The sequence below is a fragment of the Klebsiella sp. K-3 genome, assembly GCF_051207495.1.
Classification (GTDB): domain Bacteria; phylum Pseudomonadota; class Gammaproteobacteria; order Enterobacterales; family Enterobacteriaceae; genus Klebsiella; species Klebsiella aerogenes.
Window position 1 is genome coordinate 456436 of the sequence record NZ_JBPNXF010000001.1, and the last position, 55996, is coordinate 512431.

General features: G+C 56.0%; 58 protein-coding genes, 7 tRNA genes and 1 riboswitch (2 of these 66 running past the window's edge). Of the genes, 40 read left to right on the top strand and 25 right to left on the bottom strand.

The genetic code is table 11. The features are described from left to right. The 19 genes from cydB to pnuC all read left to right on the top strand — a co-directional run. A protein-coding gene (gene cydB / locus ACSEMK_RS02145; RefSeq protein ID WP_015367665.1) for a cytochrome d ubiquinol oxidase subunit II crosses the window boundary here: on the top strand, nt 1–480 show its final stretch. 660 nt of this gene lie to the left of the window's left edge; only the last 480 of its 1140 coding nucleotides appear in the window; its start codon lies beyond the left edge, outside the window; its stop codon occupies nt 478–480. A 15-nt stretch (nt 481–495) separates the two neighbouring features. Beyond that, a complete protein-coding gene (gene cydX / locus ACSEMK_RS02150; RefSeq protein WP_004100325.1) occupies nt 496–609 on the top strand; it encodes a cytochrome bd-I oxidase subunit CydX in 114 nt (37 codons plus the stop codon). Beyond that, nucleotides 609–899, top strand: a complete 291-nt coding sequence (gene ybgE / locus ACSEMK_RS02155; RefSeq protein ID WP_087860209.1) for a cyd operon protein YbgE — start codon at nt 609–611, stop codon at nt 897–899. Before cydX ends, ybgE begins: the two co-directional genes overlap by 1 nt. 160 nt (nt 900–1059) lie before the next feature. Next, nucleotides 1060–1464: a tol-pal system-associated acyl-CoA thioesterase gene (gene ybgC / locus ACSEMK_RS02160; RefSeq protein WP_004859689.1), complete on the top strand. Its 405-nt coding sequence runs from the start codon at nt 1060–1062 to the stop codon at nt 1462–1464. Further along, complete coding sequence (tolQ, locus tag ACSEMK_RS02165; RefSeq protein ID WP_015704769.1) at nt 1461–2153, top strand: Tol-Pal system protein TolQ; 693 nt, start codon at nt 1461–1463, stop codon at nt 2151–2153. Before ybgC ends, tolQ begins: the two co-directional genes overlap by 4 nt. A 3-nt stretch (nt 2154–2156) precedes the next feature. Continuing rightward, nucleotides 2157–2585 (top strand): colicin uptake protein TolR, encoded by a 429-nt coding sequence (gene tolR, locus ACSEMK_RS02170; RefSeq protein WP_015367661.1) that lies wholly within the window; start codon nt 2157–2159, stop codon nt 2583–2585. A gap of 90 nt (nt 2586–2675) precedes the next feature. Continuing rightward, nucleotides 2676–4016: a cell envelope integrity protein TolA gene (gene tolA / locus ACSEMK_RS02175; RefSeq protein ID WP_430914376.1), complete on the top strand. Its 1341-nt coding sequence runs from the start codon at nt 2676–2678 to the stop codon at nt 4014–4016. A gap of 132 nt (nt 4017–4148) precedes the next feature. Then, on the top strand, nt 4149–5441 hold the full coding sequence (gene tolB, locus ACSEMK_RS02180) for a Tol-Pal system beta propeller repeat protein TolB (protein ID WP_015367659.1): 1293 nt from the start codon (nt 4149–4151) through the stop codon (nt 5439–5441). Between the two features lie 34 nt (nt 5442–5475). Then, nucleotides 5476–6000 carry a peptidoglycan-associated lipoprotein Pal gene (pal, locus tag ACSEMK_RS02185; RefSeq protein WP_004859700.1) on the top strand — a complete coding sequence of 175 codons (525 nt, stop codon included), beginning with the start codon at nt 5476–5478 and terminating at the stop codon, nt 5998–6000. Nucleotides 6001–6009: 9 nt separating this feature from the next. Next, a complete protein-coding gene (gene cpoB, locus ACSEMK_RS02190; protein ID WP_411325808.1) occupies nt 6010–6813 on the top strand; it encodes a cell division protein CpoB in 804 nt (267 codons plus the stop codon). A 161-nt stretch (nt 6814–6974) separates the two neighbouring features. Then, nucleotides 6975–7050 (top strand) — tRNA-Lys (locus tag ACSEMK_RS02195). 36 nt (nt 7051–7086) lie between these two features. Further along, nucleotides 7087–7162: transfer RNA gene (locus ACSEMK_RS02200), tRNA-Val, on the top strand. Between the two features lie 2 nt (nt 7163–7164). After that, nucleotides 7165–7240: transfer RNA gene (locus ACSEMK_RS02205), tRNA-Lys, on the top strand. A 150-nt stretch (nt 7241–7390) separates the two neighbouring features. Next, nucleotides 7391–7466: transfer RNA gene (locus ACSEMK_RS02210), tRNA-Val, on the top strand. Nucleotides 7467–7469: 3 nt separating this feature from the next. Beyond that, nucleotides 7470–7545 (top strand) — tRNA-Lys (locus ACSEMK_RS02215). Between the two features lie 46 nt (nt 7546–7591). Next, a tRNA-Lys gene (locus ACSEMK_RS02220) sits at nt 7592–7667 on the top strand. 132 nt (nt 7668–7799) lie between these two features. Beyond that, nucleotides 7800–7875 (top strand) — tRNA-Lys (locus tag ACSEMK_RS02225). A 372-nt stretch (nt 7876–8247) separates the two neighbouring features. Beyond that, nucleotides 8248–9291, top strand: a complete 1044-nt coding sequence (nadA, locus tag ACSEMK_RS02230) for a quinolinate synthase NadA (protein WP_046884155.1) — start codon at nt 8248–8250, stop codon at nt 9289–9291. Between the two features lie 35 nt (nt 9292–9326). Continuing rightward, nucleotides 9327–10046 (top strand): nicotinamide riboside transporter PnuC, encoded by a 720-nt coding sequence (pnuC, locus tag ACSEMK_RS02235; protein ID WP_015367656.1) that lies wholly within the window; start codon nt 9327–9329, stop codon nt 10044–10046. Here pnuC and zitB read toward each other — a convergent pair. Then, the gene (gene zitB / locus ACSEMK_RS02240; protein WP_430914375.1) at nt 10043–10981 is read right to left on the bottom strand and encodes a CDF family zinc transporter ZitB; all 939 of its coding nucleotides are present in this window, start codon (nt 10979–10981) and stop codon (nt 10043–10045) included. The genes pnuC and zitB overlap by 4 nt on opposite strands. A 114-nt stretch (nt 10982–11095) precedes the next feature. Beyond that, nucleotides 11096–11467, bottom strand: coding sequence for a YbgS-like family protein (locus ACSEMK_RS02245; RefSeq protein ID WP_430914374.1), 372 nt, complete (start codon nt 11465–11467; stop codon nt 11096–11098). Between the two features lie 315 nt (nt 11468–11782). Between ACSEMK_RS02245 and aroG the strand changes: the two genes are divergently transcribed. After that, nucleotides 11783–12835 carry a 3-deoxy-7-phosphoheptulonate synthase AroG gene (gene aroG, locus ACSEMK_RS02250; protein ID WP_015367653.1) on the top strand — a complete coding sequence of 351 codons (1053 nt, stop codon included), beginning with the start codon at nt 11783–11785 and terminating at the stop codon, nt 12833–12835. A gap of 110 nt (nt 12836–12945) precedes the next feature. Here the strand turns inward: aroG and gpmA are convergent, their stop codons facing one another. The 7 genes from gpmA to modE form a co-directional block, all read right to left on the bottom strand. Then, the gene (gene gpmA / locus ACSEMK_RS02255; RefSeq protein ID WP_015367652.1) at nt 12946–13698 is read right to left on the bottom strand and encodes a 2,3-diphosphoglycerate-dependent phosphoglycerate mutase; all 753 of its coding nucleotides are present in this window, start codon (nt 13696–13698) and stop codon (nt 12946–12948) included. A 234-nt stretch (nt 13699–13932) separates the two neighbouring features. Further along, nucleotides 13933–14976: a galactose-1-epimerase gene (galM, locus tag ACSEMK_RS02260; RefSeq protein WP_430914373.1), complete on the bottom strand. Its 1044-nt coding sequence runs from the start codon at nt 14974–14976 to the stop codon at nt 13933–13935. Continuing rightward, nucleotides 14970–16118, bottom strand: a complete 1149-nt coding sequence (galK, locus tag ACSEMK_RS02265) for a galactokinase (RefSeq protein WP_213317971.1) — start codon at nt 16116–16118, stop codon at nt 14970–14972. The genes galM and galK overlap by 7 nt, the downstream gene beginning before the upstream one ends. Continuing rightward, nucleotides 16115–17167, bottom strand: a complete 1053-nt coding sequence (gene galT, locus ACSEMK_RS02270; protein ID WP_316424426.1) for a galactose-1-phosphate uridylyltransferase — start codon at nt 17165–17167, stop codon at nt 16115–16117. Before galT ends, galK begins: the two co-directional genes overlap by 4 nt. Before the next feature lie 31 nt (nt 17168–17198). Further along, nucleotides 17199–18215 (bottom strand): UDP-glucose 4-epimerase GalE, encoded by a 1017-nt coding sequence (gene galE / locus ACSEMK_RS02275; protein ID WP_045364697.1) that lies wholly within the window; start codon nt 18213–18215, stop codon nt 17199–17201. Between the two features lie 206 nt (nt 18216–18421). Next, nucleotides 18422–19897, bottom strand: a complete 1476-nt coding sequence (modF, locus tag ACSEMK_RS02280; RefSeq protein WP_430914372.1) for a molybdate ABC transporter ATP-binding protein ModF — start codon at nt 19895–19897, stop codon at nt 18422–18424. Nucleotides 19898–19964: 67 nt separating this feature from the next. Then, on the bottom strand, nt 19965–20753 hold the full coding sequence (gene modE, locus ACSEMK_RS02285; RefSeq protein WP_087860065.1) for a molybdenum-dependent transcriptional regulator: 789 nt from the start codon (nt 20751–20753) through the stop codon (nt 19965–19967). Nucleotides 20754–20906: 153 nt separating this feature from the next. On the opposite strand from modE, the gene ACSEMK_RS02290 reads away from it, so the two are divergent. The 4 genes from ACSEMK_RS02290 (at nt 20907) to modC (ending at nt 23707) form a co-directional block, all read left to right on the top strand. Continuing rightward, nucleotides 20907–21056, top strand: a complete 150-nt coding sequence (locus tag ACSEMK_RS02290) for an AcrZ family multidrug efflux pump-associated protein (RefSeq protein WP_087860064.1) — start codon at nt 20907–20909, stop codon at nt 21054–21056. A 127-nt stretch (nt 21057–21183) separates the two neighbouring features. Next, nucleotides 21184–21960, top strand: coding sequence for a molybdate ABC transporter substrate-binding protein (gene modA / locus ACSEMK_RS02295; protein WP_087860063.1), 777 nt, complete (start codon nt 21184–21186; stop codon nt 21958–21960). Beyond that, nucleotides 21957–22646: a molybdate ABC transporter permease subunit gene (modB, locus tag ACSEMK_RS02300; protein ID WP_015367643.1), complete on the top strand. Its 690-nt coding sequence runs from the start codon at nt 21957–21959 to the stop codon at nt 22644–22646. The genes modA and modB overlap by 4 nt, the downstream gene beginning before the upstream one ends. A 2-nt stretch (nt 22647–22648) precedes the next feature. Then, the gene (modC, locus tag ACSEMK_RS02305) at nt 22649–23707 is read left to right on the top strand and encodes a molybdenum ABC transporter ATP-binding protein ModC (RefSeq protein WP_430914371.1); all 1059 of its coding nucleotides are present in this window, start codon (nt 22649–22651) and stop codon (nt 23705–23707) included. Here modC and ACSEMK_RS02310 read toward each other — a convergent pair whose 3' ends face one another. Next, nucleotides 23708–24526 (bottom strand): pyridoxal phosphatase, encoded by an 819-nt coding sequence (locus ACSEMK_RS02310; RefSeq protein WP_213317975.1) that lies wholly within the window; start codon nt 24524–24526, stop codon nt 23708–23710. 184 nt (nt 24527–24710) lie between these two features. On the opposite strand from ACSEMK_RS02310, the gene pgl reads away from it, so the two are divergent. Then, complete coding sequence (gene pgl, locus ACSEMK_RS02315) at nt 24711–25706, top strand: 6-phosphogluconolactonase (protein WP_087860060.1); 996 nt, start codon at nt 24711–24713, stop codon at nt 25704–25706. A gap of 60 nt (nt 25707–25766) precedes the next feature. Here pgl and ACSEMK_RS02320 read toward each other — a convergent pair whose 3' ends face one another. The 3 genes from ACSEMK_RS02320 to ycgZ all read right to left on the bottom strand — a co-directional run bounded on the left by ACSEMK_RS02320 (nt 25767) and on the right by ycgZ (nt 26693). After that, nucleotides 25767–26033 carry a biofilm development regulator YmgB/AriR family protein gene (locus ACSEMK_RS02320; protein WP_015367639.1) on the bottom strand — a complete coding sequence of 89 codons (267 nt, stop codon included), beginning with the start codon at nt 26031–26033 and terminating at the stop codon, nt 25767–25769. Between the two features lie 47 nt (nt 26034–26080). Next, nucleotides 26081–26383: a hypothetical protein gene (locus ACSEMK_RS02325; RefSeq protein WP_171830086.1), complete on the bottom strand. Its 303-nt coding sequence runs from the start codon at nt 26381–26383 to the stop codon at nt 26081–26083. A gap of 64 nt (nt 26384–26447) precedes the next feature. Next, nucleotides 26448–26693 (bottom strand): regulatory protein YcgZ, encoded by a 246-nt coding sequence (ycgZ, locus tag ACSEMK_RS02330; protein ID WP_087860058.1) that lies wholly within the window; start codon nt 26691–26693, stop codon nt 26448–26450. A gap of 309 nt (nt 26694–27002) precedes the next feature. Between ycgZ and ACSEMK_RS02335 the strand changes: the two genes are divergently transcribed. After that, nucleotides 27003–28214, top strand: coding sequence for a diguanylate phosphodiesterase (locus ACSEMK_RS02335; protein ID WP_113373884.1), 1212 nt, complete (start codon nt 27003–27005; stop codon nt 28212–28214). A 156-nt stretch (nt 28215–28370) separates the two neighbouring features. Then, entirely contained in the window at nt 28371–29105 is a 735-nt protein-coding gene (locus ACSEMK_RS02340; RefSeq protein WP_087860056.1) for a MerR family transcriptional regulator, read from the top strand. Nucleotides 29106–29158: 53 nt separating this feature from the next. On the opposite strand, the gene ACSEMK_RS02345 is transcribed toward ACSEMK_RS02340, so the two are convergent. Next, a complete protein-coding gene (locus ACSEMK_RS02345) occupies nt 29159–29713 on the bottom strand; it encodes a helix-turn-helix transcriptional regulator (protein ID WP_113373885.1) in 555 nt (184 codons plus the stop codon). Nucleotides 29714–29741: 28 nt separating this feature from the next. Continuing rightward, entirely contained in the window at nt 29742–29954 is a 213-nt protein-coding gene (locus ACSEMK_RS02350) for a hypothetical protein (RefSeq protein WP_113373886.1), read from the bottom strand. Nucleotides 29955–30345: 391 nt separating this feature from the next. On the opposite strand from ACSEMK_RS02350, the gene blc reads away from it, so the two are divergent. Beyond that, nucleotides 30346–30879, top strand: a complete 534-nt coding sequence (blc, locus tag ACSEMK_RS02355) for an outer membrane lipoprotein Blc (protein WP_087860053.1) — start codon at nt 30346–30348, stop codon at nt 30877–30879. Here blc and ACSEMK_RS02360 read toward each other — a convergent pair. From ACSEMK_RS02360 to ACSEMK_RS02375, 4 genes are all read right to left on the bottom strand, one after another. Then, a complete protein-coding gene (locus tag ACSEMK_RS02360) occupies nt 30876–31670 on the bottom strand; it encodes an anti-sigma factor family protein (RefSeq protein WP_430914370.1) in 795 nt (264 codons plus the stop codon). The genes blc and ACSEMK_RS02360 overlap by 4 nt on opposite strands. Further along, nucleotides 31667–32200: an RNA polymerase sigma factor gene (locus tag ACSEMK_RS02365; protein WP_430914474.1), complete on the bottom strand. Its 534-nt coding sequence runs from the start codon at nt 32198–32200 to the stop codon at nt 31667–31669. Before ACSEMK_RS02365 ends, ACSEMK_RS02360 begins: the two co-directional genes overlap by 4 nt. Nucleotides 32201–32218: 18 nt before the next feature. Then, nucleotides 32219–32758, bottom strand: coding sequence for a tetratricopeptide repeat protein (locus tag ACSEMK_RS02370; RefSeq protein WP_113373887.1), 540 nt, complete (start codon nt 32756–32758; stop codon nt 32219–32221). 175 nt (nt 32759–32933) lie between these two features. Further along, nucleotides 32934–34217, bottom strand: coding sequence for a putative acyl-CoA thioester hydrolase (locus ACSEMK_RS02375; RefSeq protein ID WP_087860050.1), 1284 nt, complete (start codon nt 34215–34217; stop codon nt 32934–32936). Between the two features lie 213 nt (nt 34218–34430). Between ACSEMK_RS02375 and hutI the strand changes: the two genes are divergently transcribed. From hutI to ACSEMK_RS02405, 6 genes are all read left to right on the top strand, one after another. Beyond that, the gene (gene hutI / locus ACSEMK_RS02380; protein ID WP_271032783.1) at nt 34431–35690 is read left to right on the top strand and encodes an imidazolonepropionase; all 1260 of its coding nucleotides are present in this window, start codon (nt 34431–34433) and stop codon (nt 35688–35690) included. Next, nucleotides 35687–36643, top strand: coding sequence for a formimidoylglutamase (hutG, locus tag ACSEMK_RS02385; RefSeq protein WP_113373889.1), 957 nt, complete (start codon nt 35687–35689; stop codon nt 36641–36643). The genes hutI and hutG overlap by 4 nt, the downstream gene beginning before the upstream one ends. Nucleotides 36644–36704: 61 nt before the next feature. After that, nucleotides 36705–37430 (top strand): histidine utilization repressor, encoded by a 726-nt coding sequence (locus tag ACSEMK_RS02390; RefSeq protein WP_087860047.1) that lies wholly within the window; start codon nt 36705–36707, stop codon nt 37428–37430. Nucleotides 37431–37572: 142 nt separating this feature from the next. Beyond that, nucleotides 37573–39261: a urocanate hydratase gene (gene hutU, locus ACSEMK_RS02395; protein WP_015367623.1), complete on the top strand. Its 1689-nt coding sequence runs from the start codon at nt 37573–37575 to the stop codon at nt 39259–39261. Continuing rightward, entirely contained in the window at nt 39258–40793 is a 1536-nt protein-coding gene (gene hutH, locus ACSEMK_RS02400) for a histidine ammonia-lyase (protein ID WP_430914369.1), read from the top strand. Before hutU ends, hutH begins: the two co-directional genes overlap by 4 nt. 99 nt (nt 40794–40892) lie before the next feature. Further along, nucleotides 40893–42275 (top strand): amino acid permease, encoded by a 1383-nt coding sequence (locus tag ACSEMK_RS02405; protein WP_015367620.1) that lies wholly within the window; start codon nt 40893–40895, stop codon nt 42273–42275. 513 nt (nt 42276–42788) lie between these two features. Here ACSEMK_RS02405 and ACSEMK_RS02410 read toward each other — a convergent pair. Together ACSEMK_RS02410 and bioA are read right to left on the bottom strand one after the other, a co-directional pair. Beyond that, on the bottom strand, nt 42789–43265 hold the full coding sequence (locus tag ACSEMK_RS02410) for a kinase inhibitor (protein ID WP_015704792.1): 477 nt from the start codon (nt 43263–43265) through the stop codon (nt 42789–42791). Between the two features lie 70 nt (nt 43266–43335). Then, on the bottom strand, nt 43336–44625 hold the full coding sequence (gene bioA, locus ACSEMK_RS02415; protein ID WP_430914947.1) for an adenosylmethionine--8-amino-7-oxononanoate transaminase: 1290 nt from the start codon (nt 44623–44625) through the stop codon (nt 43336–43338). An 86-nt stretch (nt 44626–44711) separates the two neighbouring features. On the opposite strand from bioA, the gene bioB reads away from it, so the two are divergent. From bioB to uvrB, 5 genes are all read left to right on the top strand, one after another. Continuing rightward, the gene (gene bioB / locus ACSEMK_RS02420) at nt 44712–45752 is read left to right on the top strand and encodes a biotin synthase BioB (protein WP_008805734.1); all 1041 of its coding nucleotides are present in this window, start codon (nt 44712–44714) and stop codon (nt 45750–45752) included. Further along, nucleotides 45749–46906, top strand: coding sequence for an 8-amino-7-oxononanoate synthase (gene bioF / locus ACSEMK_RS02425; RefSeq protein ID WP_087860043.1), 1158 nt, complete (start codon nt 45749–45751; stop codon nt 46904–46906). Before bioB ends, bioF begins: the two co-directional genes overlap by 4 nt. Beyond that, the gene (bioC, locus tag ACSEMK_RS02430) at nt 46890–47645 is read left to right on the top strand and encodes a malonyl-ACP O-methyltransferase BioC (RefSeq protein ID WP_430914948.1); all 756 of its coding nucleotides are present in this window, start codon (nt 46890–46892) and stop codon (nt 47643–47645) included. The genes bioF and bioC overlap by 17 nt, the downstream gene beginning before the upstream one ends. Further along, complete coding sequence (gene bioD, locus ACSEMK_RS02435; protein ID WP_113373895.1) at nt 47638–48318, top strand: dethiobiotin synthase; 681 nt, start codon at nt 47638–47640, stop codon at nt 48316–48318. Before bioC ends, bioD begins: the two co-directional genes overlap by 8 nt. Before the next feature lie 609 nt (nt 48319–48927). After that, entirely contained in the window at nt 48928–50943 is a 2016-nt protein-coding gene (gene uvrB, locus ACSEMK_RS02440; RefSeq protein ID WP_087860040.1) for an excinuclease ABC subunit UvrB, read from the top strand. 205 nt (nt 50944–51148) lie between these two features. Here the strand turns inward: uvrB and pmrB are convergent, their stop codons facing one another. The 4 genes from pmrB to yvcK form a co-directional block, all read right to left on the bottom strand. Beyond that, nucleotides 51149–52246 carry a two-component system sensor histidine kinase PmrB gene (gene pmrB, locus ACSEMK_RS02445; RefSeq protein WP_113373896.1) on the bottom strand — a complete coding sequence of 366 codons (1098 nt, stop codon included), beginning with the start codon at nt 52244–52246 and terminating at the stop codon, nt 51149–51151. A 4-nt stretch (nt 52247–52250) separates the two neighbouring features. Then, entirely contained in the window at nt 52251–52922 is a 672-nt protein-coding gene (gene pmrA / locus ACSEMK_RS02450; RefSeq protein ID WP_032705592.1) for a two-component system response regulator PmrA, read from the bottom strand. After that, on the bottom strand, nt 52919–54562 hold the full coding sequence (gene eptA, locus ACSEMK_RS02455) for a phosphoethanolamine transferase EptA (RefSeq protein WP_213317777.1): 1644 nt from the start codon (nt 54560–54562) through the stop codon (nt 52919–52921). Before eptA ends, pmrA begins: the two co-directional genes overlap by 4 nt. A gap of 110 nt (nt 54563–54672) precedes the next feature. After that, complete coding sequence (gene yvcK / locus ACSEMK_RS02460) at nt 54673–55578, bottom strand: uridine diphosphate-N-acetylglucosamine-binding protein YvcK (protein WP_087860037.1); 906 nt, start codon at nt 55576–55578, stop codon at nt 54673–54675. A gap of 208 nt (nt 55579–55786) precedes the next feature. Next, nucleotides 55787–55924: riboswitch (molybdenum cofactor riboswitch) on the top strand. Here yvcK and moaA point away from each other — a divergent pair. Continuing rightward, on the top strand, nt 55912–55996 hold the 5' end (the start) of the coding sequence (gene moaA, locus ACSEMK_RS02465; protein ID WP_087860035.1) for a GTP 3',8-cyclase MoaA. 905 nt of this gene lie beyond the right edge of the window; 85 of the gene's 990 nt are visible here — the first part of the coding sequence; the start codon lies at nt 55912–55914; its stop codon lies off the right edge, out of view. It overlaps the preceding riboswitch by 13 nt.

Here is a 55996-nt window from a genome sequence, read left to right on the forward strand (position 1 = left end):
TGGGTCTACTACGGCATCGACGGCTATGTGGTGAAATCGGTGCTGGATCATACCGGCCCGTCTAACCCGCTGACCAAAGAAGTGGCGCGTGAAGCCGGCGCGTGGATGGTGAACTTTAACAATATGCCAGCGCTGTGGGCTATTCCTGCCCTGGGCGTGGTGCTGCCGCTGCTGACCGTCGCGTCAACAAAAGCAGATAAAGGCGCCATGGCGTTCCTGTTCTCCTCGCTGACGCTGGCCTGCATCATCCTGACCGCGGGTATCGCGATGTTCCCGTTCATCATGCCGTCCAGCACGATGCTGAATGCGAGCCTGACGATGTGGGATGCCACCTCCAGCCAGCTGACGCTGAATGTGATGACCTACGTGGCTATCGTGTTTGTGCCGATTATCCTCGGCTACACCACCTGGTGTTACTGGAAGATGTTTGGCCGCATTACCCGCGAAGACATCGAAAAGAACACCCACTCGCTGTACTAAGGTAAGGAGCTATATATGTGGTACTTCGCATGGATTTTGGGAACGCTGCTTGCCTGTGCCTTTGGGGTGATTACCGCGCTGGCGCTTGAGCACGTGGAAGCCACCAAAGCAGGTAAAGAAGAGCATTGATGAAAATTATCGCGACCCTTTACGCGATAATGGACAAGCGCCCGTTAAGGGCGCTTTCCTTATTATTGGCGCTGCTGCTGGCAGGCTGCATCTTCTGGGATCCGTCGCGCTTTGCGGCGAAGACCAGCGAGCTTGAAATCTGGCATGGATTCTTGCTGATGTGGGCGGTGTGCGCTGGCGTCATTCACGGTGTGGGCTTCCGTCCGAAAGCCGTGCACTGGCAGGGGATTTTTTGTCCGCTTATCGCTGATATCGTTCTCTTCGCAGGCCTGATCTTTTTCTTCTTTTGAAAGATAAGAGTATAAGAGAAGTCTGTTAACCGCATGGGCTTGCATAAGCCCATAAAAATTTACTCGCCGTTTACTTTCTCCCATTCCAAACCACGATTCCCGCGCGTATAGTAGCGAAGTTTGAAAGCACTACTCTTTTTTTGCATTACCGGGATGTAAAGTGAATACAACGCTGTTTCGATGGCCGGTCCGGGTCTACTACGAAGATACCGATGCCGGTGGTGTGGTTTACCACGCCAGTTACGTCGCTTTTTATGAAAGAGCACGCACAGAGATGCTGCGCCACCATCACTTCAGTCAGCAGGTTCTGTTGGCTGAACGAGTTGCCTTTGTCGTTCGCAAAATGACGCTGGAGTATTTTGCGCCCGCCAGACTCGACGACATGCTCGAAATCCAGACGGAAATTACCTCGATGCGAGGCACCTCTTTGGTTTTCACGCAGCGAATCGTCAACGCCGAGAATACAGTTTTGAACGAAGCTGAAGTTCTCATTGTGTGCGTTGATCCACTCTTAATGAAGCCTCGTGCGCTTCCCAAGTCTATTGTCGCGGAGTTTAAGCAGTGACTGACATGAATATCCTTGATTTGTTCCTGAAGGCGAGCCTTCTGGTTAAACTTATCATGTTGATTTTGATTGGTTTTTCTATCGCTTCCTGGGCTATTATTATTCAGAGAACGCGTATCCTCAATTCCGCCAGCCGCGAAGCCGAAGCGTTTGAAGATAAGTTCTGGTCCGGCATTGAACTGTCTCGCCTGTACCAGGAGAGCCAGGGCCGTCGCGATAGTCTCGCCGGTTCCGAGCAGATTTTTTACAGCGGCTTTAAAGAGTTCGCTCGTCTGCATCGCGCCAACAGCCATGCGCCGGAAGCGATTGTCGAAGGGGCGTCGCGCGCGATGCGTATCTCGATGAATCGCGAACTGGAAACGCTGGAAACGCATATTCCGTTCCTTGGCACCGTGGGTTCTATCAGCCCGTATATCGGCCTGTTCGGTACCGTCTGGGGGATCATGCACGCCTTTATCGCCCTCGGCGCGGTGAAGCAGGCGACGCTGCAGATGGTTGCACCGGGGATCGCGGAAGCGCTGATCGCCACGGCAATCGGTCTGTTCGCCGCCATCCCGGCGGTTATGGCCTACAACCGTCTGAACCAGCGCGTGAACAAACTTGAACTGAACTACGACAACTTTATGGAAGAGTTCACCGCTATTCTGCACCGTCAGGCGTTTACCAGCAGCGAAAGCAATAAGGGGTAAGCCATGGCCAGAGCACGTGGACGCGGACGTCGCGAACTGAAGTCCGAGATTAACATCGTTCCGCTGCTGGATGTCCTGTTGGTGCTGTTGCTGATCTTCATGGCGACAGCGCCGATCATTACGCAGAGCGTGGAAGTCGATCTGCCGGACGCCACGGAGTCGCAAGCGGTGAAAAGCAACGATGAACCACCGGTTATCGTTGAAGTCTCCGGAGTAGGGCAGTACAGCGTGAAAGTCGGTCAGGAAACGTTGTCTCAGTTGCCGCCGGAGCAGGTCATTGCTGAAGCGAAGCGCCGACTCGAAGCGAATGAGAAGACGGTGTTCCTTATCGGCGGCGCGAAAGATGTGCCTTACGATGAAATTATTAAAGCGCTTAACCTGTTGCATAGTGCAGGGGTTAAATCGGTTGGCTTAATGACCAAGCCTATTTAATCGGCCCGCAAAGCGAGCGGCGGTGGATATCGATAGCATTCCGCCGTTGCTTTTAAGCGGCAACAGGCGAACAGTTTTTGGGAACCGATAGTGTCAAAGGCAACCGAACAAAACGATAAGCTTAAACGAGCGATCATAGTTTCAGTGGTGCTGCACATCATTCTGATTGCGCTACTGATCTGGAGTTCGTTCGATGAGCATCTGGATGCTTCTGCCGGCGGCGGCGGAGGTTCATCCATTGATGCAGTCATGGTCGATCCAGGCGCGGTAGTCAACAACTACAACCGCCAGCAACAGCAGCAGTCCAGCGCGCGTCGCGCGGCCGAGCAGCGAGAAAAGCAGGCTCAGCAGCAGGCTGAAGAGCTGCGGGAAAAACAGGCGGCCGAGCAGGAACGCCTGAAGCAAATGGAACAAGAACGTCTGCAGGCGCAGGAAGCGGCGAAAGAAGCGAAAGAACAGCAGAAACAGGCTGAAGAGGCCGCAGCTAAGGCTGCCGCCGCGGCAAAAGCGAAAGCGGATGCCCAGGCGAAAGAGGCGCAGGAAGCTGCCGCCAAAGCCGCCGCTGATGCCAAAGCTAAGGCCGATGCTCAGGCGAAAGTCGCGGAAGCGGCTGCCGCTAAGGCGGCGGCTAAAGCGGCTGCCGACGCCAAGAAGCAGGCGGAAGCCGAAGCGGCCAAAGCCGCCGCGGATGCGCAGAAGAAAGCCGAAGCGGAAGCTGCGAAAAAAGCTCAGCAGGATGCAGAGAAGAAAGCGCAGCAGCAGGCCGAGAAGAAAGCCCAGCAGGAAGCGGCGAAACAGGCTGCGGCAGAAAAGGCCGCCGCTGAGAAAGCCGCTGCCCAGAAAGCTGCCGCGGAAAAAGCAGCCGCCGAGAAGGCCGCTGCTGAAAAAGCCGCAGCAGCCGAAAAAGCCGCAGCAGCCGAAAAAGCCGCCGCCGCCAAAGCTGCCGCCGCAGAAAAAGCGGCGGCTGATAAAGCGGCCAAAGCCGCCGCCGCGAAGGCCGCCGCGGCTAAGAAAGCCGCTGCCGCTAAAGAAGCAAGCGGTGTTGACGATCTGCTCGGCGATCTGAGTTCAGGTAAGAATGCGCCGAAAGGTAACACCAGCGGTAGCGCTGGGGGCACTTCTCCTGCTAAAGGAAGTAAGCAGGGGCAGGGTGGAGCATCTCAGGCTGAGATTAACAACTATAGTCAACTGGTTCAGAATGCCATTAGAGGCCATCTCTATGACTGGGATACCTATAAGGGCAAAACCTGTACTTTGCGTGTGAACCTGGCTCAGGATGGAACATTGTTGAGTGTGAAATCTGAAGGCGGCGATCCGGCGTTCTGTCAGCAAATGCTGGCGGCGACAAACCGGATGACGAAGTTCCCTAAACCGCCGTCACAGGCTATTTATGAAACATTCAAAAATGCGCCACTGGACTTTAAACCATAAGTAGAAAATTCCCCGTGCAAGCGGGGAAAAACAATCTATGGTAGTCACAGGGTTTTGGTAGTTTTGTGTATTTGGGTTTGTTAACATTCTGCTAAATTATCGTGGGCTTTCCGCCCGGATAAGGGAGATATGATGAAGCAGGCATTACGAGTAGCATTTGGTTTTTTGATGCTGTGGGCGGCGGTGCTGCACGCAGAAGTACGCATCGAGATCACCCAGGGGGTGGACTCGGCGCGCCCCATCGGTGTGGTGCCATTCCAGTGGGCTGGCCCGGGCGCTGCGCCTGAAGATATTGGCGGCGTGGTAGCGGCTGACCTGCGTAACAGCGGCAAGTTTAATCCGCTGGATCGCTCGCGCCTGCCTCAGCAGCCGGGTAGCGCTCAGGAAGTGCAGCCTGCGGCATGGTCTGCGCTGGGCGTTGACGCCGTGGTCGTAGGCCAGGTGACGCCAAACCCTGACGGTTCTTACCAGGTTGCCTATCAGCTGGTGGATACCGGCGGTGCGCCGGGTACCATCCTGTCGCAAGGCTCTTTTAAAGTGACCAAGCAGTACCTGCGTTATGCCGGACATACTGCCAGTGACGCGGTATTCGAAAAGCTGACCGGGATTAAAGGCGCTTTCCGTACCCGTATCGCTTATGTGGTTCGCACCAACGGCGGCCAGTTCCCGTATGAGCTGCGCGTCTCTGACTACGATGGCTACAACCAGTTCCTGGTTCACCGTTCATCGCAGCCGCTGATGTCGCCGGCATGGTCTCCGGACGGTTCTAAACTGGCCTATGTGACCTTCGAAAGCGGCCGCTCCGCGCTGGTAGTCCAGACGCTGGCGAATGGCGCAGTCCGTCAGATTGCTTCCTTCCCGCAGCATAACGGCGCACCGGCCTTCTCGCCGGACGGCAGCAAACTGGCATTCGCACTGTCGAAAACCGGTAGCCTGAACCTGTACGTGATGGACCTCGGCTCCGGCCAGATTCGTCAGGTGACTAACGGTCGCAGCAATAACACCGAACCGAGCTGGTTCCCGGATAGCCAGAATCTGGCGTTTACTTCCGACCAGGCTGGCCGTCCTCAGGTGTATAAAGTCAACATCAACGGCGGTACGCCGCAGCGTATTACCTGGGAAGGTTCGCAGAACCAGGATGCTGACGTCAGCGCTGATGGTAAAATTATGGTAATGGTGAGCTCGGCCAACGGTCAGCAACACATTGCTAAGCAAGATCTGGAAGCGGGTGGTGTACAGGTTCTGTCATCAACGTTTTTAGATGAAACGCCAAGTCTGGCACCTAACGGCACTATGGTAATCTACAGCTCTTCTCAGGGGATGGGATCCGTGCTGAATCTGGTTTCTACAGATGGGCGTTTCAAAGCGCGTCTTCCGGCAACTGATGGACAGGTAAAATTCCCTGCCTGGTCGCCGTATCTGTGATAATAAATAATTGATTATTAAAGGAATCAAAGAAATGCAACTGAACAAAGTGCTGAAAGGGCTGATGATCGCTCTGCCGGTTATGGCAATCGCGGCGTGTTCTTCCAACAAGAACGCCAGCAACGACCAGAGCGGTGAAGGCATGCTGGGTGCCGGCACTGGTATGGACGCTAACGCTAACGGCGGCAACATGTCTTCCGAAGAGCAAGCTCGTCTGCAGATGCAGCAGCTGCAGCAGAACAACATCGTTTACTTCGATCTGGACAAGTACGATATCCGTTCTGACTTCGCTGCAATGCTGGATGCGCACGCTAACTTCCTGCGTAGCAACCCGTCCTACAAAGTGACCGTAGAAGGTCACGCGGATGAGCGCGGTACTCCGGAATACAACATCGCTCTGGGTGAGCGTCGTGCTAACGCCGTTAAGATGTATCTGCAGGGCAAAGGTGTTTCTGCTGACCAGATTTCCATCGTTTCTTACGGTAAAGAAAAACCTGCAGTACTGGGTCATGACGAAGCGGCATATGCCAAAAACCGTCGCGCCGTACTGGTTTACTAAGAGAATTGCATGAGCAGTAACTTCAGACATCATTTATTGAGTCTGTCGTTACTGGTTGGCATAGCGGCCCCCTGGGCCGCTTTTGCTCAGGCGCCAATCAGTAGTGTCGGCTCAGGCTCGGTCGAAGACCGCGTCACTCAACTTGAGCGTATTTCCAATGCTCACAGCCAGCTTTTAACCCAACTCCAGCAACAACTCTCCGATAACCAAAGCGATATTGATTCCCTGCGCGGTCAGATTCAGGAAAATCAGTATCAGCTCAATCAGATTGTCGAACGCCAGAAGCAGATTCTGCAACAGATCGACGGGCTGACGAGCGGTGGCGGAGCAGCAGCGGCAGGCGCGCAGGCGCAGGCTCCATCGTCTTCTGGCGATCAGAGTTCGGCTACCGCCAGTACAGCGCCGGCGGCCTCTTCTGGGGCGCCTGCGATGACCGGGGATGCCAACACCGATTACAACGCGGCTATTGCGCTGGTTAAAGATTCGTCCCGCCAGGATGACGCGATGGTGGCGTTTCAGAACTTCGTCAAGAAGTACCCGGATTCAACCTATCAGCCGAACGCCAACTACTGGCTCGGACAGTTGAACTACAATAAGGGGAAAAAAGACGATGCGGCATATTATTTTGCCTCGGTGGTGAAAAACTATCCGAAATCCCCGAAAGCGCCGGATGCGATGTTTAAAGTCGGCGTTATCATGCAGGACAAAGGTGACACCGCTAAAGCGAAAGCGGTTTACCAGCAGGTGGTCAGCAAATTCCCTGGCACCGATGGTGCGAAACAAGCGCAAAAACGCCTTAACGCCCTGGGTTGATTATGGCATGACCAGAAATCGCGTTATTTCTGGTCTTGTCGCACGAAACCCAAGCAGTTAAGTGATCTTTATCGAAATTTTAGTTGCGCTGAAATCTGAAATCAGTAATATATGCCGCCGTTGCCAAGGGATATCGAACAAGCCCAAAGCGACGCCAGAGTGGGTCGTTAGCTCAGTTGGTAGAGCAGTTGACTTTTAATCAATTGGTCGCAGGTTCGAATCCTGCACGACCCACCACTAATTAGTTTTAATTGTAGTATCCAGCGTAGTATCGGGTGATTAGCTCAGCTGGGAGAGCACCTCCCTTACAAGGAGGGGGTCGGCGGTTCGATCCCGTCATCACCCACCACCGGGTCGTTAGCTCAGTTGGTAGAGCAGTTGACTTTTAATCAATTGGTCGCAGGTTCGAATCCTGCACGACCCACCATTTTTAGCATCGAACTTCGATGTTAAACGTGAAGGATAACGTTGCTTCAGCAACGGCCCGTAGGGCGAGCGAAGCGAGTCATCCTGCACGACCCACCATCTTAATGATGGGGTCGGTGGAAGCAGTATCGGTAGTATCCAGCGCAGTATCGGGTGATTAGCTCAGCTGGGAGAGCACCTCCCTTACAAGGAGGGGGTCGGCGGTTCGATCCCGTCATCACCCACCACTCGGGTCGTTAGCTCAGTTGGTAGAGCAGTTGACTTTTAATCAATTGGTCGCAGGTTCGAATCCTGCACGACCCACCAATTTCAGTATTGGTGTCGAGTAAAATTATTCAGGTAGTACCAGAGCGGGTCGTTAGCTCAGTTGGTAGAGCAGTTGACTTTTAATCAATTGGTCGCAGGTTCGAATCCTGCACGACCCACCAATCTTTAACGGTGGTTTCTGGTAGAACGTGAAGGATAACGTTGCGATAGCAACGGCCCGAAGGGCGAGGCAAAGCCGAGTCATCCTGCACGACCCACCATCCTGAATGATTACAGCAGTAAAATCCCGCAAGGGGTCGTTAGCTCAGTTGGTAGAGCAGTTGACTTTTAATCAATTGGTCGCAGGTTCGAATCCTGCACGACCCACCAAATTCAACATTTATCTCAGATGTTGAGCGTGAAGGATAACGTTGCGTCAGCAACGGCCCGTAGGGCGAGGCGAAGCTGAGTCATCCTGCACGACCCACCAATGTAAAAAGGCGCCCTAAAGGCGCCTTTTTGCTATGCGTCATTCTCCACAATCAACTCCATGTTCGCACTACGCTTACCTTGACTCCATAGCGCACGAACCGGTAGCCCGGGAAGATGCGCAGCATCGTCCCCGGGGAATACAAAATTCATCACGACATTTCGCTTGCGATCGGCTATCTTGTTTAGCATATAAAACACAAGAACCGTATTAAGGCGATACATAGCGATATTTACGGTTTCAAAGTTAAGCCAGTAAAACGAGATTGCATGATGAGCGTAATGTTTGATCCTGAAACGGCGATTTATCCTTTCCCGCCAAAACCACAACCGTTGAACCGTGACGAAAAAGTGTTTTACCGCGAGAAAATTAAACGCCTGCTGCGTGAACGCGACGCCGTGATGGTGGCGCATTACTACACCGATCCTGAAATTCAGCAACTGGCCGAAGAGACCGGCGGTTGTATTGCCGACTCGCTGGAAATGGCGCGTTTTGGCGCGCGTCACCCGGCCTCCACGCTGCTGGTTGCCGGAGTGCGTTTTATGGGCGAAACGGCCAAAATTCTCAGTCCGGAAAAGACCATTTTGATGCCGACGCTGAATGCGGAATGTTCGCTGGATCTCGGCTGTCCCATTGATGACTTTAACGCGTTTTGCGATGCTCACCCGGATCGCACCGTGGTGGTCTATGCCAATACGTCAGCGGCGGTAAAAGCGCGCGCCGACTGGGTAGTGACTTCCAGCATCGCGGTGGAGTTGATTGAGCATCTCGATAGCCTCGGACAAAAGATACTTTGGGCGCCGGACCGCCACCTTGGCCGCTATGTACAGCGCCAGACCGGGGCCGACGTGCTGTGCTGGCAGGGCGCCTGCATCGTCCATGATGAATTCAAAACCCAGGCGCTGGCGCGCATGAAGGGGCTCTACCCCGACGCGGCGATCCTGGTGCATCCGGAATCACCGCAGGCGATTGTCGACATGGCGGATGCGGTAGGATCAACCAGCCAATTAATTGCCGCGGCGAAAAGCCTGCCGCAGCGCCAGCTTATCGTGGCAACCGATCGCGGGATCTTCTATAAAATGCAGCAGGCGGTACCGGAAAAAGAGCTGCTGGAAGCGCCTACGGCAGGTGAGGGCGCAACCTGTCGCAGCTGCGCCCATTGTCCATGGATGGCGATGAACGGCCTGAAAGCGATAGCGGAAGGGTTAGAGCAGGGCGGCGTTGAACACGAAATTCACGTTGACGCCAAACTGCGTGCCGGGGCATTAATTCCGCTTAACCGTATGCTGGAATTTGCGGCTACACTACGGGGATAACTCATTACCGCGTCGCGTTACGCTTAGGGGATAAAATGGATTTTTTCAGTACGCAGAATATTTTAGTGCATATACCGATCGGCGCCGGTGGCTACGATCTGTCGTGGATTGAGGCTGTGGGGACCATCGCCGGCCTGTTGTGCATCTGGCTGGCGAGCCTGGAAAAGATTAGCAACTATGCCTTCGGCCTGGTGAACGTGACGCTTTTTGCGATCATCTTCTTCCAGATCCAGCTGTACGCCAGCCTGCTGCTGCAGCTGTTTTTCTTCGCGGCGAACGTTTACGGTTGGTACGCGTGGTCCAGGCAGACCAGCGATAACGAAGCGGAACTGAAAATTCGCTGGCTGCCGCTGCCAAAAGCGCTGGCCTGGCTGGCGGGCTGCGTGGTGGCTATCGGCCTGATGACGGTGTTTATTAACCCGGTGTTTGCCTTCCTGACCCGTATCGCCGTCAACCTGATGCAAATGCTCGGGCTGCAGGTGGCGATGCCGACGCTGGAACCGGATGCTTTCCCATTCTGGGATTCCTGCATGATGGTGCTGTCGATTGCCGCGATGGTGTTGATGACGCGTAAATACGTGGAGAACTGGCTGCTGTGGGTGATCATCAACGTCATTAGCGTGGTGATATTCGCTCTTCAGGGCGTGTATGCGATGTCGCTGGAATATTTGCTGCTGACGTTCATTGCCCTGAATGGCAGCCGGATGTGGATTAACAGCGCGCGTGAGCGGGGTTCTCACGCGCTTTCACGTTAATGGTGATGATGATGCTCATGTCCGGAATGCGCCAGATTCAGGTGGCATTCCGGGCCGCTGCAGGGGCGATACTCCATCTGTACCGTCACATGCTCAATTTCATATTTATGCTCAATAAAATGCTGGATGCTATCAAGTAGCGCATCGTGATCGTGCGGCGGCACGACCTGTACGTGCAGCGTCATCACCGGTTTTTCCCCCACCAGCCAGACGTGAACGTGGTGAACGTCGCGGACTTCAGGAATTGAGCGGCGTAGATCGCGGCCTAATGCTTCGACATCCAGCGAGCGCGGCGCGCCCTCCAACAACTCATTCATACTCTCCTGCAGCAATCGCCAGGCGCTGCGCAGTACTAAACACGACACCAGCACCGAGAGGATCGGGTCAATCGGCGTCCAGCCGGTCATCAGAATGACGATAGCGGCCACGATGGCGCCGACGGAACCCAATAGATCTCCCAGCACATGCAGTGCCGCCGCGCGAACGTTAAGATTACTTTCGGCGCTGCCGCGGTGCAGGATCCAGAAGGCGATGATATTGGCCAGCAGGCCGGCGACGGCGATGACCATCATGGTTTTTCCCGCCACCGGCTGCGGATGGTTAAAACGCTGTACCGCTTCCCAGAAGATGAAAATCGTAATGACCACCAGGGCGATGGCGTTGACGAAGGCGGCGAGAGTGGTTAAACGCAGCCAGCCAAAGGTGTGGCGGCTATTTGGCGGCCGGCTGGCGAAGCGCACCGCCAGCAGAGCGAACAGGAGGGCGGCGGAGTCGGTGAGCATATGTCCGGCATCGGCCAGCAGGGCCAGGGAACCGGAAATGACGCCGCCGATGGCCTCAATAATCATAAAGCCGGCGGTTACGATAAAAGCCCAAAGCAGCCGGTTGGCGTTACTGTTTTCGCCAGCAGGGGTCGGTGAATGTGCATGCGCCATGATGTCATCCCTTAATAGTTATCATTATTACACTATGACATCTTACCGAAATTCAGCGAACAAAGGGATCAAGGTGAGCACTGCCACCTCGATCCCTTATCTCATCCGTTTCAATTACTGCGAGGTGCCATCCGTTTTGCTGGCATCGTTGTTCATGCCATTGCCGCTTTCCATTTTTTTATCCGTGTCCGGACAGCGTCCATCTTTGCACATGCTGTTTTTATGGACCTCCTCGCTCGACATGCCGTCATGATTCATTGTCGAACCATCAGGGTGAAGCATGGTGCCGCCGGAGTTAATTTTGTCGTTATCGACATTATTTGGCGCCACGTTTTCACGGGCATCGGGCGCAACCTGTCCGGCATCAGCGGCGGAATTGGCCTGACCGTTGTTCGATTGCGCGCCGCTATCGGCGGCCAGCGCGGCGCCGCTGGCTAAGCTTAAGGTGGCGGTGAGAAGTAGGGCTGTGAGTTTATTCATATTCATCGGATACTCCTGCTTAGTCGATTTGCTGGCTAAACGCGGCCAACAGAGATGTGCCAGGGATCTGCGGTGCTATGGTTTAACACTCCGCCTTAGCGTGAGGATTTAAAATATAATACTGAAAATAAACATTTAATTGGATGTTGCAGTTAAAAATTGTAGTTGGCTGGCAGGATTTCGCTACTTTATGGCGTATTTTTCCCTAATTCCAGGATTATTCCATCGTCAGTGTAAAATCACGTTTACACTTTTTGACCGAAGAGATAGATTGGAAGGATTGCATTTCATTATATAAGTATGGCAACGCCTGGAAAGAAGATGAATTATCAGAACGACGATTTACGCATTAAAGAGATCAACGAATTATTACCTCCCGTTGCGCTCCTGGAAAAATTCCCCGCTACCGAAAATGCTGCTAATACCGTTGCACATGCTCGCAAAGCGATTCACAACATCCTCAAAGGCAACGACGATCGTCTGCTGGTGGTCATTGGTCCGTGCTCTATTCACGACCCTGCCGCGGCGAAAGAGTATGCCAGCCGCCTGCTGACGTTGCGTGAAGCGCTTAAAGGCGAGCTGGAAATCGTTATGCGCGTCTATTTTGAAAAACCGCGCACCACCGTCGGTTGGAAGGGGCTAATTAACGATCCGCATATGGATAACAGCTTCCGCATTAACGACGGGCTGCGTATCGCGCGTAAGCTGCTGCTGGAAATCAACGACAGCGGTCTGCCAGCGGCGGGCGAGTTCCTTGACATGATCACCCCGCAATATGTGGCGGACCTGATGAGCTGGGGCGCAATCGGCGCGCGTACCACTGAATCCCAGGTGCACCGTGAACTCTCTTCCGGCCTCTCGTGCCCGGTTGGCTTCAAAAATGGCACCGATGGCACCATCAAGGTCGCTATCGATGCGATCAATGCAGCTGGCGCGCCGCACTGTTTCTTATCGGTAACGAAGTGGGGCCATTCCGCTATTGTGAACACCAGCGGCAACAGCGATTGTCATATCATTCTGCGCGGTGGTAAAGAGCCGAACTACAGCGCTCAGCACGTTGCCGAAGTGAAAGTGGGTCTGGCAAAAGCCGGTCTGCCGGCGCAAATCATGATCGACTTCAGCCACGCTAACTCCAGCAAGCAGTTTAAAAAGCAGATGGAAGTCGGCGCCGATGTGTGCCAGCAGATTGCCGGCGGTGAAAACGCGATTATGGGCGTGATGATTGAAAGCCACCTGGTGGAAGGCAATCAGAGCCTGGAAAGCGGCGAACCGCTGACCTATGGCAAGAGCGTGACCGACGCCTGCATCGGCTGGGAAGATACCGAGACCATCCTGCGCCAACTGGCGGATGCGGTTAAAGCGCGCCGCGGCTAACCAGCGCTTTGCCATCGCTGGCAGCCTTCGCGTTATGTCAGCAATAGCTAAAAATAAAAAAGCGTGGAAAATTCCACGCTTTTTTGTTGGCGAAATAATTCAGTTGCGTATTACTTCGCTTTACCCTGGTTAGCGACAGCCGCGGCCTTCGCAGCGATTTCGTCAGCATTGCCCAGGTAGTAGTGTTTGATCGGCTTGAAGTTTTCATCGAACTCATAGACCAGCGGTACGCCGGTCGGGATATTCAGTTCGAGGATTTCGTCTTCGCCCATGTTGTCGAGGTATTTCACCAGCGCACGCAGGGAGTTACCGTGAGCGGCGATAATAACGCGCTCGCCGCTTTTCAGGCGTGGCAGAATGGTTTCGTTCCAGTACGGTACGACACGGTCAATGGTCAGCGCCAGGCTCTCGGTGGTAGGCAGTTCCGCATCGGTCAGCTTCGCGTAACGCGGATCGTGGCCCGGATAACGTTCATCGTCTTTGGTCAGTTCCGGCGGGGTGACGGCAAAGCCGCGACGCCACTGTTTAACCTGTTCGTCGCCATACTTCTCAGCGGTCTCCGCTTTGTTCAGGCCCTGAAGTGCGCCGTAATGACGTTCGTTCAGTTTCCAGGATTTCTCAACCGGCAGCCAGGCCTGATCCAGTTCGTCGAGCACGTTCCACAGGGTGTGGATGGCACGTTTCAGCACGGAGGTATAAGCAAAATCAAAGCTGAAGCCTTCTTCCTTCAGCAGTTTACCTGCCGCTTTCGCTTCGCTAACGCCTTTTTCAGACAGGTCAACGTCGTACCAACCGGTGAAACGGTTTTCGTTGTTCCATTGGCTCTCGCCGTGACGAACTAGTACCAGCTTAGTTACAGCCATTCTCTTACTCCTCCTACACGCAACCCGACTACTGTGGTGTATGTGTTTATTGATTGATAACTATTCTCATTATATTGCCGTGATTTGCCTCACGGCAATGCTTATCCCTAACCATAGCGAAAATAGTGACGCAGTGTAAGATGCTTGTAATACACCGGTTAGTTTTTTGTCTTTTAGCGGTGCAAATTAGAGCAAAAAGGCGAAAAAAAACCCTCCGCAGGGAGGGTTATGACGTTATCCGGCGATAAACTGATATTCCGTCAGGCTAACGTACTCGGCGCCGGGCCGTAATACGCAATCTGGCTGCGGCCAGTGCGGATGATTTGGGGAGTCCGGCAGGAACTCGCTCTCCAGCGCCAGCCCTTGCCAGTCGCCGTAAGGTTGACTGCCGCGCGATGGCGTGCCGCCGAGATAGTTGCCGGAATAAAACTGCAGCGCCGGGGCGGAGGTGTACACCGTCAGCTGTAGCTTTTCATCCTGCGACCAGACATGCGCCGCCGGCTGGCGGGCATCGCCTTTGGCCTGCAGCAGAAAGGCATGATCGTAACCTTTCACTTTTTGCTGGTCAGCATCGGCAAGGAACTCGTGGGCAAGCACCTTTGGCGCGCGGAAATCAAAGCTGGTGTACTCCACGTCGCGCAAATCGCCATACGGAATACCATCGCTCTCCACCGGCAGATACTGGTCGGCGAAGATCTGCAGGCGGTGGTGGCGCACGTCGCCCTGCGCGCCGTCGAGGTTAAAATAGACATGGTTAGTCATATTGACCGGGCAGGGCTTATCAACGGTGGCGCGATACTCAATGGCGATACGATTATCGTCAGTCAGGCGAAAGCGCGCGGTTGCCTGCAGATGGCCCGGGAAACCCTGATCGCCATCGGCGGAGTCGAGCGCAAACAGCACCTGGGTGTCGTCGTGGCTGACAATTTGCCAGCGACGCTTGTCGAAGCCGTCCGGCCCACCGTGGAGCTGGTGGCCGGCCTCGTTCGACGGGGTTAAATTCACGATTTCGCCATCGAGCGTGAAGCGGCTGTTGGCGATACGGTTAGCGTAGCGGCCGACGGACGCACCCAGAAATGCCGCCTGCTGGCGATATTGCTGCGGCGTGGCGCAGCCCAGTAACGCTTCGCGCAGGCTACCATCGGCAAGGGGCACTTGCGCGGAGAGTAGCGTTGCGCCCCAGTCCATCACCGTCACCGTCATCCCGGCGTTATTACGCAGCGTTAGCACGTTCCACGGCTGTCCGTCGGGCGCGAGTTCGCGGGTTGGCGTTAGCATTGGCCGGCTCCCTGGGATGGTTTGCAGACGTAAAAAGTCTCTTTAATGCCGGTTTTCGCTTCATACTGAGCGGCAACCGCCTGCTGTACTTTTTCAACCAGTGCTTCCGGCATCAGGGCAACGATACAGCCGCCAAAGCCGCCGCCGGTCATCCGCACGCCCCCCTGGTCGCCGATAACCGCTTTGACAATCTCAACCAGCGTATCAATTTGCGGTACGGTGATCTCAAAATCATCGCGCATGGAAGCGTGAGACTCCGCCATCAGTTGGCCCATACGCTGCAGGTCGCCGTTTGCCAGCGCGCTCGCCGCTTCGACGGTACGGGCGTTTTCGGTTAATACATGGCGCACGCGTTTCGCCACAATCGGGTCCAGCTCGTGGGCCACGGCATTAAACTGCGCAAGTTCAACGTCACGCAGAGCAGGCTGCTGGAAGAAACGCGCGCCGGTTTCACACTGTTCGCGGCGGGTGTTGTATTCGCTGCCGACCAGCGTGCGTTTAAAGTTGCTGTTGATAATCACCACCGCGACGCCTTTCGGCATCGACACCGGTTTGGTGCCCAGGGTGCGGCAGTCAATTAGCAGCGCATGATCTTTTTTACCCAGCGCCGAAATAAGCTGGTCCATAATGCCGCAATTACAGCCGACAAACTGGTTTTCCGCTTCCTGGCCGTTAAGGGCGATTTGCGCGCCGTCGAGCGGCAGATGATACAGCTGCTGGAACACGGTGCCGACGGCGACTTCCAGCGACGCCGAGGAGCTTAACCCCGCGCCCTGCGGTACGTTGCCGCTGATGACCAGATCGGCGCCGCCGAAGTGGTTATTGCGCTTCTGCAGATGTTTGACCACGCCGCGTACGTAGTTTGACCACTGCTGGGTGTCGTGGCTAACGATGGGCGCATCGAGGGAAAACTCGTCGCGCTGGTTATCGTAATCGGCGGCAATGACCCGCACGATACGGTCAGAACGCGGCGCGCAGCTGACTACGGTTTGATAGTCAATGGCGCACGGCAGCACGAAACCATCGTTGTAATCGGTATGTTCGCCAATCAGGTTGACGCGGCCCGGCGCCTGAATGACGTGACTAGCAGGGTAGCCAAACTGTTCAGCAAACAGCGCCTGGGTGTTCTCTTTCAGACTCATTGTTCAACTCCTGATTCACGAAAATGGATATCGCTAACGGCACGTAACTTTTCGGCGGCTTGTTCCGCCGTGAGATCGCGCTGGGTTTCGGCTAGCATTTCGTAACCGACCATAAATTTGCGCACCGTGGCGGAGCGCAACAGCGGCGGGTAAAAGTGAGCGTGCAGCTGCCAGTGTTGATTATCTTCGTTATTAAACGGCGCGCCGTGCCAGCCCATGGAGTAGGGGAAGGAGGTCTGGAACAGGTTGTCGTAACGGCTGGTCAGCTTTTTCAGCGCCAGCGCCAGGTCGTGGCGCTGGGCTACGGTTAAATCGGTCAGACGCTGGATATGCGCTTTTGGCAGCAGCAGCGTCTCAAAGGGCCAGGCCGCCCAATAGGGGACCACGGCCAGCCAGTGTTCGGTTTCTACAACGGTACGGCTGCCGTCGGCCAGTTCGCGTTGCACATAATCCACCAGCATCGGCGAACCCTGCTCAGCGAAATATTTCTTTTGCAGACGGTCCTCACGTTCCGCCTCATTGGGCAGGAAACTGTTGGCCCATACCTGGCCGTGAGGGTGCGGATTGGAGCAGCCCATCGCCGCGCCTTTATTTTCGAAGACCTGGACCCAGGGATAACTTTTCCCAAGGTCCGCGGTCTGCTCTTGCCACGTTTTAACCACGCCTTCCAGTGCTTCAATGCTCAGTTCCGGCAGCGTTTTGCTGTGGTCTGGCGAAAAGCAGATAACCCGACTGGTGCCGCGCGCGCTTTGGCAGCGCATCAGCGGATCGTCGCTCTCCGGGGCGTCCGGAGTATCGGTCATCAATGCCGCAAAATCGTTGGTAAACACGTAAGTGCCGGTGTAATTCGGGTTAGTGTCGCCGGTGACGCGGGTATTACCCGGGCACAAGAAACAATCCGCATCGTGCGCGGGCAACGTTTGTTTTGCCGGCGTCTCCTGCGCCCCTTGCCAGGGGCGCTTGGCGCGATGCGGTGAAACCAGAATCCACTGCCCGGTTAACGGGTTATAACGACGGTGCGGATGGTCGACGGGGTTAAATTGCGTCATGGTATTTCCTTAGAGCCTTACCTTTAGGCTATTAGTCCGGATAACCCTGCGGATGACGGGACTGCCAGTGCCAGGTGTCCTGCGCCATTTCGTCAAGGTTGCGCGTCACGCGCCAGTTCAGCTCGCGGTCGGCTTTGGCGGCGTCAGCCCAATAGGCCGGGAGATCGCCATCGCGGCGCGGCGCGAAGTGATAATTAATCGGTTTACCGCAGGCTTTGCTGAAGGCGTTGACCACGTCCAGCACGCTGCTGCCGACGCCTGCGCCAAGGTTGTAGATATGAACGCCGGCTTTATTCGCCAGTTTTTCCATGGCCGCGACGTGGCCGTCGGCGAGGTCCATCACGTGGATGTAGTCGCGCACGCCGGTGCCGTCTTCGGTCGGGTAGTCGTTACCGAATATTGCCAGTGATTCGCGGCGGCCAACGGCAACCTGGGCGATATACGGCATCAGGTTGTTCGGGATGCCCTGCGGATCTTCGCCCATATCGCCTGATGGATGCGCGCCGACCGGGTTGAAGTAGCGCAGCAGCGCGATGCTCCAGTCCGGCTGGGCTTTCTGCAGGTCGGCGAGGATCTGCTCAACCATCAGTTTGCTTTTACCGTAGGGGCTTTGCGGGGTACCGGTCGGGAAGCTTTCAACATAAGGGATCTTTGGCTGGTCGCCGTAGACGGTTGCGGAGGAGCTAAAAATAAAGTTTTTAACGCCGGCTGCGCGCATAGCGGAAACTAATTTAAGTGTACCGGTGACGTTATTGTCGTAATATTCCAGCGGTTTGGCGACGGACTCGCCGACGGCTTTCAGGCCGGCAAAATGGATCACCGCTTCAATAGCGTGATCGTGCAGAATTTCCGTCATCAGCGCTTCATTACGAATATCGCCTTCGACAAAGGTGGCTTTCTTGCCGCCGAGACGTTCAATGACCGGCAATACGCTGCGTTTACTGTTGCAGAGATTGTCGAGAATAATCACATCATGTCCCTGCAGCAGCAGCTGTACGCAAGTATGACTTCCAATGTAACCGCTACCACCTGTGACCAGTACTTTCATGATTCGCTCCAATAGGCTTATCGTGTGAGAAGAAGATAGCATACCAAAGAAGGCAAAAGTGTGACACAGGCTAAAATAGTGGAATCGTTTACACTTGATGGTGTATTAAGACTGATTTTAGGTAATTATTTATAAAACAGTGTGTTGTAGTGGTTTTTGGTTATTTCTCTGAAAAAATACAGGGATCCGCAGACCCCTGTATAGCGCTATTCCGCCAGCGCGCCGAGACGGTAAGTGTAACCGTCTCCACTGCGAATGAACTCCAGACGGTGAGTGATGCAGTCAGGGGCATCTTCGGCGTGATGCGATACAAACAGCAGCTGCGTGGCCCCTTCGCTAATCAAAACATCAACAAAACGACGTACCAGTTGACGATTCAGCGGATCCAGCCCCTGTAACGGTTCGTCGAGTATCAGTAGAGTCGGATGTTTAACCAGCGCGCGAACGATCAGCGCCAGCCGCTGCTGTCCCCACGACAAACTATGAAACGGGGCGTCGGCGGTGCGTTTATCAATGCCGAGAATATCCAGCCAGCGCTGGACCAGCTTGTGCTGCTTATCAGAGACCGCCTGATAAATGCCTATCGAATCAAAGTAGCCGGAAAGGATCACGTTACGCACGTTTGTGCTGACGCGGTATTCCAGATGCAGGCTGCTGCTGACATAGCCAATATGTTTTTTGATGTCCCAGATGGTCTCGCCGCTGCCGCGACGGCGGCCAAAGAGCGTCAGGTCGTTGCTGTAACCCTGCGGATGGTCACCGGTGATCAGGCTTAGCAATGTGGATTTTCCCGCGCCGTTAGGGCCGACAATTTGCCAGTGTTCGCCGGGGTTCACCGTCCAGCTTAGCTGGTTGATGATCGCTTTATCGTTATACGACACCGTGCCGTCGTTAAGAACGATAAGTGGAGCGTTCTCTGCTAAGTCATGCCGTGCGGCGGGGGCATCCGGTTCAGGTAGCGTCATACCGGCCAGTTTTTCGCTATGCGCCAGTTGGGCAACCAGCGCCTGCTGTAATAACGCCTGTTTCTCGCCGGTTTCGCTCAGCGTGCAATCCGCCAGCACGCCGGCATATTCAATGAATTCCGGGATTTCATCAAAGCGGTTGAGTACCAGTACCAGGGTGATACCAGCCTGATGCAGGCAGGCCAGCAGGTCGGCCAACTGTTGGCGCGAAGCGACATCCAGGCCATCAAACGGCTCGTCGAGGATCAGCAGATCGGGGTCACTCATCAGCGCCTGGCAGAGCAGCGTTTTGCGGGTTTCGCCTGTCGACAGATATTTAAAGCGCCGCGTCAGCAGGTGGCTAATGCCAAACTGCTCCGCCAGCCGGGCACAGCGCTCCGGATCGCGTCTTTCATCTTCGATGATTTCTGCGGTGGTACGACCGGTATCTTCTTCGCCGGGGCTCAGCATATCGGTGTTGTTGCGTTGCCACTCGTCGCTGACCAGTTTCTGCAGCTGTTCGAAGGAGAGGCGAGTAGTACGCTGAAATGCGCTTTCGCGCTGCCCGTTTAACAGAGTCAGTTCACCGGCCAGCGCTCTGGCCAGCGCCGATTTACCGCTACCGTTACTGCCGACGAAAGCCCAGCTTTCGCCAGCGCGCAGCGTGAGGTGATCGATATGTAATGTTTTGGTATCGCTAAGGCGAAACGTACCTTGCGAAATTTGCAATGATGACATTGTGTATCCCACTTTTTGCAGCGTTGTGCTTCAGGGATACGACTTCACGGCAATAAAGTCAATGCCATTAGCATAAGGTCGCCAGAATGATACGATCGGCATTGAAGTAAGCGATCGCCTGCGCGCCTTCCTGCAAACCGTCGGTTTGCGCCGTTGGCAGCGTGGCGCACAGGTTTTGCCCATCCGGCAACGCCATGATAACTTCGCACCGATCCGGCCCGCGTTCAATGTGGCTGATGCGCCCGGTAAGCTGGTTGTCCGCCTGCTGCGCTACGGCGTGGTCAAGCGTGATGCCGACCCACGGCGCTTTCAGCAACACCAGCACTTCCTGGCCTTCATCAAGCCCGAGGCGGTCGGCGCTTTGAGCGGTAATGGCGACTTTAAAACGGGTCTGACCGTCCGCCAGCAGCACGTCGACATGTTGCTGTACCTGCTGGTGGTCGCGACCGGTGATGGTGCCGAACCACTGGTTGCGGGCGCTGGTTTGTAACGAGAAGCGGGAAATCGCCGCCAGCAAACTGTCGAGGGGCAGGGCGTCATCGTCGCTTAACACATCGAAGGCTTTTTGTTGAATCTGCGCCAACAGATCGTATAACTGAATCAACCGCTGGCCATAGCGGGTCAGCACCGCGCCGCCGCCGCCTTTGCCGCCGGTGGCGCGGTCGACCAGCGACTGTTCGCTGAGCTGGTTCATTTCGTTGATCGCATCCCATGCGCTTTTATAGCTGATACCGGCGTTCTTCGCGCCCTGGCTAATTGAGCCAGTCCGATCGATCTGCTTGAGTAAGGCTATCCGGCGGGGATCGGCGAACAGGCGCTGCTGAAGCTTAAGCGTAAGAAGGATTTCGGCCTGCATAATCAATTCCTGACGTAAAAAGCGTATTGTGAACGATAGCGCCCATCTTGCAACAGGCATCTGCCGCGGCGGCGGCGAGGCACCGCACAAATGGGGCGTGTTTTTCCGGCTGAAATGGTTACAATGAAGTATTCGTACTATCTGGAGCCAACCATGTTAGAGCTGTTGAAAAGTCTGGTATTTGCTGTCGTCATGGTACCTGTGGTGATGGCGGTCATCCTCGGTCTGATTTACGGCCTCGGTGAAGTGTTTAACCTTTTCTCCGGCGTCGGTCATAAAGACAGCAGCCAGCAAAATCACTGATTCCCCAACGCCCGGTCCGCCGGGCGTTTTCTTTTGTACCGATCCCGATTCCCCCTAATTGACGCTGTGAAATTCTCACCATAGTCGTTATATTATCTACTACATAACGAATAAACAGGAGTTTCCAATGGCAGGTCAATGGTCGCGTTTTCTCACCGGAGCGGCATTAACGCTCTGCGTTTCTGGTCATGCGCTGGCGCAGGACGGCAAAATTACCGTTTTTGCCGCGGCGTCGTTAACCAACGCTATGCAGGATATCGCGCAGGCGTATAAAAAAGAGCATCGTGTCGACGTGGTCTCTTCCTTTGCTTCTTCCTCCACGCTGGCGCGGCAGATTGAAGCCGGCGCGCCCGCCGATCTGTTTATTTCAGCGGACCAGAAATGGATGGACTATGCCGTAGACAAAAAATCAATCGATACGGCTTCCCGCACTACGCTGCTGGGCAATAGTCTGGTGGTGGTCGCGCCGAAAGCCAGCGATCGCGGCGATATTGCCATTAATGATAAAACCGACTGGACCAGCCTGCTGCAAGGCGGACGTCTGGCGGTCGGCGATCCGGACCACGTGCCGGCAGGGATCTACGCGAAAGAAGCGCTACAGAAACTCGGGGCCTGGGAGACGCTGTCGCCGAAGCTCGCGCCGGCAGAAGACGTGCGTGGCGCGCTAGCGCTGGTGGAGCGCAACGAAGCGCCGTTGGGCATCGTCTACGGCTCTGATGCCGTCGCCAGCAAGGGGGTCAAAGTGGTGGGCACCTTCCCGGAGGACTCGCACAAAAAAGTCGAGTATCCGCTGGCTATCGTTGATGGGCATAAAAATGCTACCGTAACCGCGTTTTACGACTACCTCAAAGGCCCGGAAGCCTCGGCTATCTTTAAACGTTACGGATTCACCACACAGCAATGATTTTAAGCGATCCCGAATGGCAGGCGGTACTGCTGAGCCTGAAAGTTTCATCCCTGGCGGTGGTTTGCAGCTTACCTTTTGGGATCTTTTTCGCCTGGCTGCTGGTGCGCCGCCATTTTCCCGGCAAAGCGTTACTCGATAGCATTATACATTTACCGCTGGTGCTGCCGCCGGTGGTGGTCGGCTATCTGTTGCTGATTTCCATGGGGCGACGCGGCTTTATCGGTAGTTGGTTATATGATTGGTTTGGTCTGACTTTCGCCTTCAGCTGGCGGGGGGCGGTGCTGGCGGCGGCGGTGATGTCATTTCCGCTGATGGTGCGGGCGATACGCCTCGCCCTTGAAGGGGTGGACGTGAAGCTTGAACAGGCGGCGCGCACCCTCGGGGCTAATCGCTGGCGGGTATTTTTCACCATCACGCTGCCGTTGACCCTGCCGGGCATTATTGTCGGCACGGTGTTGGCCTTCGCCCGTTCGCTGGGGGAGTTTGGCGCGACGATCACCTTTGTCTCAAACATTCCTGGCGAAACGCGCACCATTCCTTCCGCGATGTATACCCTGATTCAAACGCCCGGCAGCGAAGGCGCCGCCGCGCGGTTATGCATCATCTCTATTGTTCTGGCGCTGGTATCGCTGCTGGTGTCCGAATGGCTGGCGCGTCTTAGCCGTAAGCGGATGGGAAAATAACTATGCTGGAGCTCGATTTTAGCCAGACGTTGGGCAATCACTGCCTCGAAGTGCATGAAACCCTTCCCGCCAGCGGCATCACCGCTATTTTCGGCGTCTCAGGCGCGGGCAAAACCTCACTGATTAATGCTATCAGCGGGCTGACGCAGCCGCAGCAGGGGCGCATTGTGCTCAATGGCCGGGTGCTCAATGACGCGCGACAGCGCATCTGCCTGGCGCCGGAGAAGCGGCGTATCGGTTATGTGTTTCAGGACGCGCGGCTGTTTCCGCACTATAAAGTGCGCGGCAACCTGAAATATGGGATGGCTAAAAGCATGGCCGCGCAATTTGACAAGCTGGTGGCGTTATTGGGCATTGAGCATCTGCTCGAACGGCTGCCCGGTAGTTTGTCCGGCGGCGAAAAACAGCGGGTGGCGATTGGCCGCGCCCTGTTGACCGCGCCGGAATTGCTGCTGCTGGATGAGCCGCTGGCCTCGCTGGATATTCCGCGAAAGCGCGAATTACTCCCCTATTTACAGCGGCTGGCACGCGAGATCCATATCCCGATGCTGTATGTCAGCCACTCGCTGGATGAAATTCAGCACCTGGCCGATAACGTGCTGGTGCTGGAAGCGGGAAAAGTGAAGGCGTTTGGCGATCTCGAAACGGTGTGGAGCAGCAGCGTGATGCATCCATGGCTGCCGCAGGAGCAGCAGAGCACGATTCTTAACGTCTCGGTGATCGCGCAGCATCCGCAGTATGCAATGACCGCGCTGGCGCTGGGCGATCAGCAACTATGGGTTAATCATTTGGCGCGAGAGCCGGGCGAAGCGGCGCGTGTTCGCATTCAGGCGTCGGATGTGTCGCTGGTGCTGGAGCACCCGCGACAGACCAGTATCCGTAATATCCTGCGCGCGCAGGTTGTTGGTTGCGTGGAAACCAACGGCCAGATTGAGGTACAGCTTACGGTCAGCGGCAGAACGCTATGGGCGCGAATTAGCCCATGGGCGCGGGATGACCTGGGCATCACCCCAGGTCAGTGGCTGTATGCGCAAATTAAAAGCGTATCGATCGCGGCCTGATTACAACAGATGGCGATTGATGAAGTCGGCGATGCTGGTGGTTTCGTTTTCACCAATCACCACTTTTGCCCGCGCTTTTACTTCCTCAACCGCGTTACCCATCGCCACGCCGGTCCCGACGGCTTCCAGCATGCTGAGATCGTTGTAGTTATCGCCAAAGGCGATAACATCCTGCATGGATAATCCTTGCGCGGCGACCCACTGCGCCAGGCGTTTGCCTTTGCTATTGCCGGCGCGGGCGATATCCACCTGATCGTGCCACGACCATTCGCATTCCAGGCCCAGATTCTGGCCGACGGTCTGCGCGAAGTCCTGTAGTTTCGGGATATTTTCATCGGTGAGGGCGAATTTCCACACCGCCTGCACTTCACGCGCCGCCTGGGCCAGAGAATCCACCTGGGTGAAAACCGGGCGCTGTTCAACCGGCAGCGACTGCGCCCAGTTAGTGGTGCGGATCACGTGACCGGTCGGACGCTCATAAAGCATGGCGTCATCAACGTACATCAGACCGTGAATATCGTGTTCGGCGAGCATGTTGGTGAGGCTGAGGGCTTTATCTACCGGCATCGGATCGGCCTCGAGAACCTTTTTTGCATGATAATCATACAAATAAGTGCCATTACAACAAATTGCAGGTGTATCGAGAGCCAGTGCCTGATAAAAAGGATGGATAGCGACGTGATGTCGGCCGGTTACGACGATCACCTGATATCCAGCCTCCCGGGCGCGAGCCAGCGCATCGAGCGACGCCGGAAGAATCGTTTTTTTTGAGGTCAGTAGGGTGCCGTCTAAATCGAGGGCGATCACGCGTGAGGTCATGTGTTGGTTCCGGTAAATGGTGAAAAAGGGTCTGCCATGATGGTACACGGCTTCGTCTCAGGGGCAAATTTTTCAGCATCTACCGTTAAAAACGTCTATACCATTCATCGTTGCGCCGCGCGCCGGATGAAATGTATAACGATGTCCACGAGCAGTTTCACGAGCAGTGAGGAAAGGAGTAGTCATGAAACAAACCGTATATACCGCCAGCCCGGAGAGCCATCAGATTCACGTCTGGAGCCTCAATGCTGAGGGAAATCTGACATTGGTTCAGGTTGTTGATGCCCCGGGCCAGGTGCAGCCGATGGTGGTAAGCCCGAACAAAGAGTATCTCTATGTCGGCGTTCGTCCGGAGTTTCGCGTCCTGGCTTACCGCATTGCGCCAGATAATGGCGCGCTGACTTTCGCCGGTGAAGCCGCGCTGCCGGGGAGCCCGACGCATATCTCCACCGACCATCAGGGCCGTTTTGTTTTCAGCGCTTCCTACAATCAGGGCTGCGTGAGCGTGACGCCATTGATTGACGGCCTACCGGGTGAAACGGTCACCGTCGTCGAGGGGCTGGAAGGCTGTCACTCGGCCAATATTTCGCCGGACAACCGCACGCTATGGGTCCCGGCGCTGAAGCAGGATCGTATTTGCCTGTTTAATCTGAGCGATGACGGCTATCTGGCCGCGCAGGAGCCGGCGGAAGTTACTACCGTGGAAGGCGCTGGTCCGCGGCACATGGTGTTCCATCCGAACCAGCAGTACGGCTACTGCGTGAACGAACTGAATAGCTCCGTTGACGTGTGGGAGCTTAAAGATCCGCACGGCAAAATTGAGTGCGTGCAGACGCTGGATATGATGCCGCCAGATTTCACCGGCGTGCGCTGGGCTGCGGATATTCATATTACGCCGGATGGCCGCCATCTGTATGCCTGCGATCGTACCGCCAGCATTATCACCATCTTCAGCGTTTCTGAAGACGGTAGCGTACTGTCTATTGAAGGCTACCAGCCGACCGAAGCGCAACCGCGCGGCTTTAATGTCGATCACAGCGGTAAATATCTGATTGCCGCCGGGCAGAAATCGCATCATATCGCGGTATATGAAATTGCCGGCGAGCAGGGGCTATTAAAAGAGAAAGGACGTTATGCCGTTGGTCAGGGCCCGATGTGGGTAGTGGTTAACGCGCATTAATTTGCTATTGATAGAAAAAAACCTCGCGCCGGCGAGGTTTTTTTATTCGGACTGACAGGCCTAAATATCATCCATCGTATAGCCGACGACAATTTCCAGCGTCTTACGAATCACATCCGCGGTAACCACGTTATCGGTGGTTTCCAGGGCATTGATCAACCATAAAATAAGCGCCTTATTGCTCAGATGCCCATCTGAGCTGAGGATACTGTCGATTGCCAGCGACATGACCGCAGATTCATCGACTAATTTATCTCCGGCGCTGCGGAAATATTCTGAGAGCGCTGTATCCTGCAGTCCTGCGTAAATATCTGATTGCTGATGCATAGTCTGTCTCATCATATTCTCACTTGTTTATTAAACTTGATCGGGGATCAGTGTATTTTTTTGCCCGTCGGTTCGACGTTACTATCCACAACAACGGCTCTGTTTTCCCACTGGCCGTTAATCTTTTTAATGACTGGCGCGTGATTGCCGCGCGTCGTGAGTCTGACGCTAATTTCATCAATAACGGCAATAATTGCATTCCTTCGCTGGTGGTTCGTTTCCGCTGCCTGCATTAACCGAAGTTTGACTAGCAGCGTCGGAATATTAATTGGCCGGTTTGTTTTAAGAAGAGATAAAACCGCCTCGCCGATAATCTCATCGCTAACCCGATCTGATTGACTGCTTTTCATCATCGTCCCTCTGCATGCCTCGTGTTCCTGTAAGCCAGGTCAGGTGCAGGCCGACAGTCAGCGTTTACTCCTGACGCTCAAACAGCAGGCCAATCAACGTTTGATAATGATCTTCTTCTTCGGGGGCTCGTGCGACGTCAAGACGGCTCAGTAACTTGGTGCAAAGCGCTTTGCGGTTTAAATGCCGCCCTTCGGTGAGAATGTCCATCACGATTTCGCCCAGCGTCTCCTGCTGAGAAGGTAAAGATGCTTTGTTGAAATACTGGGCTATCGCGTTCGCTGTATCTGGAATGTAACCATTCTGCTGCATATGCGCTCCTTTAATTTCACTCATCTGTTAACTGTGAGTAAACTTATACAATAATTTGTAACTTGTACATAGCGTGTTGCGCAATAAATCGCGTTTAGAGTATAGTCTATTGAAATTTATTGATAAATTTATTGTTTTTTTATTTTGTGTAAAATTGCCATGAGGGTTTTAAGCGTGACAATCTGTACAAGATTATGCGGCCAGGCGGCGTCGTGTGTTCAATTTTTGTTAATATAAATACTTGTTTCGCAAGACGTATCGAGCAGTAACTGCTACTGTGAATGCTTATACCTCTCATCTGGAACCGCTATGCTCACCACCATCATTTATCGCAGCCATATCTGCGACGATGTCTCATTCAAATCGCTCGAGTCGATGGTTGCTGCGGCTAACGAGAGAAATGGTCAGGCGGATGTCACCGGTATTTTACTTTTTAACGGCACGCATTTTTTCCAACTCATTGAGGGGCCGGAAGAAAACGTACAGCAAATTTATCGGCATATTTGCGCGGACCCGCGTCATTACAATCTGGTGGAGCTTCTGTGCGATTACGCGCCGTCTCGCCGTTTTGGTAAGGTCGGCATGGAGCTGTTTGATTTAAGGGAACACGATCGCGATGCGGTACTACAGGCCGTGCTGGATAAGGGGACGACAAAATATCAGCTGACTTACGACGACCGGGCGCTGCATTTTTTCCGTACCTTTGTCGAAGCGACGGAAAAAGAGAACTACTATGAAATTCCGTCAGCTGATAGCTGGGATTTTATTGCCGATGAGAGCTCGTTTTACCCGGCCGTGCCCTGTATCGACCGTGCTGAAACATGCTGTTTTGCTTTTCAGCCGGTGGTTGACCCTTTTGCCTGTGAAATAGTCTCCTGGGAAGCGCTGCTGCGTACCGTTGACGGAGAACCGCCTGCGGCCTATTTTGCCGGTTTGTCAGGCGATGAGATTTATGTCGCGGATTTGCAAAGTAAACGGGTTGCGCTGGCCATTGCTGGCAAATTAGGTCTGCGTGAACGTACCCTGACCATCAATCTGCTGCCGATGACGCTGGTGAAAGTGGCGGATGCGGTGCCATTCCTGTTAACGGAAATTCAGCGCAATGACCTGATTCCGGAACAGATAATTGTTGAATTCACCGAGCGTGAAGTGATTTCGCGGATGGATGAGTTTACCGATGCCGTACGCAAACTTAAGGGGGCGGGAATTCGCGTCGCTATCGATCACTTTGGCGCCGGTTTTGCCGGGCTATCGCTGCTGGCGCAATATCAACCGGATCGAATTAAAATCGACCAGCAGCTGATCCGCAACATCCATCGTGACGGGCCGCGCCAGGCTATCGTGCAGGCGATCATCAAATGCTGCCATTCACTGGAAATTGCCGTATCGGTGGTTGGCGTTGAGCAGGCGGAGGAGTGGATGTGGCTTGAGGCGGCGGGTATTTCTCATTTCCAGGGAAATCTGTTTGCCAGCCCGCGACTGGCTGGTCTGCCGGCAATCCTCTGGCCGGGGAAAATATGATCCATCCTGAGATAGCGTAAACGCACTTTCATCCTTTTTCCCGCACGCTGTGAGCTGCAACCTGATATCTTTATCTGTACAAGAAAAGAGAGTTGTACAGTATGCCTAAATTCGTTAGTTTAGGCGCTAAAGTATCAGGTTGAGATAAGGCGGCTTATGGCTTTTTACAGTATCGGTGAAGTAGCCGAGCGTTGCGGAATCAATCCGGTCACCCTTCGAGCCTGGCAGCGGCGTTACGGTTTGCTGAAACCGCAGCGTAGCGAAGGCGGGCACCGTCAGTTTGATGAAGAAGATATTCAGCGAATCGAAGAGATTAAGCGCTGGATAGAACGTGGCGTTTCAGTGGGCAAGGTGAAAGCGCTGCTGGAAGGCCAGCTACCTGCCGCACGCGATGAATCTGCCCAACTGCAGGAAGAGATGATGAGTATCCTGCGCTATATGCAGCCGGCAAAAATCCGCGCCAAAATCACCGCATTAAGCCATCAGTATCCTGTCGACACCCTGCTTGATAGCCTGTTTGCGCCGGTGCGCCAGCGGCTGAAGCTCGATCAAAACACCTCGCTGGTTATTAGCAGCATGCTGGATGGCATTTTGATTGATTGCGTGGCGCTGTTTTTAGCCGAGTCGCGGAAGAAAAATGGCAAGGAGACGCTGCTGGTGGGGTGGGGGAATGAAGACCGCACCGGCCTATGGCTGGAAGCCTGGCGCCTTTCGCAGCGTGGTTGGCACGTCAACGTGCTGGCGGAACCATTAGAATCTCCCCGCCCGGAACTGTTTCCTGGGCAACATATTTTCGTCTGGACCGGGCGCGCCGCCTCGCCGCTGCAGCTGGAGCTGCTGGGCCACTGGCAGGAGCAGGGCTTCAGTATTCACTTCCACGGTAACGAATAAAAAAACCTGCCTTGTAAGTGAGGCAGGTTTCTGTTTGCTTACGTCGCGCGTGCTTACAGATGGATTTGACTCCAGGACTTAAATGTTTCGCTACGGCTGATATTAAAGAAATCTGTCCTGCCGCTGCAGCCCAGTTTTTTTATCAGATTCAAACGGATTTGATAAATTGTCTTAATATGCAAGTTGAGCGAGCGGCCAATACTGGCAATGGCTTCGCCATTACTGATGAGCTGAATGACTTTCTTTTCTCGCTCGGTAAACTGCACCCGTTCACCAGGGGAGGTATGCGTTTTATAATACCGGGTGGGTTGATTGAGAAATGTTTTTAATTCTGCTGGCGTCGATCTGGCGGGAATGCGTAACATTGGCAATTCGCTGAGAAAATTAAGATCGTTGCCTTCGGTTAATAAAACAAAAACCGTCTCCCGGCGATTATATTTATGTTGTAATACCGAAAAATAACTGTCGCTGGTAAAAAAGACATACTTTTTACTGAAACACCTTTCTGGCAGCGTACGCAGAATGAGGCTAATGCCGCTCAGAAGATAGTGGTTGTCAATCCACAGGTCGTAGCGTTCGGAACAAATGTGCGTGTGTTTACTGAACATTTTGGTCTCCACGAAGCGGGTGGACGAATTAATGGTGAATACCGCGGCGTAGAATATCCAACGCCTGCAAATAGAGATCAGAAAGTATTTCATTACTTTCTGTTTGCAGTCGCTGGTTAATCTCGGTAATTAATTGAAGGTCATCAACTGTTTTATTTTCTTGCAATAAGCTATTTTCAATGTTTTTCAGCAATGCGCAGTTAGCAATAAACTGCACGGGAATTGTATTTTTGATGTGCATAACCCTGAATCTCCCACGCGAAAAATAAAAGCCGCTGGCGTAAACGATTTGCTCATCGTTTACGCCAAAACATTGCGGACAGGCAACGGTAAAGCAGGAACCACCTCAAAATAACCGCGGTATCGGCGCAGAGTGCTGACCCGAACGCCCGCGCAAAATCGAGCTACCCGTCAACTATAGACGCTCAGAACAAACTTGTACAAATTTCTGCGAAAAAATTTGTACACATTAAATTTTTATTTGCTGGGTTAAGTGTATTTTATTGATATTATTGGATTTATTTTATTGCGTCATTGTACAATTAGAGCGGTGAATATCTCTGAAAAATGACCGGTGCTCACTGCTCGGGGTTATACTTGTCGGCCAAGAAGGTGAAGAAAAAGGGAATGCGATGAAACTATGGCCAATTCTGACCGGGGTAGCGGTATCGCTGGCGCTAGTCGCCTGTAAGACCCCCACGCCGCCTCGAGGTGTCAAACCGATAAACCACTTTGATGCCAGCCGTTATCTGGGGCGCTGGTATGAAGTCGCGCGCCTGGAAAACCGTTTTGAACGAGGTCTGCAGCAGGTGACGGCAACTTACAGCATGCGTGATGACGGCGGCATTCGCGTACTTAATCGTGGATTTGACCCGCGCAACAACCGCTGGCGCGAAAGCGAAGGCAAAGCCTATTTCACCGGCGCTTCCACCACGGCAGCGCTGAAAGTCTCGTTCTTCGGTCCCTTCTATGGCGGATATAACGTGATCGCGCTCGACGACGATTATCAATACGCGCTGGTGAGCGGGCCAAATCGCGACTATTTATGGCTACTTTCGCGCACCCCGGATATTCCGACCCACATCCGACAACAATACCTTGCCCTGGCCGCTGAGCTCGGTTTTGCGGTTAACAAACTGGTCTGGGTGCCGCAGGCGAAGGCTTAAACTATCGCCTGCCGCAGGGTGTGCGCCGCATCGTTGAGCGCGGGCGCCGGCATACGGCCGATCAGCGCAAACTGGTAGCCGCCGTGGCGCCACCAGCGCAGGTTCATGCCCTGTCGCTGCTCATTTTGCGGCGGCGAGGCGGTTTGCCGGGCGGCGGGTGAAATACAAAGCGCGACCGGGCCGTAACCGGTATGCAGCCAGAGGATTTGCGTGATCGAGGTACTTTCGTAACGCAGCATACGGACCATTTTCAGCTCCGCCTCAGGCAAGGCGAGCTGCCGTCGTTCTAGAAACAGTCCTGTATCCTGCGCCGAACGACGCAGGCCACGGTCGAGCATCTCGGGTGAATTATCCACATCGGCCACGGTTTCCGCGCTATATAGCGACATGTACTGGGCTTCAAGACGGCGAATATTCTCGTCATCGTCTTCCTGCGGCGCAGGCCGCCAGAAGTAACTTGTTGCGCTACCGATAACCAACAGGCTCAGTGAGGCGCCGATCAGCGCGCGACGGCTGAAGCGCGCCTGATTTTGCGCTTTACTTTCCGACCCGGTGAGGTAGGGCGCCAGTTTCGCCTGTATCCGCGCCACGGGCGCTTCATCAAGCAGGGCGGCGAAAGCATGTTGATAAGGCTGATGATTATTCATCAACGTGGCGGTGCGGCTGGCGAGCTGCGGGTCGCGGGCAAAGGTTTCGCTAAAACGGCGGGCGTCCTGCGCGCACATTTCGCCATCAAGCCAGGCGACAATGGCCTCGTCCTGCCATGGTGGGGAAAAGCGAATAGGGTTCATGAGCGTTTCTCCTGCGCCGGGGGCGAAATCGCCGGCGTTTTGGCCAGCGTTTCTCGCGCGGCGGCTAGCCGACTCATAATGGTGCCAATAGGTACCGATAGCGTCTCGGCGGCTTCCTGATAACTAAACCCCTCGACATACACCAAAAAGACGGCATTACGCTGCGCCTCGGGCAGTTGATTAACCCGCAGCATCAGTTGCCGATAGCGCCACTGCGTCTCGTCCTGCTCGCCCGGCTCAGGGGCAGCCAGCTCCTCACACTCGACAAACCCCTGGCCGAGGCGGACCTGGCGGGCGCGCAGCTCTGAAATCCAGATGGAGTGCAAAATGGAGAATAGCCACCTGTCGATGCGGGTGTCGGGGGTAAACTGCGCGCTCTTTTCGAGCGCGCGAAGGCAAGTGGCCTGCACCAGCTCCTCGGCGACGTCGCGGTTGTGCGAGAGTACGAGGCCGTAGCGCCACAGGCGAGGAAGATGGGCGGCAAGTTGGCTATCAACGATACGGTTAGCGATGTTCTTATCCTTATTGATTCTGGCGAATCACGACTATCAGGATTCAGGATGTCCGTTTATTGCCGACTGAAGATCGCGGTACTCTTCGCAGCTTTGGCCGCAAATGTCGGCAATCGCCGCCAGCTGCTGTTTGGCCAGATCGGGGCGTCCTTTAACCATCCATGCTTCGCCAAGGTATTCGCGGGCTTTCGCGTAGTCTGGTTTCAGCGCCAGCGCCCGCTGATAATAGCCAATTCCTTCATCGGTTCTCCCGAGCTTACGCGTGGCGTAGCCGCGATAGTTCCACGCCTCAGGCGTATTGGCGTTGTGCAGCGTATCCAGCAGGTTAAGCGCGGCCTGATATTCCCCTTTTTTCGCCAGATGCCAGGCATAATTGGTTTTATCTTCATCGCTAAGGCTGCTGGTTTTCTGCGGGACGCATTTTTGGCTCACGCTGTCGTAGGCCTGTCCGCTCGGGCAATCCGGGGTTTGTTTGCTCGGGCTGTTATCGCCCATGGCCAACGCCGCCGGGGTATATAACAAAAATAGCAGCGCCGGAACGACTAAGCGCCTGATGGGAGAAATTTGTGCGTTCATGGTGACCTCCAGGTGGGCGAGAGACGCGATAAGGCATCGCGTTGCCGGTTCTAAGGAGTAAACGCGCAAGCGGGGGGATTTATTCGCCGTTGGCGAAAATTATTAATTGGCGTTGTGGCGAGAGTATGCGTCGATAAGAAAAGCCCGCGCTCGGGGGGAGCGCGGGCCGATAATATTACTGTTTCGGAGCGGCAACCACAAAGCTGCCCACGCCGCGGTTGTTATATTCCCACATGCGGTTGAAGCCGTTGTCGTTAAGGTTACGCTGCGGGTGGCCTTTGTCATCCTGCGCGCCAACGTTACCGCTGAAGGCGCGGTTAGAGCCTACCGCCGCCGCCCACGGTTGAGCAATGTTAAAGCCTTCATTGATGACGCTATCGCGGATTACCACCTGGCCGTTGCTGTTGCCGTCGACGTCCAGCGCGCGGCCCAGCTGCGCGACGTTATCGCCGGACGCGGTGAAGCGGCTGTTGGTAGCCAGGAAGCCGTAGGTCACGCTTTTCAGCGTTGCCGGCGCGAAAACGTAGGCTTCTTTCTGCGTACGCGAGTTCACGACGCGGAAATCGGTATTATCAAATACCACCGCGCCGCGGCCGGAAACGATATCCACATCGCCTTCAATATAGCTATTGGTCACCAGCGTGCGGGTTTGACGGTTGTCCTGCAGACGGTTCTGCACGCCGCTATTGGTCACAAAGAAGGTGTTCTGGCGGCCAAGAATGTTGACCTTGTTGATCTGCACCTGGTCGCCATCGCTGCGCAACGCCACCGCCTGGTGGGTACCGGCATCGACGCTATCGCCGAGATTGTTGGCGATAGTCAGGTTCTGCAGCTGCAGGCCATTGTTCTGCGACCAGAAGACCGCGGAACACATCACGCCCACGGTGGCGGCGGATTTGCTCTGGCAACTGTCGAACATATACCACGCGGGTTTGCCTGGCATATATTTGCCGCCCGGATTAACCAGATGACGCCAGCTATTACGGTCCATTTCGGAATCAATTGCTTCGCTGATTTTGACGTCGGCAGGGTTTTCACCGGTACCATAAATCGTCAGCGCGCCCGGCGCGGCAGGTACGTAGACGGTACCCGCATATTCGCCCGGCATAACGGCGATGAACAGGCGACGGGCAGAGTGACGGGCAATCGCCGCATCGACCGCGGCCTGAATAGTCGTGTGGGTCACGCCCTGGGCGCCCGCTGGGCCGACGATGAAATCAGGCTGCGCCGGCAGGCTGATAGCGGATGGCGTCCACGCGGCGGCATTCGGCGTCAGCGACTGGAAATAGGCCGCTTGAGTAAAGTTTTTCGCTTCATCGGCGCTAAGAATCGGCCGTGCGGTATTGCCCGGTGCAGTCTGCGTTGAGGGCTTTTGATCGGCAGGCGTCGAGCTACAGGCGGACAGCGTCACGCCGAAGGCCAGCGCCAGCGCCAGACGGGAAACGGAATATGTGTTCATGTTGCTCCGGGCGATAATATGCAAAGTTACATACCCTTTGTGCGCGACAGGGTATAAGTCCTTTAAAACCTGCTGTTTTATACTAACTTGAACGAAACGGGAAGATGCCAGTTCAAAAACTTCACTTCTTTACGCAACGCGAAGCGCTGACGGAACGTCTTTAGTCACAAAAAAATAACATTTACCCGCGCTTTTATTGACATTACCGGCGTTATGAAAATAAATGTCTATACAACCCATGACAAGTTGAATGCTATGACTGAAGCCACCTCTGAACTCGTTATCTGGCGAAACGCGCGTCTCGCCACCCTGAACCCTGATTATTCCCAACCGTATGGCCTGCTGGAGCGCCATGCGCTGCTGGTGCGTAATGGCCGCATCGAGGCGATCGTCGACGATGCTGATGCCCCGGCAGGGCGTCATATCGACCTCGAAGGCCGGCTGCTGACGCCGGGTCTTATTGACTGCCACACGCACCTGATTTTTGGCGGCAGCCGGGCGCAGGAGTGGGAGCAGCGGCTGAACGGCGTGTCGTATCAAACCATCAGCGCCAACGGCGGCGGCATTAACTCCACCGTGCGCGCCACGCGCGAAAGCAGCGAAGCTGAACTACTGGCGCTGGCGCAGCCGCGTCTCGCTCGCCTGCTTCGTGAAGGGGTGACAACGCTGGAGATTAAATCAGGCTACGGTCTCGATCTGCAAAACGAACGCAAAATGCTGCGGGTCGCCCGAAAACTGGCCGACGACAACGGAGTGGAACTGTCGGCGACGCTGCTCTCCGCCCACGCCACGCCGCCGGAATATCATGGCGACGCCGATGGCTATATCTCGCTGGTCTGCGAGACCATACTGCCGATGCTGTGGCAAGAGGGGCTGTTTGAAAGCGTTGACGTCTTCTGTGAAAACGTCGGCTTCAGTCCACAGCAAACCGAGCGCGTATTTCAGGCCGCGCAGGCGCTGGGCATTCCGGTAAAAGGCCACGTTGAGCAGCTCTCGTCGCTGGGCGGCGCTCAGCTGGTGAGCCGCTATCATGGGCTTTCCGCCGACCATATCGAGTATCTGACGGAAGAGGGTGTGGCGGCGATGCGCGAAAGCGGCACCGTGGCGGCCCTGCTCCCCGGCGCGTTCTACTTCCTTAACGAAACCCGCAAACCGCCGGTGGAACTGCTGCGCAAGTACCAGGTGCCGATGGCGGTGGCGACCGATTTCAACCCGGGCACCAGCCCCTTCGCCAGCCTGCACCTGGCGATGAATATGGCCTGCGTCAAGTTTGGTTTAACGCCGGAAGAGGCCTGGGCCGGGGTGACTCGCCATGCCGCGCGGGCGCTGGGGCGACAGGAGAGTCACGGTCAGCTGGCGGCGGGCTTTGTCGCAAACTTCGCCATCTGGGATGCCGAGCATCCGGTCGAGATGGTGTATGAGCCGGGGCGCGCGCCGCTCTGGGGGCGTGTGGTACGAGGAGAACTGCAATGATGCTGTGGCAAGCTACACCCGCCAACCTTTGGCAGGGGCGAGATGATAGCGCGGAGGCGCCCAATGCGCTGCGCCTGTTCCAGACCATCGCCCGCGCGGAACGCTTCGCGCCGCAGGAGATGCCCGGCGATATCGCGCTGCTCGGCTTCGCCTGCGACGAAGGCGTACGGCGTAATAAAGGTCGTACCGGCGCCGGACATGGCCCGGAAACGCTACGCCGGGCGTTGGCCAATATGGCCAGCCATCAGGGCCATGACCGCTGCGTAGATATGGGCACGATTAGCGTTGATGGCGAACAGTTAGAAGCCGCACATCAGGCGCTGCGCGAGGCGGTGGTCGCCTGTCAACGCGCCGGCAAACGCACGCTGGTGCTGGGCGGCGGCCACGAGACGGCCTTCGGCCACGGCGCTGGGGTACTGGATGCCTTCCCGGGCGAAAAGGTGGGTATTATTAATCTCGATGCGCATCTTGATTTACGCTTTGCCGAATGCGCCAGCTCCGGGACGCCGTTCCGCCAGTTGGCGCTGGAGTGTGAAGCGCAGCAGCGAGGTTTTCATTATACCTGCATTGGCGTCAGTCGGGCGGCGAACACCCAGGCGTTATGGGATGAAGCGGCGCGCCGTCAGGTGAATATCGTTGAGGATCTGGAGGTTCTGGAGGCCTTCGAAACTCGCGTGTTGCCGGAGCTTGAGCGCAATATCGCGCAATTCGACCGTCTGTATCTGACTATCGATCTCGACGTGCTGCCGGCGCGCGAAATGCCGGCGGTTTCCGCGCCAGCGGCGCTGGGCGTGCCGCTGGCGACCCTGCTGCGGATCGTCGAGCCGTTGTGCCGCAGCGGTAAGCTACAGGCGGTGGATTTGGTCGAGTTTAATCCGCAATTTGACGTCGACGGACAGGGCGCTCGCGCGGCGGCCCGTCTGGCATGGCAAATCGCCCATTGGTGGCGCTAGCGATCCGCGCTATTATTTTCGTTTCGCCGCTCCGCTTATTACGCATAAGGAAAGCCAGGCCATGTTTGCACAACAACCTCGTTCCGCGCCCGCGCCTTTCTATGAAAAGGTGAAGCAGGCGATCAGCGAAAAGATCCACCGCGGCGAGTGGCGTCCGCACGACCGAATTCCCTCGGAGGCTGAACTGGTCGCCCAGTTCGGCTTCAGCCGCATGACTATCAACCGCGCGCTGCGTGAGCTGACGGATGAAGGCTTGCTGGTGAGGCTACAGGGCGTCGGTACCTTCGTCGCCGAGCCAAAAGGGCAGTCGGCGCTGTTTGAAGTGCGCAGCATTGCCGATGAGATTGCCTCCCGCCGTCACCAGCACCGCTGCGACGTGCTGCTTTTAGAGGAGACCGAAGCGGATGTTATCCAGGCGGAGGCGCTCAACGTCGCCGAAGGCACGCGTATCTTCCATTCGCTGATGGTGCATTTTGAAAACGAGGTCCCGGTACAAATCGAAGATCGCTGCGTCAATGCCGCGGTGGTGCCGGACTATCTATTACAGGATTACACCGCCACCACGCCGCATGATTATCTATCGCTCATCGCGCCGTTAACCGAAGGCGAACATATTGTCGAGGCGGTGCAGGCAACGTCAGAAGAGTGCGCGCTGCTGCGCATCATGCCGCACGATCCCTGTCTGCTTATTCGCCGCCGAACCTGGTCGACGACGCATATTGTCTCACACGCTCGCCTGCTGTTCCCCGGCGCGCGCTACCGTCTGCAGGGCCATTTCAGCTCGTAATTTCCCCTGGCGTCAGCAAAACGTGATTGCTGACGCAATATAACAAAATTGTATCATTTCTGTTAAATCCTGGCTTGCGTAGAGTTGTATAGACAAGTATATGTATCTACGTACACAACGTTAATTGTCAGGAGAAACCCCGATGTCGCAAAGCAAATATCGCCAGCTGGACGTACGTGCCCCGAGAGGCACGACGCTGACCGCCAAGAGCTGGTTGACCGAAGCGCCGCTGCGTATGTTAATGAATAACCTCGATCCCGATGTCGCCGAAAACCCGCATGAGCTGGTGGTTTATGGCGGTATTGGTCGCGCTGCGCGCAACTGGGAATGCTATGACGCTATCGTGAAGGCGCTGAAAAACCTGGAAAGCGATGAGACCCTGCTGGTGCAGTCCGGTAAACCGGTCGGCGTATTTAAAACGCATGAAAACTCGCCGCGCGTGCTGATCGCTAACTCCAACCTGGTTCCGCACTGGGCTACCTGGGAACACTTCAACGAACTGGATGCCAAAGGGCTGGCGATGTACGGCCAGATGACCGCCGGCAGCTGGATCTACATCGGTAGCCAGGGCATCGTACAGGGCACCTATGAAACCTTCGTCGAAGCCGGTCGCCAGCACTATCAGGGCAGCCTGAAAGGCCGCTGGGTGTTAACCGCCGGTCTGGGCGGCATGGGCGGCGCGCAGCCGCTGGCCGCGACGCTGGCAGGCGCCTGCTCGCTGAACATTGAATGTCAGCAGAGCCGCATCGATTTCCGTCTGCGTACCCGCTACGTGGATGAACAGGCCACTTCTCTGGATGACGCCCTGGCGCGCATCAAAAAATATACCGCCGAAGGCCGCGCTATCTCTATCGCGCTGTGCGGCAACGCCGCGGATATCGTTCCGGAACTGGTGAAACGCGGCGTGCGCCCGGATATGGTCACCGACCAGACCAGCGCCCACGACCCGCTGCATGGCTATCTGCCGAAAGGCTGGAGCTGGGAGGAGTATCAGCAGAAAGCCGAATCCGATCCGCAAGGCACTATCCTGGCGGCGAAACGCTCGATGGCCGACCACGTTCAGGCGATGCTGGCCTTTAATGAAATGGGCGTACCGACCTTCGACTACGGCAACAACATCCGCCAGATGGCGCAGGAAATGGGCGTCAGCAACGCCTTCGATTTCCCGGGCTTCGTGCCGGCGTATATCCGCCCGCTGTTCTGCCGCGGTATCGGCCCGTTCCGTTGGGTAGCGCTGTCCGGCGATCCGCAGGATATCTACAAAACCGACGCGAAAGTGAAAGAGATCATTAAAGATGATAAGCATCTACACCACTGGCTGGATATGGCGCGCGAGCGCATCAGCTTCCAGGGACTGCCGGCGCGTATCTGCTGGGTAGGTCTGGAGTGGCGGCAGAAGCTGGGGCTGGCCTTTAACGAAATGGTGCGTAGCGGCGAAGTCTCCGCGCCGATCGTGATTGGCCGCGATCACCTTGATTCCGGCTCCGTCGCCAGCCCGAACCGCGAAACCGAAGCCATGCGCGACGGCTCGGATGCGGTATCCGACTGGCCGCTGCTCAACGCACTGCTTAACACCGCCAGCGGCGCGACCTGGGTGTCGCTGCACCACGGCGGCGGCGTAGGCATGGGCTTCTCGCAGCACTCCGGGATGGTTATCGTCTGTGATGGTACCGATGAAGCGGCGGCGCGTATCGCTCGCGTCCTGCATAACGACCCGGCGACCGGCGTAATGCGTCATGCCGACGCGGGTTACGATATCGCCATTGAATGCGCGGCGGAACAGGGTCTGAATCTTCCGATGGTTGCGGCAACGCAGGGGAATGCTAAATGAAATCTTTAACGCTAATTCCGGGGCAACTGAGCCTGTCGCAGCTCCGCGACGTTTACAGCCACCCGCTGAACATTACCATTGATAGCAGCGCGTTTGCGGCAATTGATGAGAGCGTGGCCTGCGTTAACGCCATCCTCGCCGAAGGGCGGACCGCCTACGGTATCAACACCGGTTTTGGCCTGCTGGCGCAGACCCGTATCTCGACGGAAGATCTGGAGAACCTGCAGCGTTCGCTGGTGCTATCCCATGCGGCAGGCGTTGGCGAGCCGCTGGACGATGACCTGGCGCGCCTGATTATGGTGCTGAAGATTAACAGCCTGTCCCGCGGTTTCTCCGGGATCCGCCTGAGCGTGATCCAGGCGCTGATTGGTCTGGTCAATGCCGGCGTGACGCCGTGGATCCCGGCGAAAGGTTCCGTCGGCGCCTCCGGCGACCTCGCGCCGCTGGCGCATATGTCGCTGACGCTGCTTGGCGAAGGCAAAGCGCGGGTACGCGGCGGCGAATGGCTGCCGGCGACGGAAGCGTTACGTCAGGCGGGGCTGGAGCCGATTACCCTGGCGGCGAAAGAAGGTCTGGCGCTGCTGAACGGCACCCAGGCGTCGACGGCCTTTGCGCTGCGCGGCCTGTTCGAAGCCGAGGATCTGTTCGCCTCCGCAGTCGTTTGCGGGGCGTTAACCACCGAAGCGGCGCTGGGTTCGCGTCGTCCGTTCGATGCGCGTATTCACGAGGTGCGCGGCCAGCGTGGTCAGATTGATGCGGCGGCGCTGTATCGCCACCTGTTGACCGATGACAGCGCGATTTCGCAGTCGCACCATAACTGCGCCAAGGTGCAGGATCCGTACTCTCTGCGCTGTCAGCCGCAGGTGATGGGCGCCTGCCTGACGCAGATCCGCCAGGCGGCGGAAGTACTGTTAGCCGAAGCGAACGCGGTCTCCGATAACCCGCTGGTCTTTGCCGCCGAAAATGACGTCATCTCCGGCGGTAACTTCCATGCCGAACCGGTAGCGATGGCGGCGGATAATATCGCACTGGCGATCGCGGAAATCGGCTCGCTCTCCGAGCGTCGTATCGCGCTGATGATGGACAGCCATATGTCGCAGCTGCCGCCGTTCCTCGTGAAAAATGGCGGCGTCAACTCCGGCTTTATGATAGCCCAGGTCACGGCGGCGGCTTTAGCCAGTGAAAACAAAGCGCTGTCGCACCCGCATAGCGTTGACAGCCTGCCCACCTCCGCGAACCAGGAAGACCACGTCTCGATGGCGCCGGCTGCCGGTCGTCGCCTGTGGGCGATGGCGGAAAACACCCGCGGGGTGCTGGCAGTTGAGTGGCTGGCGGCGGCGCAGGGGCTGGATATGCGCGAAGGGCTGACCACCAGTCCGCTGCTGGAAGAGGCGCGTCATCTGCTGCGCGAACGCGTGCCGCATTATACCCAAGACCGTTTCTTCGCTCCTGATATTGAAAATGCCACCGAGCTTTTGGCCGCACGTCACCTGACGCGTCTGCTGCCTGCCGTATTGCCTGGCCTGAATTAATCACCGTTGTTCTCTGTACCCGCGTCGGGGGGATGTCATCCCCCCGGCCGTCCTACATCGCATATTTGTCGTCATATAAAAAAACCAGGACACCTGTATATGCAACAACAACACAAACCGCATCTGCTGCGCGGGCTGAATGCCCGACACATTCGTTTTATTGCGCTCGGTTCCGCTATCGGCACCGGGCTGTTCTACGGTTCGGCCTCCGCCATTAAGGCGGCGGGTCCGGCGGTGCTGCTGGCCTATCTGATCGGCGGCGCGGCGGTCTTTATGGTCATGCGCGCGCTGGGTGAAATGGCGGTGCGCAATCCGGTTTCCGGCTCCTTCGGCAGCTACGCTCGCCAGTATCTCGGGCCGCTGGCCGGATTTATTACCGGCTGGACCTACACCTTTGAAATGGTGATCGTGGCGCTGGCCGACGTCACCGCGTTCGGTATCTATATGGGGTTGTGGTATCCCGATGTGCCGCGCTGGATCTGGATCCTCAGCATCATCTTCTTTATTGGCGCGATGAACCTGTGCAACGTGCGGGTGTTCGGCGAGATGGAGTTCTGGCTGTCGCTGATTAAAGTGGTAGCGATTATCGCCATGATGGCGGCGGGCGCGGGGATTATCTTCTTTGGCTTTGGCCATAGTTTCCCGGCCACCGGGCTGGAAAATCTGTGGAGCCACGGCGGCTTTGCGCCAAATGGCTGGCAGGGGATCATCGCTTCGCTTGGCATCGTGATGTTCGCTTTCGGCGGTGTAGAGATTATCGGCGTCACGGCGGCGGAAGCGCAGAACCCGAAGAAGGTCATCCCGCAGGCCATCAACACCATTCCGCTGCGTATTATTCTGTTTTACGTCTGCACCCTGGCGGTGCTGATGGCGATATTCCCGTGGAATAGTTTTGGCGAGCAGGGCAGCCCGTTTGTGCTGATCTTCGATGGCCTCGGGATCCCGGCGGCGGCGACCGTGCTGAATATCATCGTGATTAGCGCCAGTATCTCGGCGATTAACAGCGATATTTTTGGCGCCGGGCGCATGATGTACGGTATGTCGAAAGAGGGGCTGGCGCCGAAGTGCTTCCAGCGGATCGCCAGCAACGGCGTACCCTGGATGACGGTCGTGGTGATGGGCGTGGCGCTGCTGGTGGCGGTGGTGCTTAACTATCTGATGCCGGAACAGGTATTTGTCCTGATTGCCTCGCTGGCGGCGTTCGCCACCGTCTGGGTGTGGCTGATGATCCTGCTCTCTCATTTCTCAATGCGCCGCGGTTTGTCGGCCGAAGAGCGTAGTAAGATCGAATTCCCGATCCCCTTCTGGCCGGTTGGCCCGCTGTTGACGCTACTGTTTATGGGGCTGGTGATCGCTGTGCTGGGAATGGTGGAAGAGACGCGCGTGGCGCTGTTAGCCGGGCTGGTCTGGCTGGGGCTGCTGACGGTGGTGTGGTACGCACGCGTGCGTAAAACCGCGCTGCAGGTAGCCACTGAACAGTAAGGTCAATCTCCCCGGTGGCGCTGCGCTTACCGGGGCTACGTTTGGACCGTAGATACTGTTATCGGTTTGCAACGGTTTTGGTCGGGGAAAACATGTGCTTTGTGTTAATTCCGACACATTGCGCTCCCAATATTTCTTCTGCGTTATGTCCCTCATGGCGCAGGGAGCGCACAGGGGGCGGCCAGTCGCCGCCGCCCCCTGTACCCCCGGGCTCTGGCCGCCAAAATCGCCACTTCGTGGTACCTTCGACTTATCCCTGCAGGCTTCGGGTCGGGCCGAGGCAGCGTCCTTGCAAAACACGGCCCTCAGCCCGCATCCATGCGGGCTGCCCCGGCCTTCCGGGAACGTCTCAGCGATTTTGAGGCCGCCAACAACGGCAGTTTCAGCAAGCATGGTGAATAAATTAAAGGCAGGCCGCACGGACCGTAGGTCGGGTAAGCGCAGCGCCACCCGACAATATACCGGTGCCGCGAGTAGCCCGGATAAGGCGCAAGCCGCTATCCGGGGGGATAATTAACTGAACAGGGCGGTGATGGAAGCGCTGGCGAGCGAATGGAAATGGACATTAAAGCCGACCATCGCGCCGCTCGCCTCGGCATCGACATCAATCTTATCGATATCCAGCGCGTGCACGGTAAAAATGTAGCGGTGGGTTTCACCCTTCGGCGGCGCGGCGCCGCCGTAGCCTGCCTTACCAAAATCGGTGCGGGTCTGAATGGCCTCTTCCGGTAGCTCCGCCTGACCGGAACCGGCCCCCTGCGGCAAAACCCGAGTATCGGCAGGCAGGTTGGCTACCACCCAGTGCCACCAGCCGGAGCCGGTCGGCGCATCCGGGTCGTAGCAGGTAACGACAAAGCTTTTAGTTCCCGCAGGGACGTCGTCCCACATCAGATGCGGCGAAAGATTATCGCCATCGTACCCCATACCGTTGAATACGTGACGATTAGGCAGCTTGCCGCCGTCTTGCAGATCGTGACTGGTCAGTTTCATGCTTCATCCTCGTTGATAATGCGCTGATTAACAAAGAAGTGTAGCCTTCCCGACGGCGCAATTCCGCTGTTTATTCGCTAAAAAATGTTTCTTCCCGTACCGCCGCGTTGACCGCACGGGTCAGGCGAGTCAGCTGTTGTGGGCTGATGACATACGGCGGCATCAGGTAAATCAGCCGGCCAAATGGGCGGATCCACACCCCTTGTTCAACGAAAAAGCGCTGCAGAGCGGCCATGTTGACCGGATGACGGGTTTCAACCACGCCAATCGCGCCCAGTACGCGCACGTCGGCGACCCATTCTGACTCTCGTGCCGGAGCCAGCTCGGCCTTCAGCTGGGCTTCAATCGCCGCCACCTGCTGTTGCCATTCGCCGCTCTCCAGCAGGCGCAGGCTTTCGCTTGCCACCGCACAGGCCAGCGGATTGCCCATAAAGGTGGGGCCGTGCATAAAGCAACCGGCTTCACTATCGCTGATGGTTTCAGCTACCGTTCGGGTGGTTATAGCGGCGGAAAGGGTCATGGTACCGCCGGTCAGCGCTTTACCCAGACACAAAATATCGGCGGAAATGCCAGCGTGTTCACAGGCGAACAGTTTGCCGGTACGGCCAAAGCCGGTGGCAATCTCATCGGCGATCAGCAAAATCCCTTCCCGGTCGCACATTTTACGCACTCGCTTCAACCACTCCGGGTGGTACATGCGCATCCCGCCGGCGCCCTGGACTACCGGTTCGAGGATCACCGCGGCGATTTCGTGGCGATGCGCGGCCATCAGGCGGGCAAACGGCACCATATCCATCTCATCCCACTCGCCATCGAAGCGGCTTTGCGGCGCGGGGGCAAACAGGTTATCCGGCAGGTAGCCCTGCCACAGGCTGTGCATCGAGTTCTGCGGATCGCAGACCGACATCGCGCCGAAGGTGTCACCGTGATAGCCGTTGCGGAAGGTCAGGAAACGACGGCGCGGTTGGCCTTTAGCCTGCCAGTACTGCAGCGCCATTTTCATCGCCACTTCTACCGCCACCGAACCGGAATCGGCGAGGAAAACGCACTCCAGCGATTCCGGCGTCATCGCCACCAGTTGGCGACATAGCGCCACCGCCGACGGATGGGTGATCCCGCCGAACATCACGTGCGACATCTGGTCGATCTGCGCTTTCATCGCCGCATTCAGGCGCGGGTGATTGTAGCCGTGGATCGCCGCCCACCAGGATGACATGCCATCAATCAGCTGTTCGCCGCCGGCGAGGGACAGCTCGCAACCGTGGGCGGAAACCACCGGGTAGACCGGCAGGGGGGAAGTCATAGAGGTGTAGGGGTGCCAGATGTGGCGCCGATCGAAAGCGAGATCGTCCAGTGTCATAAGCGACTTGTAAACCATTTTGAAAACATTTAGGTTTACGAGTATAAACCGAACCGCAAATTAACAAAACCTTTTTGGAGAGGCCAATGGCTCACCACGCACGCTGGACAATGTCGCAAGTTACTGAGTTATTTAATAAACCACTCATCGATCTGCTCTTTGAAGCGCAGCAAATCCACCGTCAGCATTTTGACCCGCGTCAGGTGCAGGTCAGTACGTTGCTGTCGATTAAAACCGGCGCTTGTCCGGAAGACTGTAAATATTGCCCGCAAAGCGCACGCTACAAAACCGGTCTTGAATCCGAGCGCCTGATGGAAGTCGAGCAGGTGCTGGAATCAGCGCGTCAGGCGAAAAACGCCGGCTCGACCCGCTTCTGCATGGGCGCGGCGTGGAAGAATCCCAATGACCGCGATATGCCGTATCTGGAGCAGATGGTCAAAGGCGTGAAGGCGCTTGGGCTAGAGTCGTGCATGACGCTCGGTACCCTTACCGATAGTCAGGCACAGCGCCTGGCCGGCGCGGGGCTTGATTACTACAACCATAACCTCGACACCTCACCGGAATTTTACGGCAACATCATCACCACCCGTACCTATCAGGAACGTCTGGATACGCTGGATAAGGTACGCGATGCCGGGATTAAAGTGTGCTCCGGCGGCATTGTCGGGTTGGGGGAAACCGTGAAAGATCGCGCCGGGCTGCTGCTGCAGTTGGCTAATCTGCCAACGCCGCCGGAAAGCGTGCCAATCAATATGCTGGTGAAGGTTAAGGGTACGCCGCTGGCGGATAACGACGATGTCGACGCCTTCGATTTCATCCGCACGATCGCCATTGCGCGCATCATGATGCCAACCTCCTACGTGCGTCTGTCCGCCGGGCGCGAGCAGATGAACGAGCAGACCCAGGCGATGTGCTTTATGGCCGGGGCTAACTCGATTTTCTATGGCTGCAAGCTGCTGACGACGCCTAACCCGGAAGAAGATAAAGACCTGCAGCTGTTCCGCAAGCTGGGGATCAACCCGCAGCAGACGGCGGTACTGGAAGGTGATAATGAGCAGCAGCAGCGCCTGGAGCAGGCCTTACTCACCCCCGACACTGAGGAATACTACAACGCGGCGGCGCTATGAGCTGGCAGCAACGAATCGATCGGGCGCTGGACGAACGGCGGGCGGCGGATGCTTTCCGCCGCCGCCTGCCGGTAAGCCACGGCGCCGGACGCTGGCTGGAGCGAGAAGGGGAGCGCTGGCTCAACTTCTCCAGTAATGACTACCTGGGCCTGAGCCAGCATGATGCGATTATCGCCGCCTGGCAGCAGGGGGCGGAACGTTATGGCGTCGGTTCTGGCGGATCGGGTCACGTTAGCGGCTATAGTCAGGCACATCGCGAGCTGGAAGAGGAACTTGCCGACTGGCTGGGCTACCCGCGCGCGTTGCTGTTTATCTCCGGCTTTGCCGCGAATCAGGCGTTGATTGCTGCGCTTGCGGAAAAAGACGATCGGATTGTGGCCGATCGCCTGAGCCATGCCTCCCTGCTGGAGGCGGCAAGCCTCAGCCCGGCGCAGCTGCGGCGCTTTATTCACAATGACCCGCAACAGCTTGCTCAACTGCTGGCGAAACCGCTGGACGGCCAGCAGTTAGTCGTTACCGAAGGGATTTTCAGCATGGACGGCGACAGCGCGCCGCTCGCTGATATTCAGGCGGCAGCCCGCAGCGCCGGAGCATTATTTCTGGTTGATGATGCGCATGGAATCGGGGCGATTGGCGATGAAGGGCGAGGAAGCTGTCATACGCAGGCGGTTCGTCCGGAGCTGCTGGTGGTCACCTTCGGCAAGGCGTTTGGGGTGAGCGGCGCGGCGGTACTGTGCAGTGAATCGATGGCCGATTATCTGCTGCAGTTTGCCCGTCATCTCATCTACAGCACCGCGATGCCGCCGGCGCAGGCGGTAGCGTTAAGCGCGGCGTTGCGGATCATTCGTAGCGATGAGGGCCAGCAGCGGCGGGAAATCTTGAGCGCCCGCATCCGTCAGTTCCGCGCAGGAATGGGCGATGTTTCGCTGGGCCTGACCGATTCCCGGAGCGCGATTCAGCCGTTGATCGTCGGCGATAACGCGCGAGCGCTGGCTCTGGCATCCAGCCTACGCGAGGCCGGCTGTTGGGCTACCGCCATTCGTCCGCCGACGGTTCCTGTCGGCGGCGCGCGTCTGCGCCTCACTTTGACCGCCGCTCATCAGGCTGAAGACATTGCGCGTTTACTGGAGGTGCTGCATGGCTACGGTGAATAAGCAGGCGGTGGCCGCGGCGTTTGGTAGGGCGGCCAGCGGCTATACGCAACATGATGAGCTGCAGCGCCACAGCGCCGAATTGCTACTGCGCCAGTTGGCGAAAGGTGATTTCCCCCAGGTGCTGGACGCCGGTTGCGGCCCTGGCAGCATGAGCCGTTACTGGCGCGAAGCAGGAAGCGAAGTTACCGCGCTGGATCTTTCCGCCGGGATGTTGGCGCAGGCGCAACGCAACGGCGCCGCGCAGCATTATCTGCAGGGCGATATCGAAGCGCTGCCGCTGCCGGATGCCTGCTTCGATCTGGCATGGAGCAACCTGGCGGTGCAGTGGTGTGACGATTTGAGCGCGGCAATCGGCGAACTGTGCCGGGTGGTGCGGCCTGGCGGACGGGTGGCGTTCACCACGCTGCTCGCCGGATCGCTACCGGAACTCAATCAAGCGTGGCGGGCAGTCGACGACCATCCCCATGCCAACCGTTTTCTTAGCGAACGGGCGGTAAGGGCGACGCTGAGCGGCCTGCGCGCCGAAGGCGTCGTGCATCAGATTAGCTTACCGTTCGCCGACGCGTTAAGCGCCATGCGCTCGCTAAAGGGGATTGGCGCAACCCACTTACATCAGGGCCGGACGTCTGCGCCGCTTAGCCGCGGTAAGCTGCGCGAACTGCAGCTTGCCTGGCCGCAACAGCAGGGCCAGTGCCCGCTGACGTATCATCTTTTTACAGGAGTCATTGAACGTGACTAAACGTTTCTTCGTCACCGGAACCGATACTGAAGTCGGTAAAACCGTCGCCAGCAGCGCGCTGCTGCAGGCGGCGAATCAGCTGGGATTTAACACCGCAGGCTATAAACCGGTGGCTTCCGGTAGCGACATGACCGCAAATGGGTTACGCAATGAAGATGCGCTGGCCCTGCAGCGCAATAGCCGGGTGGCGCTGCGCTATGAACAGGTTAACCCTTATACCTTTGCCGAGCCGACCTCGCCGCATATTATTAGCGCCGATGAAGGGCGACCAATCGCCGCGACGACGCTTTCCAACGGCTTGCGCGAACTTGAGCGCCTGGCAGACTGGGTGCTGGTGGAAGGGGCGGGCGGCTGGTTTACGCCGCTCTCGGAAACTCTGACCTTCGCCGACTGGGCGCAGCAGGAGCAATTGCCGGTGATTTTAGTGGTTGGCGTCAAACTCGGCTGTATCAATCACGCGATGCTCACCGCCCAGGCGGTACGCGAAGCCGGGCTGCCGCTCGTGGGCTGGATCGCCAACGATATCCAGCCGCCGGGTAAACGCCATCGCGAATATCTGCAAACCTTAACGCGGGTATTGCCAGCGCCGCTGCTGGGGGAAATTCCCTGGCTTGCCGACGCATCGCAGCGTAAGGAACTCGCGCAGTACCTGGATCTGAGCCCACTGCAATAACCCCCATAAGCCTGCGAGACGGCTCTATTTTTTGTTGACAGGACGATGAAATGTGGTCCAGGAAACGCAAAAAATCCAGCCGTCTTTAGCTGATAAATATCAAAAAAAATTCGATAATTTTTTTTAGCCGCGGGCTTTGGTCCGATGAGACTTTTCTGCCGGGTGGCAGACCTCGCGGCCTGCAGACAGTTATCCACTATTCCTGTGGATAACCTTGTGTATTAGAGTTAGAAAACTTGCGGTAAGCTAGAGAGTACGCGGCCTGCGAGCAAATTGGCGCGAAACCCGTCTTTTGGTAAATTATGTTTTATTTCAGTTAGTTAAATAAAAGCAATGGCTGTCAGAAAAGTGTCACCGGCTGCCATAAAAGATTCATTACCTTGCTTGACAAATGTTAAATGATAAATGTTTCTGGGGATAACCACACAGGCTGGTGGATTATTCCGCAAAGCGCGCATTTTACGCCCGCCCTCAGAGGACAACGCGTCCGTTTACCGCCATACAATAATGCGATACTGTTTTTATATCCAGTATTATTTATTGGCAAAAGTCAAACTGAAGGGTAGAATTAAACACCTGCTGGCCAATCCCATCTTCAGGTCCTGAAATATGAGCAAACCGTTCAAGCTGCACTCCGCATTCCGTCCTTCCGGCGATCAGCCCGAAGCCATCCGCCGCCTGGAAGAGGGGCTGGAAGATGGCCTTGCGCATCAGACCCTGCTTGGGGTAACCGGTTCGGGGAAAACCTTCACCATCGCCAACGTTATCGCTGATTTACAGCGCCCGACGATGGTGCTGGCGCCGAACAAAACCCTGGCGGCGCAGCTGTATGGCGAGATGAAAGAGTTCTTTCCCGAGAATGCGGTGGAGTATTTTGTCTCCTACTACGATTATTACCAGCCTGAAGCCTACGTTCCGAGCTCGGATACCTTTATCGAAAAAGACGCCTCGGTGAACGAACACATTGAACAGATGCGTCTGTCGGCCACCAAAGCGCTGCTCGAACGGCGCGACGTTGTGGTGGTGGCTTCGGTTTCCGCCATCTACGGTCTTGGCGATCCGGATCTGTATCTGAAGATGATGCTACACCTGACCACCGGCATGCTGATTGACCAGCGGGCGATCCTGCGTCGGCTGGCGGAACTGCAATACACCCGCAACGATCAGGCCTTCCAGCGCGGCACTTTCCGCGTGCGCGGCGAGGTTATCGATGTTTTCCCGGCGGAATCCGATGATATCGCGCTGCGTATTGAACTGTTTGACGAAGAGGTCGAACGGCTATCGCTGTTTGATCCGCTGACCGGCCACGTGGAATCGTCCATTCCACGCTATACCATCTATCCGAAGACCCACTACGTTACGCCGCGTGAGCGTATCGTTCAGGCAATGGAAGAGATCAAAGACGAGCTCGCTGACCGCCGCAAGGTACTGCTGGCGAACAACAAACTGCTTGAAGAGCAGCGGCTGAGCCAGCGCACTCAGTTCGACCTCGAAATGATGAACGAGCTGGGATACTGCTCGGGAATTGAGAACTACTCGCGCTTTCTCTCCGGCCGCGGACCGGGCGAGCCGCCGCCGACGCTGTTCGACTACCTGCCGGCGGATGGTCTGCTGGTTATCGATGAATCGCACGTGACTATCCCGCAAATCGGCGGTATGTACCGCGGCGACCGGGCGCGTAAAGAGACGCTGGTGGAATATGGCTTCCGCCTGCCGTCGGCGCTGGATAACCGGCCGATGAAGTTCGAAGAGTTTGAAGCGCTGGCGCCGCAGACTATCTACGTTTCGGCGACGCCGGGCGCCTATGAGCTGGAAAAATCCGGCGATGAGGTGGTAGATCAGGTCGTCCGCCCAACCGGGCTGCTGGATCCGGTCATCGAGGTGCGGCCGGTGGCGACGCAGGTCGACGATCTGTTATCTGAAATCCGTACCCGTGCGGCGATTAATGAGCGCGTACTGGTGACGACGCTGACCAAACGCATGGCGGAAGATTTAACCGAATATCTGGAAGAGCATGGCGAGCGGGTGCGCTATCTGCACTCAGATATCGATACCGTCGAGCGCATGGAAATTATTCGCGATTTGCGTCTTGGCGAGTTCGACGTGCTGGTGGGTATCAACCTGCTGCGTGAAGGGCTGGATATGCCGGAAGTATCGCTGGTGGCGATACTTGATGCCGATAAAGAGGGTTTCCTGCGTTCCGAGCGATCGCTTATCCAGACCATCGGCCGCGCGGCGCGTAACGTGAACGGCAAGGCGATCCTTTACGGTGATAAAATTACGCCATCGATGGCGAAGGCGATCGGTGAAACCGAACGCCGCCGCGAGAAGCAGCAGCGTTATAACGAAGAGCACGGTATTGTGCCGCAGGGGCTGAATAAGAAAGTGGTCGATATTCTGGCGCTGGGTCAGAACATCGCGAAGACCAAAACCAAAGGCCGCGGCAAAGCCCGTTCTCCGGTGGAAGCCGATAGCGTCGAACTGACGCCGAAAGCGCTGCAGCAGAAGATCCACGAGCTGGAAGGGCAAATGATGCAGCACGCGCAGAACCTTGAGTTTGAGGAAGCGGCACAGATTCGCGATCAATTGCATCAGCTACGCGAACTGTTTATTGCGGCATCGTGAGGGCGATACGGGGAACGGTTAAAAAATGACGGCAATGCGTAATTTGCAATTGCCGTCACGCTATTTTCTTAGGATCTTAATGTTGGCTTAATTTTCTTCAGCCAAACTATCCTCAGTTTAATGAGGATAGCGCCATGCAAAAACTGACCAACCGTGAATATCTGGCCATTGCGACCGCCTTTGTGATTGTGGTCGCCTTCTTACATCAATGGGTATTAACCTTCTGACGCGAACTGCGTGGGAACAGCACCCAGGCGCGGACGCCCGGTCCGGGTTGACGGTTATGTAAAAAGAATTGCGCATCGTGCAGTTGAGCGATGCGGGTGACAATGCTTAAACCGAGGCCTATTCCACCATAGCGGCTATCCATACGGACAAACGCTTTACTCAGTTCACCGCTCTTGGCCTCATCAATGCCCGGCCCTTCATCTTCAACTGCCAGAATCGGCGTATTTCCCGGTTTTACCGAAATCTTAATCTTCGACCCCACGGGGCTATAGCGGTGCGCATTCTCCACCAGATTGCGTAAAATCACCCGCGCTAACGTCGCATCCCCGGAAATGAGATCCTCGCCGGCGCCGCTTTCTATCTCCAGCGTCTGCTGGCGCGCTTCGAGCATTGTTTTCAGCTCATCCTGCAGAGGCTCCACCACATCTTCGTGCAAATGCACCTGCTGGTAACTCCCGGCGGAAAACGACTGCCCGACGCGCGCCAGTTGTAGCAACTGCGAAATGCTGTTGGTCATCTGATCGAGGCGTTGAATTAACGGATCAACGCTGACGCCGTGAACCTTCGCCAGCAGTTCCAGATGCAGGCGCAGCCCGGCAAGAGGGGTACGCAGTTCGTGGGCGACGTCGGCGGTAAACAGACGCTCGCGATCGAGCGTCAGGGTCAGCCGCGACACCAGTTGGTTAATCGCCATGGTTACCGCGGTTACTTCCGGCACCGACTCCTGCAGAATAATGGGTTGCAGATTATCCGGCGTCCGGCTTTCCAGCTCGCTCTGCAGATTTGATAGCGGACGGGTGATTTTCTTCACCGCCACCAGGCTGATATACAGCGCCAGACCGATGATCAGCAGGCTGGGCACCAGCAGGCTGGCGACCGCCTCGCGTACCTCATGCTCGACGTGCCTTTGATTGTTATGACCCTCAATGGCGCTGGCAACCAGCAGCTGGATTTGCTCTTTGCTTTCATGCCATAGCCAAAATACGCTGATCAGCTGGCAGACCACCAGAATCGCGCCGATGGTCAGCAGCAGGCGGTGGCGCATGGTCCAGGTTTCGGTCGCAAACAGTGCCATAGCGTTATTCTGACTCCGTATTATTCACCAGCATGTAACCAAAGCCGCGGACGGTGCGGATCCGCGCTTTACCAATTTTGTCGCGCAGATTATGGATATGCACTTCGAGGGTATTGGTGGCCGGTTCGTTATCCCAGCTGTAGATATCATTGTAGAGAATTTCGCGATGCACCGGGCTGCCGGCCTTCATCATCAGGCGCGAGAGCAGGGCATACTCTTTTGGCGTCAGCTCCAGCGATTCGCCGGCCAGCCACACCTGACGGCGGGTAACATTAAGGCGCAGGTTGCCGACGGTCAGCTCATTATCGCCCTGATTATTATGGCGACGCAGCAGCGCGCGAATACGGGCGTTGAGCTCTTCAAGCGCGAAAGGTTTCACCAGGTAATCGTCAGCGCCGGTATCCAGCCCGCTGATGCGGTCGCCCACGGTATCGCGAGCGGTGAGGATGAGCACCGGCTGGGTGAATTTCTCCCGGCGCATACGCGCCAGGAAATGCAGACCGTCTTCATCCGGCAGGCCCAGGTCGAGCACCACCAGACTGTAATGGTTGCTGGCTAACGACAGCGCGGCTTCGTGCGCGGTGGCGACGCCATCGCAGACGTAGCCTTCGCTTTGCATGGCCAGGATTAACCCTTGTAACAGGAGCGCATCGTCTTCAATGACTAAGATTTTCATCTGCCGGTCTCTCTACATGGCGTTAAAAGGTCGTCTTTTGCCTGATACTCGCGGGTGTCTACCCCGAGCAGGCCAAGCAGGGTAGAGAACAGATTATCTTGAGAATAATCGTTCGTCTTAGCCTGTTGTTGCAAACACTGGCTGGATACGCCATAGCGTTGCTGATAATCCGGCGACAGCCACAGCAGCATCGGCACGTGTTTTTGCGTGTCCGGCGCTATGGAGTACGGCAGACCATGTAAATACACGCCGTCTTCACCCAGCGATTCGCCGTGGTCAGACAAATACACCAGACTGGTGGTAAATTTATCCTGTTTTGATTGCAGCAATTTTATCGCTTTATCAACTACATAGTCGACATACAAAATGGTGTTGTCGTAGGTATTGGTCAACTGTTGTTGCGTACAACTTTGGATTTCATTGGTATCGCATGTCGGAGTGAATTTTTTGAATTCAGCCGGATAGCGGTTGTAGTAGGTTGGGCCATGGCTACCAATGGTGTGCAGAACGATAATGCCATCCTGCTGTAAATTATCGATATAGCTATCCAGATTATGGAACAGCACGTCATCGTAGCACTCGCCATCAATGCACTGGCCGCTGAGGTTCAGGTTGGTGACGTTTTGGTGCGGCACGCGGTCGCAGGCGCCTTTACAGCCGCCATCGTTGTCGTTCCACAGCACCTGCACACCGGCGCGTTGCAGAATATCCAGAACGCCTTCCTGATGGTGCGCCAGTTCTTCATCGTAATGCGCGCGCGGCATATTGGAGAACATGCAGGGGACGGAAACCGCGGTTGCGGTGCCGCAGGAGGTGGTTTTCGGGAAGTACACCACATCGTCCTGCTTCAGGCGCGGGTTAGTCTCGCGATCGTAGCCGCCCAGCGAGAAATTCTCGGCGCGTGAGGTTTCTCCAAGCACCACGATGGTCAGATTTTTACGCGCGCCGTTATGCATCACCGCTTTCTGTTTGGCATCTTCGCCAATCTTCACCAGCGGCAGGTTATCCATCCGATTATGCGCATACCATGAGTTCAGCGCCACAATGCTGTTGGATGGACTCAATGATTTCACCAGCTCTTTATTGTTACGGAATACCGACGCGTAATCTTTGTAGAACAGCGCCGCCACCAGCACAATGAGCAGCGCTGAAACGGCGATATTGAGCAGGCGCATCGCCGCGCCGCGCCAGAAAGAGGCCGGTTTGCGAATTTTAATCCACCAGGCGACCAGAACCATCAATATCCCGGAGAGACCCAGCACGATGACCATTTTCGTCGACAGCAGGGCAAAACTTTCCGCAGGCGTCGTATCGAAGATATTAGCGATCATCGAACGGTCAATCACCACGCCGAAGGTCCAGATAAAGTACTGCGCCGAGGCGCTCAGCAGAATAAACAGGCTGATGACCACCCGGTCGAGTTTTAAGAACGAGGCGAGGGTGGTGATGATGTTCATCACGCAAATTGCCACGATCGGCATGCTGAGGAAAACCAGCCAGTTATGGAGATTGTTTACCGGCAGTAGCGGGAAAACCTGGCGATAAAAGGCCAGGTTAAGAAAGATACCGATATAGCAAGCAAAGAGAATCAAATAAGCCGTGCGGCCGAGTACCGGCCGACGTAAAGAAATAAACGACATAACGAATACCCGTAGTAGGAGATGCTCGTTATGTTGACAGCGTTATTTTAAGACAACCTTAAGATTTTAATCTGAGGCGTCATCTTGTTTAAAAGGGTGCCGGTTGAGGATTAACCTAATGCCTGAATAGCGTGTTCCAGCGCCTGGCGCAGCAGCACGCGGTCATGACGATAGGTGACATCGCTGGCGTCCAGCGCGGTCTGAATCACCAGTCGTTCTTCCATACCCTTAACATCGGCTTTCGGCCCGACGATGGCGGCATCAATCACTTTTTTGCCGACGTAATGTTCCAGAATAGTCATTCTGTCCGCCAGCGTCAGATTGGCGGCTGGGCTATGTTCCTTGCCCAGGTTATCGATAAACACCATGGGCGCCGGGGTCCGCCGCAGCGCCTGGGCCATTTCGTCGAGCAGTAAAATCGGCAGCAGGCTGGTGTAGAAGCTCCCTGGCCCAATCAGGATCAGATCGGCCTCAGCGATGGCCTCAACCGCTTCGCGAGTCGCCGGCACCGGTGGGCTGAGCATCAGTTCCTGAGGAACGTGATCCAACTGATCGATATTCACTTCGCCATACACTTCATGGCCTTCATGATCGAGCGCCACCAGATCGACCGGTTGTTCCGACATCGGAATCAGGAAAGCATCTACTTTAAGCAGATTTCTGATCAAATTGATGGCCTCTAAAGGCCGTACACTCAGGTGATCCAGCGCCTTTAACATCAAATTTCCGAGGTTATGTCCGGAAAGCTCGCCATTACCGCCAAAACGATATTCAAACATCGCGGAAGCGACGCTGGGTTCGGCGATTAATTGATTAATGCAGTTGCGCATATCACCCCAGGCGATCCCACCTTCCGAGCGGCGAATTCGCCCCGTTGATCCGCCGTTATCGGTGGTGGTCACGATGCCGGTCAGGCGTGAGCCGAGCGACGAGAGCGACGACATCACCCGCCCCAGACCGTGGCCCCCGCCAAGAGCGACAACGCGGTCCAGATCGGCGAAAGTGCGATTGCGCATACGAATTCCTTCTGTTCAATGTTCGGGTTTAGCGTATCCGATCTACCCCTAAAAGATAATGGCCGGTTTCCCTCAAACTGACCGATATCAATGTTAAAGTGTGATTTTTGGCTATTCTGTACTGAAAATGCAAGATATTAGCGATATATAGATGATTATATAGCGAAAATGAAAATGGCGAAACCATCGTGAAAGCGCTACTATCGGCATAACCCACTAACACTCTAGCCTTAGTACCTGTGTCGCAAGATATGGTGCTCTGGCCGCGGCAGCCGCGCTGTCGCCAGGGCGTGGAAAGAAATGACCACGCCTCCCGTACTTGGAAAGGTGTATATGGCCTCACAGCTTACTGATGCATTTGCGCGTAAGTTTTATTACTTGCGCCTGTCGATTACCGACGTGTGTAACTTTCGTTGCA

Coding starts and splice junctions, on each gene's coding strand:
- hutG (WP_113373889.1), top strand. CDS start 35,687: ATGATGCTGTGGCAAGCTACACCCGCCAACCTTTGGCAGGGGCGAGAT.
- hutU (WP_015367623.1), top strand. CDS start 37,573: ATGTCGCAAAGCAAATATCGCCAGCTGGACGTACGTGCCCCGAGAGGC.
- ACSEMK_RS02370 (WP_113373887.1), bottom strand. CDS start 32,758: ATGAACGCACAAATTTCTCCCATCAGGCGCTTAGTCGTTCCGGCGCTG.
- ACSEMK_RS02375 (WP_087860050.1), bottom strand. CDS start 34,217: ATGAACACATATTCCGTTTCCCGTCTGGCGCTGGCGCTGGCCTTCGGC.
- ACSEMK_RS02345 (WP_113373885.1), bottom strand. CDS start 29,713: ATGTTCAGTAAACACACGCACATTTGTTCCGAACGCTACGACCTGTGG.
- ACSEMK_RS02390 (WP_087860047.1), top strand. CDS start 36,705: ATGTTTGCACAACAACCTCGTTCCGCGCCCGCGCCTTTCTATGAAAAG.
- ACSEMK_RS02410 (WP_015704792.1), bottom strand. CDS start 43,265: ATGAAACTGACCAGTCACGATCTGCAAGACGGCGGCAAGCTGCCTAAT.
- bioF (WP_087860043.1), top strand. CDS start 45,749: ATGAGCTGGCAGCAACGAATCGATCGGGCGCTGGACGAACGGCGGGCG.
- pgl (WP_087860060.1), top strand. CDS start 24,711: ATGAAACAAACCGTATATACCGCCAGCCCGGAGAGCCATCAGATTCAC.
- nadA (WP_046884155.1), top strand. CDS start 8,248: ATGAGCGTAATGTTTGATCCTGAAACGGCGATTTATCCTTTCCCGCCA.
- yvcK (WP_087860037.1), bottom strand. CDS start 55,578: ATGCGCAATCGCACTTTCGCCGATCTGGACCGCGTTGTCGCTCTTGGC.
- ycgZ (WP_087860058.1), bottom strand. CDS start 26,693: ATGCAGCAGAATGGTTACATTCCAGATACAGCGAACGCGATAGCCCAG.
- tolB (WP_015367659.1), top strand. CDS start 4,149: ATGAAGCAGGCATTACGAGTAGCATTTGGTTTTTTGATGCTGTGGGCG.
- pnuC (WP_015367656.1), top strand. CDS start 9,327: ATGGATTTTTTCAGTACGCAGAATATTTTAGTGCATATACCGATCGGC.
- hutI (WP_271032783.1), top strand. CDS start 34,431: ATGAAAATAAATGTCTATACAACCCATGACAAGTTGAATGCTATGACT.
- modC (WP_430914371.1), top strand. CDS start 22,649: ATGCTGGAGCTCGATTTTAGCCAGACGTTGGGCAATCACTGCCTCGAA.
- galM (WP_430914373.1), bottom strand. CDS start 14,976: ATGCTAACGCCAACCCGCGAACTCGCGCCCGACGGACAGCCGTGGAAC.
- modA (WP_087860063.1), top strand. CDS start 21,184: ATGGCAGGTCAATGGTCGCGTTTTCTCACCGGAGCGGCATTAACGCTC.
- pal (WP_004859700.1), top strand. CDS start 5,476: ATGCAACTGAACAAAGTGCTGAAAGGGCTGATGATCGCTCTGCCGGTT.
- ybgE (WP_087860209.1), top strand. CDS start 609: ATGAAAATTATCGCGACCCTTTACGCGATAATGGACAAGCGCCCGTTA.
- ACSEMK_RS02405 (WP_015367620.1), top strand. CDS start 40,893: ATGCAACAACAACACAAACCGCATCTGCTGCGCGGGCTGAATGCCCGA.
- ACSEMK_RS02360 (WP_430914370.1), bottom strand. CDS start 31,670: ATGAACCCTATTCGCTTTTCCCCACCATGGCAGGACGAGGCCATTGTC.
- gpmA (WP_015367652.1), bottom strand. CDS start 13,698: ATGGCTGTAACTAAGCTGGTACTAGTTCGTCACGGCGAGAGCCAATGG.
- modF (WP_430914372.1), bottom strand. CDS start 19,897: ATGTCATCATTGCAAATTTCGCAAGGTACGTTTCGCCTTAGCGATACC.
- bioA (WP_430914947.1), bottom strand. CDS start 44,625: ATGACACTGGACGATCTCGCTTTCGATCGGCGCCACATCTGGCACCCC.
- cydX (WP_004100325.1), top strand. CDS start 496: ATGTGGTACTTCGCATGGATTTTGGGAACGCTGCTTGCCTGTGCCTTT.
- ACSEMK_RS02350 (WP_113373886.1), bottom strand. CDS start 29,954: ATGCACATCAAAAATACAATTCCCGTGCAGTTTATTGCTAACTGCGCA.
- cpoB (WP_411325808.1), top strand. CDS start 6,010: ATGAGCAGTAACTTCAGACATCATTTATTGAGTCTGTCGTTACTGGTT.
- blc (WP_087860053.1), top strand. CDS start 30,346: ATGAAACTATGGCCAATTCTGACCGGGGTAGCGGTATCGCTGGCGCTA.
- zitB (WP_430914375.1), bottom strand. CDS start 10,981: ATGGCGCATGCACATTCACCGACCCCTGCTGGCGAAAACAGTAACGCC.
- ACSEMK_RS02335 (WP_113373884.1), top strand. CDS start 27,003: ATGCTCACCACCATCATTTATCGCAGCCATATCTGCGACGATGTCTCA.
- ACSEMK_RS02340 (WP_087860056.1), top strand. CDS start 28,371: ATGGCTTTTTACAGTATCGGTGAAGTAGCCGAGCGTTGCGGAATCAAT.
- galK (WP_213317971.1), bottom strand. CDS start 16,118: ATGAGTCTGAAAGAGAACACCCAGGCGCTGTTTGCTGAACAGTTTGGC.
- ACSEMK_RS02245 (WP_430914374.1), bottom strand. CDS start 11,467: ATGAATATGAATAAACTCACAGCCCTACTTCTCACCGCCACCTTAAGC.
- ACSEMK_RS02290 (WP_087860064.1), top strand. CDS start 20,907: ATGTTAGAGCTGTTGAAAAGTCTGGTATTTGCTGTCGTCATGGTACCT.
- uvrB (WP_087860040.1), top strand. CDS start 48,928: ATGAGCAAACCGTTCAAGCTGCACTCCGCATTCCGTCCTTCCGGCGAT.
- pmrB (WP_113373896.1), bottom strand. CDS start 52,246: ATGGCACTGTTTGCGACCGAAACCTGGACCATGCGCCACCGCCTGCTG.
- modE (WP_087860065.1), bottom strand. CDS start 20,753: ATGCAGGCCGAAATCCTTCTTACGCTTAAGCTTCAGCAGCGCCTGTTC.
- tolR (WP_015367661.1), top strand. CDS start 2,157: ATGGCCAGAGCACGTGGACGCGGACGTCGCGAACTGAAGTCCGAGATT.
- aroG (WP_015367653.1), top strand. CDS start 11,783: ATGAATTATCAGAACGACGATTTACGCATTAAAGAGATCAACGAATTA.
- modB (WP_015367643.1), top strand. CDS start 21,957: ATGATTTTAAGCGATCCCGAATGGCAGGCGGTACTGCTGAGCCTGAAA.
- ACSEMK_RS02325 (WP_171830086.1), bottom strand. CDS start 26,383: ATGAAAAGCAGTCAATCAGATCGGGTTAGCGATGAGATTATCGGCGAG.
- galE (WP_045364697.1), bottom strand. CDS start 18,215: ATGAAAGTACTGGTCACAGGTGGTAGCGGTTACATTGGAAGTCATACT.
- eptA (WP_213317777.1), bottom strand. CDS start 54,562: ATGTCGTTTATTTCTTTACGTCGGCCGGTACTCGGCCGCACGGCTTAT.
- ACSEMK_RS02310 (WP_213317975.1), bottom strand. CDS start 24,526: ATGACCTCACGCGTGATCGCCCTCGATTTAGACGGCACCCTACTGACC.
- pmrA (WP_032705592.1), bottom strand. CDS start 52,922: ATGAAAATCTTAGTCATTGAAGACGATGCGCTCCTGTTACAAGGGTTA.
- ACSEMK_RS02320 (WP_015367639.1), bottom strand. CDS start 26,033: ATGCATCAGCAATCAGATATTTACGCAGGACTGCAGGATACAGCGCTC.
- hutH (WP_430914369.1), top strand. CDS start 39,258: ATGAAATCTTTAACGCTAATTCCGGGGCAACTGAGCCTGTCGCAGCTC.
- galT (WP_316424426.1), bottom strand. CDS start 17,167: ATGACGCAATTTAACCCCGTCGACCATCCGCACCGTCGTTATAACCCG.
- bioC (WP_430914948.1), top strand. CDS start 46,890: ATGGCTACGGTGAATAAGCAGGCGGTGGCCGCGGCGTTTGGTAGGGCG.
- bioB (WP_008805734.1), top strand. CDS start 44,712: ATGGCTCACCACGCACGCTGGACAATGTCGCAAGTTACTGAGTTATTT.